The sequence below is a fragment of the Candidatus Marivariicella framensis genome (assembly GCF_982709265.1).
The window spans coordinates 1-47,710 of record NZ_CEXPNT010000014.1 but is presented as its reverse complement, the minus strand read 5'-3'; the positions used below and the strand labels follow the sequence as shown (position 1 = coordinate 47,710).

Sequence of the window (47,710 nt, the reverse complement as noted above, 5' to 3'; positions counted from 1 at the left end):
GTGGGGAGAGCAGGATTCGAACCTGCGAAGTTAAAAACAGCAGATTTACAGTCTGCCCTCGTTGGCCGCTTGAGTATCTCCCCAAAAAAAGTGTGAGCCGATGGAGGGACTCGAACCCACGACCTGCTGATTACAAATCAGCTGCTCTAGCCAGCTGAGCTACATCGGCATTTACTTTATTGATGGTACTTACGAAAGGTTTTAAAGAATTGAAAAAGTCAAAATAACTATCTATTTACGTATTTATTTACGTATTTCTTAAAAGCACCTTCCTTCTATAATTTTCAATGAACAGGCGCAAATATAAAATACTTTATTAGAAAAAAGAAGAAACATACTGTAGAATTTCCTTAATAAATAGTTCTTGTCTACTGCCTGTCTGTCTAAGGCAGACAAGATTGCTTACATTAATTTTTCTGCTAAAGAGAATAAATCTTCTTTTTGTTTCACTAATTCGTCAAAGGTTTCTTGTTAGATTAAGTGTATATTTAAATAACACAAAATAAAAATAATATTTATCATCTAAAAATCATTGATTTTGTGAAATATAAAAATTTTCATAACTTACTTAAAATTAAACAAATATGAATACTGATTTTTTAGTTACCATTATTTTTATAACAATTCTTGTTATTTTTATTTATTGGTATGCAGGATACTCAACAAGAACTGGAAAACTTGAAGATGCTAATAAAAATTTAATTCCTGATTCATGGGAAGAAAACTTTATGTGGTTTTTCTCACTAAAAGGATTAATAATGTTTGTTCTTGGAGTTGCTTTAGGATACACAATTCATGCAGTAATATAGAATCCATCTCTACAGGGGTTTTTCTAATCTGTCAGGTGCTTTTTGATTTTTTTTTGTGCTTTTTAAGCAATCTTTCTATGGCTGATGAAACTAAATTAAGAGAAGTTTCAAAAGAATAAGAGGTTTTTTTTACAATTAATTGTTCTCCAGGAAGACTAATTATAAGTTCTACTTGTTTATTTAAGGGTGTAGTATTATTTTTCAACTTGGCATATACCTGAATTGAAAGAATTTTATTGAAAAACAAGCCCAACTTACTTGTCCTCTTCTTTGCTAAATCAATCAGTTTATATTCTGAATTAAAATTAATAGATTGAAAGTTATATTTCATATTTAAAAATTTAATTATTTATTGTTTTCTCCTCTTGGATGAGCTTTTGAATAAATAGCTTTTATTTTCTGCATACTAGTATGAGTGTAGTTTTGAGTTGCAGCGACACTAGAATGGCCTAAAAGGCCTTTAACAGCGTTTAAATCCGCGCCTTGATCTAGCATATGAGTTGCAAAACTGTGTCGAAGCATATGAGGGCTTTTTTTGGATTTAGATGATACCATATTAAAGTACGTATTTACGGTTTTATAAACAAATCCTGGACTGATTTTTTTTCTATTTTCTAAACAGAAAAATGTTTTTATTTTAGAGGATTCTTTAAGTTTTATCCTGTAGGTTAAATAAAGTTCAAGCTGTTCGTTTAATAAATTATGAATGGGTATTAATCGTTCTTTATTTCTTTTACCAAGAACTTTTAGAACACCTTGTTTTAAATCTACTGAGTTATAATTCATTTCAATAATTTCACTTCTTCTAGCTCCTGTAAAATATAGAATATAGATTAATGATTTTTCAAGAACACCTTTAAAATCAGATGAGAAAAAATCACTTTTTAAAACAGAAAAAATCTCATCTTCAGAAAATGGTACATGAATTTTTTTTTGAATTTTTAAAGGCTTATGCTCTCCCATTGGAGAAACCTTAATACTAGATGTTTTTACTAAAAATTTATAGAAGGATCTTAAGGTGGAAAGTTTTCTGTTAATACTTCTATTTGATATCCCTTCTTCGATTAAAGCAACAATCCATGACCTAATTATGAAATATTCTATCTTATCTAAAGATGAAACACTATGCTCGTTAAGAGAAAAAATTGAAAAATTTTTTAAATCATTCTTATAGGCTAAAACTGTATGTGAAGAATAATTCTTTTCTAACGAAACATAATCTAAAAATTTTTCTAAATACATAAAAAAAAAGGTTGAAACTTGAAGCGTTTAGTTCAAAGTTACAACCTTTATTTAATTTTTTTATTCAGCTTTACTGGTTCTCTTGATCCCTTAAATTTTGAATATATTGAGCTTTTTGAATTTTAGCACGATTTTTTACAGAAGGCTTTAAAAACTGCTTACGACTTCTTAATTGACGCATTCCCCCCGTTTTATCAAATTTTCTTTTAAAACGCTTTAACGCTCTATCAATATTCTCTCCCTCTTTAATTGGTATAATTAACATATTTACGACCTCCTTTCAATTATAATTTGTGCAAATATAACAAAACAAACCTTATAGAAAAAAAAAGATTATTTCTATTTTTTTACTAATCCAGCTATTGCATTGGTGTACTTAACAAGCTCTTCCTTAACTTTTGGGAAGAGAAAGAAGAGTCCAATCATATTAGGAAAGACAAGACCTAAAATCATTGCATCTGAAAAGCCCCATACCGAAGACATATCTCCAGCAGCTCCAATAACTATAAATAATAGAAATATTATTTTGTATGTTAAATCAGCAGCTTTACTTTTTCCAAAAACATAAATCCATGATTGAAGACCATAATATGACCAAGATATCATTGTTGATACTGCAAAAAGAACAACAGCAATTGTCAGAAATGGGCCTGAAAAAGAAATATATTTTGAAAAAGCTGCAGCTGTAATACTTGCTCCCTCTGCAGGAACTCCATCAATAATAACCACCCCTCCTTGTCCACCATAATCAAAAACAGTGCTATCACCGTTAAAAATTATAATTACTAAAGCAGTTAGAGTACAAATAACAACCGTATCAATAAAAGGTTCTAAAAGTGCAACTAAACCTTCAGATGCTGGATATCTAGTTTTTACTGCTGAGTGGGCGATTGATGCTGAACCTGCACCAGCTTCATTAGAAAATGCAGCTCTCCTGAATCCAGTTACTAAAACTCCTAAAAAGCCACCTAAGCCTGCATTTGGATTAAATGCTTGAGAAATTATCATTCCAAAGGCATCATCAACAAAAGTAATATTAGTTAATATTATATATAAACATGCTGCTATATACATGAGAGCCATAAAAGGAACTATTTTTTCTGTAACAGATGCAATTCTCTTAATTCCACCTATTATAATTATACCTACAAAAACCATCATTATTAAACCAATAATTGTTCTAGCACTTCCACCAGTCATACCAAAAGAGTTAGCAAGCTGAACTGCAGCCTGATTTGACTGAGCCGCATTACCCCCTCCAAATGAAGCTCCAATACATAAAAATGCAAAAACAATTGCAAGAAATTTACCCAACTTTTCAAAACCTATTTCTTTTAAACCTTTTGTCATATAATACATCGGGCCTCCATAAACAGTACCATCTTCACCAACATCTCTATACTTAACACCAAGAGTACATTCAACAAATTTTGTTGACATACCTAGTAGTCCACATAAAATCATCCAAAAAGTAGCTCCAGGACCACCAATAGCAATAGCCATTGCGACTCCTGCAATATTTCCATTACCAACAGTTCCTGAAACTGCAGTTGCTAATGCTTGAAAATGAGTAACCTCTCCATCAGTGTCATTGTCATTGTCATCCTTTTTATCAAGGGAATCGAACTTACCACGAACTGTGTTTATCGCTGTAGGAAAATGTCTGATATTAACAAAGCCAAAATAAATAGTAAAAAATAACGCACCCCCTACCAATAAAATTATAATAGTTGGTATTCCCGTTCCAAACAAAGAGGCCGTAAAAGGAAAATCATGAAGGATTACTGCTTCAAACCAATTGGCAATTGGCTTGAATGCTTCGTTAATTTTATCATCAAGTCCCTTTTTATTCGATTCTTGAGCTATAGAAACAAAAGGAGTAAATAAAAACAGAAGTAGAGCACTAAGTTTTTTGTGTTTTAAATTCATGATTTAGTTTTGGTAAATATTCCAGCAATATCCAAAAAAACAAAACAAAATTCAAATTAAATTAAGTCTAACTTTTATTGGCGGTATTACAAATCAAAAACAGAACTTCGCTTAGTGTAAATCATATCTTTCAGTTTTATCCAGAACCCAAGAATTAAATAAATTAAAAAACCTCCAATGATTGTTGTGAACGATGCATAAATAAAAAATAGTCTGACATTTTTTGTTCTAATACCAAGAATATCAGCAAGTTTAGAGCAAACCTCAAATCCGTTTTGCTCAAAAAACATTCGTAAAATATTAATTTTATTCATTAAAAATTAAATTACTCCGTTTCCCCTTCCCATTCAATAATACCTCCAGCTAAGTTGTATGTTTTATCAAAACCCACACTCGCCATAACACTACAAGCCTGCGAGCTTCTATTTCCAGATCTACAATAAATGAAATATGATTTTTTTTTATCCATTGAATCGAGGCCTTCCATGAAATCACTTGGTGAAGCTATATCGAGAAGTTTAGAATTAGGAATTCGCTTTAAATTAGACTCTTCAGTAGTTCTAACATCGAGAATTATACTGTCTTTAATTTCATTTTGTTTTAAGGTCCATTCCTCTTGTGATAAATCCATTTTTTTTTATAAAGTTAGTCTCTCTTACCAATCTTACAAAATTAAATTATAATTGAAAAGAATTTTTGATTTATGACAACATAAAACTATATTTGAGCATGATTTTAAAAAATACAATGATTTGGTGGACAATTCAAATAACTTGAAGTAGTGAAGACCACCTATATAAAAAACAAAAAAGGCTTGTCAACACGACAAGCCTTTTTTTGTATAACTAATTTAAAGTATGAAAAAGTATAATTTAAAAACATTTGAAAAAAAAATACTAGCAGACACCTTAACTCCTGTTAGTGTTTATTTAAAGCTTAGAGATCATTTTCCAAACACTCTACTTCTTGAAAGTAGTGATTATCATGCCAATGATAACAGTTTCTCATACATATGTTTTAATCCTATTTCCTATATTAAAATACAAGGAAATGTTCTAAAGGAAACCTTTCCAGACGGAACTGAACAATTAACTCCAATTGATAAATCAGTTTCTATTCCAGCTAGAATAGAAAAATATATTAAAAGTTTTAAAACAACTAAAAACAGCCACAAGTTTATAAATAATGGGCTTTTTGGTTATTTATCTTATGATTCAGTAAAGTTTTTTGAATCTATTAATTTAGAAAAAAAATCAAATAGTTTAGAAATACCAGAACTTTACTATGCAGTATACCAAAATATAGTTGCTATTAATCATTTTAATAATGAGGCGTTTCTATTTTGTCATTGTTTCAATAATAAATCTAATCTTGAAGAAATTGAACAATTATTGACTGTCAAAAATTTTACAAACTATCCCTTTACAAAAATGGGGAATAGTAAATCCGCAATTTCAGATAAAGAATATAAAGATTTAGTATCCAAAGCAAAAAAACACTGTCAAAGAGGCGATGTCTTTCAATTGGTTCTGTCTAGAAGGTTTTCTCAAGAATTTAAAGGTGATGATTTTAATTTGTATCGAGCTTTAAGAACAGTGAATCCATCTCCATATTTATTTTATTTTGACTATGGTGATTTTAAAATCTTTGGCAGTTCCCCTGAAGCTCAATTAATAGTCAAAGATAATCAAGCTGAAATTCATCCAATAGCAGGAACTTTTAAAAGAACAGGAAATGATGAAAAAGATGCAAAATTAGCAATAGAACTAAGTCAAGATCCTAAAGAAAATGCTGAACATGTAATGCTTGTTGATTTAGCAAGAAATGATTTAAGCAGAAATGGATCTTTAGTCAAAGTAAAAACAAACCGAGAGGTACAGTTTTTTTCTCATGTAATTCATTTAGTCTCTAAAGTTACAGGAATAAAAAAAGCTGAGACACCTACTTTTCAATTAGTTGCTGATACTTTTCCCGCAGGAACCTTGAGTGGTGCTCCCAAGTATAAAGCTTTAGAATTAATTGAAAAATATGAAAAATTAAATAGAGGTTTTTATGGAGGAGCAATAGGTTTTATGGATTTCGAGGGAAACTTTAATCATGCAATAATAATTAGATCCTTTTTAAGTAAAAATCATACTTTGTTTTATCAAGCAGGAGCTGGAATAGTTGCTGCATCAGACGAAGAAAATGAACTGCAAGAGGTATACAATAAATTAGGAGCCTTAATTAGAGCCCTAGAAATAGCTGAAAATATTTAACTAATGAACAAAGTGTTTGTAATAGATAATTATGATTCATTTACTTATAATCTGGTTCATTACTTAAAAGAATTTAAGGTTGATGTAAAAATTTGTAGAAATGATGAATTTGAAATGAGTGATCTGTTAAACTATAAGAAGATTTTATTATCACCTGGTCCTGGAATTCCGGATGAAGCTGGCAAACTAAAAGAGGTAATAAAAAAATATGCAAATTCAAAATCAATATTAGGAGTTTGTTTGGGACATCAAGCCATAGGTCAAGTTTTTGGAGGGAATCTAAAAAATCTTACAGATGTTTATCATGGAATATCATCCAAAATAAAAATAGTTGAAAATGATTCTCTTTTTAATGGTCTTCCAAGTGAGATTGAAGTAGGTAGATATCATTCATGGGTCATCGACAAACCCTTACCTGAGGACCTTATAGCTACGGCATTTGATTCTAACAAACAAATAATGGCAATTAAACATAAAATATTTGATGTTAAAGGAGTTCAATTTCACCCTGAATCTATTTTAACACCTTATGGAAAACAAATTATAAATAATTGGTTAAAATCTTAATTAATAAAAATGAAGACTATACTAAATCGCTTAATTCAACATGAGGTTTTGGATAAAAAAGAATCTAAAGAGATTTTATATAAAATAGCTGATGGTCAATATAATACGAGTCAAATTTCAGCATTTTTAACTGTATATATGATGAGAAGTATTTCTGTTAAGGAATTAGAAGGATTTCGTGATGCTTTATTAGAGCTCTGTATTCATATTAATCTTGATGAATTTGATCCTATTGATTTGTGTGGAACCGGAGGAGATAATAAAGACACGTTTAATATCTCCACATTAGCTTCTTTTGTAACAGCTGGAGCAGGCATAAAAGTTGCAAAGCATGGAAATTATGGGGTTTCTTCTAAATGTGGATCAAGTAATGTTATGGAATATTTAGGAATTAAATTTTCAAATGATGAAGGTTTCTTAAAAAAATGTATTGAAAAAGCAGGAATATGTATACTGCATGCCCCACTATTTCATCCTGCAATGAAAAATGTAGCACCAATTAGAAAAGAATTAGCGGTAAAAACATTTTTTAATATGCTAGGACCAATGGTAAATCCGTCGTTTCCAAAAAATCAAATTGTAGGAGTTTTTAGTCTAGAACTAGCTAGGGTATATGGTTATATATATCAAAACTCAAATAAAAATTTTAATATAATTCATTCATTGGATGGTTATGATGAAGTATCGTTAACTGGATCTACTAAACTAATTTCAAACAGTAAAGAAGAATTAATTGAACCAAAAGATTTTGGATTAACTGTTTTAAATAAAGAAGAAATAAAAGGTGGAAATTCAATAGAATCATCTGCTAAAATATTCTTTAATGTTCTTTCAGGTAAAGGTACAAACGCTCAGAATCAAGTTGTTTGTGCAAATTCAGCATTAGCAATAGCTACGAAAATGAATATAACCCCAAAAGAAGGTTATAAAAAAGCAGAAGAATCTCTTGTTTCTGGAAATGCAATACGATCTCTAATTTCTTTACAAAAATTAAGCTCATAATGACTATTTTAGATAAAATTATAGTAGATAAAAAAATTGAAGTTTCAATACGAAAAAAATTATTTCCTGTTTTTTATTTAGAGAAATCTCCACTATTTGAAAAATCAATAATCTCCTTATCTAAATGTCTTTTAAAAAGTAAGTCTGGGATTATTTCCGAACACAAGCGACGCTCCCCTTCAAAACAAAATATTAATAATTCTTTGTCTGTTATTGATGTAGTAAAAGGGTATGATTCTTCAGGAGTTTGCGGAATATCAATTCTTACTGATGGAAAATATTTTGGGGGATCACTCGAAGATCTCAACATTGCAAGAGCGTCCACAAAACTACCTTTGTTAAGAAAAGATTTTGTAATTGATGAATTTCAAATTATTGAGGCAAAAGCTCACGGTGCTGATGTAATTCTTTTAATAGCATCAATTTTAAATCAAAAAGAAATTAAACATCTTTCAACTTTTGCTAAAAGTTTAGATTTAGAGGTTTTACTTGAGGTTCATGATCTTGATGAGTTAACCAAATCAATAATGCCATCATTAGATTTAATTGGAGTAAATAATAGAAACCTTAAAAACTTTCAAGTGAATTTAGGAGCTAGCAAAAGGTTAGCTGAAAAAATACCTGATGAATTTATTAAAGTTTCAGAGAGTGGCATCAGTAGTAGTGAAACAATAATAGATCTAAAAACATATGGTTACAAAGGGTTCTTGGTTGGTGAAAATTTTATGAAGACTGATAATCCTGGAAAAAGTGCTTTTGAATTTATAAAAAAAATTGAAAATGAAATTTAAAATATGTGGAATGTCCGATTTTGATAACACTAAAGCTGTTTCTATTTTAAATCCTGATTATATGGGTTTTGTTTTCTGGAAAAAATCTTCTAGGTATGTTAATACCCAAAATTTTAAATTACCCAAAAGGATAAAAAAAACAGGAGTTTTTGTTGATGCATCTTTAGATTATATTAAGAAGAATATTAAAAAACATGAACTTCAAGCAGTTCAGCTTCATGGAAAAGAAACTCCAGAGTATTGCAACTTAATTAACCAACTAGGGGTTGAAACAATAAAGGCTTTTAGTATTCAGTACAGTTTTGATTTTAAAAAATTAAAACCTTACGAAGAACATTGTGACTTTTACCTTTTTGACACCAAAGGCAATCTTCCTGGAGGTAATGGATTTAGTTTTGATTGGAAAATCTTAAAAAATTATCCATATAAAAAATCTTTTTTTCTAAGTGGTGGAATTGGAATAGAACATATAGAAGAAATTCACAAATTACTAAAGACCAATTTACCAATTTATGCTATTGATGTGAATAGCAAATTTGAAAGCATACCCGGAATAAAAAAAATAGATAAATTAACTCAATTTAAAAAAGAATTGTATGAACTATAATGTTGATAAAAAGGGATATTATGGAGATTTTGGAGGTGCATTCATTCCTGAAATGTTATATTCTAATATAGATAAACTAAAGGAAAGTTATTTAAAAATAACAAATGAATCAGACTTTAAAAAAGAATTTAATGATCTTTTAAAATCATACGTAGGAAGACCGACACCTTTATATTTCGCAAAGCGCTTATCCAAGAAGTACAATGCTAAAATATATCTTAAACGAGAAGATTTGTGTCATACTGGAGCTCACAAGATAAACAACACTATAGGTCAAATTCTTTTAGCAAAACGGTTAGGGAAAAACAGGATAATTGCTGAAACTGGAGCTGGACAGCACGGAGTTGCTACAGCCACTGTATGTGCTTTAATGGATACTGAATGTGTTGTTTACATGGGAGAGTTAGATGTTAAGCGCCAAGCTCCTAATGTAGCTAGAATGAAAATGCTTGGAGCGGAAGTTCGTCCTGTAGTTTCTGGAAGTAAAACTCTAAAGGATGCTACCAATGAAGCTATTAGAGATTGGATTAATAACCCTATAAACACTCATTATATTATTGGCTCAGTTGTTGGCCCACATCCTTATCCAGATATGGTGGCAAGGTTTCAGTCTGTCATTAGTGAAGAGATTAAAATTCAACTACAAGAATTAGAGGGCAGGGATTATCCTGATCATTTAATTGCTTGTGTAGGAGGGGGTAGTAATGCAGCTGGACTTTACTATCATTACCTAGATGATGATAGAGTAAACATTATAGCTGTTGAAGCTGCTGGAAAAGGAATTGATTCTGGGAAAAGTGCTGCCACATCTGCTCTAGGAAAAGAAGGTATTATTCATGGTAGTAAAACTTTATTAATGCAAACAGAAGATGGGCAAATAACAGAACCTTATTCAATATCGGCAGGTCTTGACTATCCTGGTATTGGGCCTATGCATGCTAATCTATTTAGAACTAAACGTGCTGAATTCATTTCTATTCCTGATCAGGAAGCAATGAATTGGGGATTAAACTTGTCTAAAATGGAAGGTATAATCCCTGCAATAGAAACAGCTCATGCATTCGCTGTTCTGGATATAAAAAAGTTTAATCTTAATGATGTTGTTGTTTTTAATTGTTCTGGAAGAGGTGATAAAGATTTAGATACATTTATAAATTATTTTCAATTATGAAAAATAGAATTGATGAGGTCTTTAAAAATAAAAAAAAAATATTGTCAATTTATTTTTCTGCAGGTCATCCAAATCTTGAGGATACTACAAGTATTTTAAAGAAACTCCAAAGCTCTGGAGCTGATATGATAGAGATAGGCTTACCATTCTCAGACCCATTGGCAGACGGACCTGTTATTCAGAAAAGTTCTTCCAAAGCATTAAGAAATGGAATGACTACAGAAAAACTTTTTAATCAATTAGAAGGAGTTAGAAAAGAAATTAATATTCCATTAATTATAATGGGATATTTTAATCCAATAATGCAGTATGGAGTTGAAAAATTTTGTGAAAAATGTAAATTGATTGGAATTGATGGTTTAATTATTCCAGATCTTCCAGTAAGTGTGTATAAAGATGATTACAAAGAATTATTTGATAAACATGGATTATATAATATGTTTTTAATAACTCCTCAGACATCGGTTGAAAGAATAAATTATATAGATAAAGCTTCAAAAGGTTTTATATATATGGTAAGTAGTTCAGGTGTAACAGGGGTAAAAAGTAACTTCAATGAAGTTCAAACAAAGTATTTTAAAAGAATAAAATCTATGAATTTAAATACTCCGACCATCATTGGATTTGGTATAAGTAATCAACAGACTTTTAATTCAGCTTCTGAATACTCAAGTGGGGCAATTATAGGATCTGCTTTTATTAATTTTTTAGAGACAAAAGGTGTTGTGAAAATTAATGAATTTATAAAAAGTATTAGATAATTATTTCATCCAACCTGAAGAATAAAATGACTCTAATCCATCTTCAGTCGATGTAATCCAAAGTGCTTCTAAATCTGAATCATTTTCAATTAATACTTTTCCATCATCTAGAGATAAAACCATTAAACTAGTTGCCCATGCATCTGCTGAAATACAATCTTTTGCAGTTACAGATGTGCTTAATATTTGTGATTGGATGGGATAACCAGTTCTTGGATCTATTGTGTGAACATATTTCTTACCAGTTTTTTTATTAATTCTAAAGTGTCTATAATTCCCTGAAGTAGCAATTGATCTATCCTTAAGATTATAAGTAGTATAAATATTTCGTTTGGACAAGTTAGGTTCTGGAGAATCAATTCCTATCTTCCAAGGACCATTGCTTTTTGGACTATATCCTTTTGCTGATACCTCACCTCCTATTTCAATTAAATAATTTTTAGCTCCAATAGATTCTAAATATTTAGAAATCACATCTACAGTGTACCCTTTTGCTATGGCATTAAAATCAAGAGTTATATTTTTATTAGACTTAGATAAAAATCCATCTTTATTAAGATTTATTTTATTCCATCCAGTAATGTTCAATAAACTATCTAATTGAATATCTGATAATTCATTAATGAACTTTTTATCTGGTCCAAAACCGTATGCATTAACCAATGCTCCAACTGTCGGATCAAAAGCACCATTTGTTAGCTTCCATATTTTGGAAGATTCGATAAACACATCCCTGAAAAAAGAGTCTACTTGAATTTCGAGTCCAGCATTTATTTTAGAAATATCTGAATCTAATTGGTATGTAGACATTGATTTATTGATTTTCATTAATAAACCATCAATATTAAATGTTAAATCATCATCATCTATTTCAGCGTCATGTTTTATATTCAATGAGGTTCCAAGAGCAAACCCACTCAAAGAATAGGATTTTGAACTAGATTCACATGAATAAATTAGAAATGAAAAAGTTATAAATAAAATAAATCTCATTTTTTTAATTCTAGTAACACAATAAAGTTAATCTAATTGAATCCATCCATCAAAGTTAACAACATATGGTTTGTCTTGTTGAATAGGATCTTCATAATTAATTGAATTGGCAAACCCTACTCCAGAAAAATAAGTTTTAGCATCAAATTTTTTTGCATGCTTTTTTAATTTATCAACTAAAACATTATTATATAATTTTGGATTATCAGGATATATTGAAGCTCTTACGAGAAAAAAATGAAGTTTTTTTTCTTTTAAACAAATAAATTGAGGATCTTTTTTTAGTTTAGAATTTACTGTCAAAAATTCAAAACCATTCTCTTTTAATGAATCTCCAACCGTTTTCATAGCCAAATTATGTAGATCTTGCTTCGATAACATTTAAAAATTAATTTAATAGTAATTATCCACCAAAGTCGTCAAAGCGAACATTCTCTGGGGGAACTCCAAAATCATCAGCCATTCGCTCAATAGCCTGATTCATTAATGGTGGGCCACAAAAGTAAACCTCAATATCTTCAGGAGATTCATGTTTTGATAAATAATTATCTATCACAACTTGATGAACAAAACCAGTAAATCCATCTCCTCCCCCTTCTAAACTCAGCTTTTCTTTCCAATTGTCTTCGGGCAATGGTTCAGATAAAGCTATGTAGAAATTAAAATTAGAAAAATCTTTTTCCAACGCTCTAAAGTGATCCATGTAAAACAGCTCTCTCTTGGAGCGCCCACCATACCAGAAAGTAACAGTTCTTCCTGTTTTAAGTGTTCTAAAAAGCTCATATAAATGAGATCTCATTGGCGCCATTCCAGCCCCCCCCCCTACATATAACATTTCTGCTTCTGACTCGTTTATAAAAAACTCTCCATATGGTCCTGAAATAGTTACTTTATCACCTGCTTTTTTTGAAAAAATATATGAAGACGCAACTCCTGGATTCAAATCTGCCCATCCATTCTTAGCACGATCCCAAGGCGGGGTCGCTATTCGAACATTAAGCATAACTTCTTTACCTTCAGCTGGATATGAAGCCATAGAATAAGCTCTTTCAACTGTCTCTGGGTTTTTCATAACTAATGGCCATAGGTTAAATTTATCCCATTCCATTTTGAATTTCTCAACTTCATCTGGGTGCTCCTCTGGATGAGCAGAAATATCAATTTCATCATACTTAACCTCACATTTTGGAATTTCAATTTGTATGTAGCCCCCAGCTTTATAATCCATCTCCTTTGGTAATTTCACAACAAACTCTTTAATAAACGAAGCAACATTCCAATTACGAACAACAGTAGCTTCCCATTTTTTTATACCAAAGACTTCCTCTGGCACCTCTATGACCATATTTTGCTTAACCTTGACTTGACATCCTAAACGCCATCCTTCAGCAATTTCTTTTCTAGTAAAATGAGGTTTTTCAGTTGGAAGAATATCTCCTCCTCCATCTAAAATCTGACATTTACACTGAACGCATGTTCCACCTCCACCGCAAGCAGAAGGTAAAAATATTTTATTGTTTCCTAGGGTTGACAACAAAGTTCCTCCAGAAGAAACTTCTAGATCATTTTCTCCATTAATTTGAATATTAACTGGTCCGGAAGGCAATAGTTTTGCTTTGACACCTAATAAAACTCCTACTAACAAAAAAGTAAGAATCAAAAAAACAACTATGCTTAATATAATTACTCTATAATCCATCAACTATAATTTAATTCCCATAAAACTCATAAAACCTAAAGCCATTAATCCTGTAATGATAAATGTTATACCTAGTCCCCGTAAAGGTTCAGGTACATTTGAATATGCTATTTTTTCTCTTATTGCTGCAATGGCTACAATAGCTAACAACCAACCAATTCCAGATCCTAAACCATAAACAGCTGATTCTGCAATTCCAGAAAAGTCTTTTTGTTGCATGAATAAAGACCCTCCTAAAATAGCGCAGTTAACAGCTATTAAAGGCAAGAAAATACCCAAAGCACCATAAAGTTCAGGAGAAAACCTTTCTACTATCATTTCAACTAACTGAACCATAGAAGCAATCACAGCTATAAACATTATAAAGCTGAGAAAACTTAAATTGACTGTTTCATATTCAGGTCCTATCCACTTTAAAGCACCTGGCTTAAGAATATATGTGTCAATTAAAAAATTAATTGGAACCGTTATTGCCAAAACAAAAATCACTGCAAATCCAAGTCCAACTGCAGTTTTAACAGTTTTTGAGACAGCTAAATAAGAACACATACCTAGAAAATAAGCAAAAATCATATTTTCAATGAAAATGCTTTTTACAAATAAATTTAAATAAGCTTCCATAAATTATTAATTTTTTTCAATTAAAGTTCTGTTTTTGGATCTTTGAAACCATATATATAAACCTACCGTTATTAAAGCCATTGGAGATAAAAGCATTAAACCATTATTAACATATCCCATTTCATAGATCATATCTGGAATAACCTGATAACCTAAAAGGTTTCCTGAACCTAATAATTCTCTAAAAAAAGCAACTATAATAAGAATAAAGCCATATCCTGCGGCATTTCCAATACCATCTAGGAATGATCTCCATACACCATTACCAAGAGCAAATGCTTCTAATCTACCCATAACAATACAATTTGTGATAATTAAACCTATGAAAATGGATAGTTCTTTGCTTACATCGTAAGCATAAGCTCTTAAAATTTGATCAACTAAAATAACCATTGATGCTACAACAACTAATTGAACTATAATTCTAATTCTATTTGGGATTAAATCTCTCAATAATGAAATTATAACATTGCTAGCTGCCATAACTACCATTACTGAAAGGCTCATTACTATAGCTGGTTTTAATTGAACTGTAATAGCTAGAGCTGAACAGACTCCTAGCACCTGAACTGTAATTGGATTATTGTCATCCATCGGATCAGTTAATAATGCTCTATTTTTTTTTGAAAACAATGGCTCTTTCTCTTCATTTAAGAAAAAAATCATTGGTTTAGTTTCAGAGTTATTTTTCTTGGACATTTTATTAATTTATATAAGCTATTTTTTCATTTTTAATATTGAAGTATGATAAATAATTTTGCAAACGTTCTTTGATCATATCTGTTACCCCATCTCCTGTAATTGTTGCTCCTGAAATTGCATCAACTTCATTATCATCTTTGTCATTTCCATCAGGATCATTATTTGTTTTAGAAACATTTATTCCTACTAATTTCCCGTTATTATTAAAAATTTTTTCTCCTGTAAATCTGTCTTGAAACCATTTTTGGGTTATCTCTGCTCCCAAACCAGCGGTTTCTCCTTTGTGATCAAAAACAGCTCCTTTTATTGTGTTTTTATCTGCTTCAAGAGCAACATAACCCCATATTGCATCCCATAAACCAGAACCTCTTAAGGGAACAATATAGTATTGTAAAGAATCAACTTTTGCTAAATAAAGTGGAAATCTCTGTTGTTCAATTGGTTTTTTAATTTCAAGGTTTAGTTTTAATTTAAATGCATCAATTTCTTTATCGATTGAACCGTCTGAAGCTAAAGCTAATTCTTCAATGATATACTTTGTATAAATTTCAGGAGCTTTCTCTCTTTCAACTAAAACACCAATAGTTTCCAAAATGTTTTGCATTTTTTCTTTACGAACATTTTCAGCTTGAATATCTTGAAGAGAAGTGGCAGTTGCAGCAAGAGTTGCGGCTACTATTAAAACCATTATTGCAGAAAATAAAAATGTATAAATATTACTATCTCTATCCATATTGTTTAAGCTGTTTTAATTTGAGCTGATTCCCAGCGTTTTTTTCGTTTAATCACGTTTGAATTGTATACATAATGGTCAATAGTTGGCGCAAAAACATTCATCAATAGAATAGCCAACATAACACCTTCTGGATATGCAGGATTGAAGACTCTTATCATAATACAAAATACTCCTACTAAAATACCATATATCCATTTGCCTTTTTGAGTCTGAGCAGCTGAAACAGGATCAGTTGCCATAAAAACAATACCAAAAGCAAAACCACCAACTATTAAATGGTTCATCCAGCTAAAAGTCATAAGTGGATTTGCACCCCACAAATTAAATAAAAGTCCCATTATTGATGCCCCTAAAACACCTCCAGTCATTATTCTCCAGCTACCGACTCCAGTAGCTATTAAAATAAATGCTCCGACTAAAATCCATAAGGTTGATGTTTCAGCAATAGAACCTGGTATAGACCCAGAAAACATTTCTAACATTGAATAGCTTACTTGTTCGCCTGAAGCCAAACTACCTAAAATAGTTTCTCCAGAAACTCCATCAACCATACTAGCTTCAGATACCCATACTTTATTTCCAGACATATATGTAGGATAAGCAAAAAAGGCAAAAGCTCGAGCAGTTAACGCGGGATTTAAAATATTCATACCGGTTCCCCCAAATGCTTCTTTAGCAATAATAACTGCAAAAGCTACTGAAACTGCAACCATCCATAATGGAATATCAACAGGCATTATCATTGGAACAAGCATTCCTGTTACTAAATAGCCTTCATTTACCTCATGACCACGATAAATAGCAAATGCAAATTCAATTGTCAATCCCACAACATATGAAACAATAATCATTGGAATAATTTTAAAAGATCCGTGAATAAATGCATCCATAAAAGTGAAATCAGTCCCTACCTGGCTTAAATATTGAAAACCAGTATTATATATTCCATAAAATAGAGCCGGTAATAAAGCAATAATTACAGTAACCATTGTTCTTTTTAAATCAACCCCATCTCGAATATGCGATCCCTTTTGAGTAGTATGATTGGGTACAAATAAAAAAGTGTCAAAAGCATTTATAGCAGGAGCAAATTTTGCCCATTTTTCTCCCTTAATGAATGGTCTCTTTATTTCGTCAAGTTTTTTTCTTAGAAAATTCATTTTATTAATTTTAACCTGCTTCTTTGATCATTAATTCAATTGCATCAGAAATTATTTCTTGAGCTTCAATTTTTGAGGTATTTGCATAGTCAATTAATCCAAAATCCTCTGGAACAACCTCATAAATTCCAAAAGCTTCCATTTTTTCAATATCTCCAGTCATACATACCTTTAGGAGCTGCATTGGATAAATATCCATTGGAAATACTTTTTCCATTTCTCCTGTAACAACTATAGCTCTCTCTTCACCATTAAGATTTGTGTCAATCTCAAATCCTTTCTTCGAAAACAGCCAAGATAAACTTGTCCTTGAAAGACTGAGGATTGAATTATCTACAAAAGGTAACCATCCAAACATCCTATATTTATTTCCCTCAGGTATGATAGATAATAAATTATTATAAAATCCTATAAATCCATCATTTGTTGTTATCGATCCTGACAAAACATCTCCATTAATACATCTTATCTGAGATTTAGACTTAAGTCCAGCTATTTTAATTAATGGTTTAATTTGTGCACCAATTTTAGTTTTAAAATACTGTGGTTTTTTTAGTGAGCTACCTGCTAGAGCAATAGTCCTTTGAGCTTGATAAACTCCTGTTTTAAAAAACAAACCTATGTTAACTACATCTTCAGGTCTGATCACCCAAACTTTTTCTCCCATATTTATTGGAGATATTTTTTGAATTTGAACGCTAGGGTTAGCAGAAGGGTGAGGTCCACTTACCTGAATGATTTCTACATTTTTAATATTTTTAAAAAAACTATCAGAGTTGTTTGCAACTGTTAGTATAACTTTACTGTCAGTTAGTTTCTCGATGATATTTATTCCTGACTGAAAATCATTTTTATTATTTTTCAAAATAAAATCAAAATCCACGTCTAAGGGTGCTGATGTAAAGCAAGAAATTAAAATAGACTTTGGAACATCTTTCGGATCAGCAATTATATTATAAGGTCTTTGTCTGATAAAAGGCCAACATCCACTATTAGTTAATAATTCAACTACATTTTCTCTATTTAAATCTTTGGATAAATCATGAACAATCTCCCTTTCGCCATGATCTTCAATTATAATTGATTCAATTTTTCTTTTAGCACCTCTATTGACCGAGCGTATAATTCCTGAAACAGGAGAAACAAAATTAATTGAAGGGTTTTTTTTATCATAAAAGATTGGAGAACCTTTGGAAATTTCTTCTCCTTCTTTAACTATCAACTTTGGAGTTAATGCAAAAAAGTCATCAGGTTGTATCGCAAACAAATCCGATTTTGACTTTTCGTTAATTTTTTTCTCAGCTCTTCCAACAAGATTGAGATCTGCTCCTTTTCTTAAGCGTATGTCTTTGGACATATTTATAAATATTTGCAATAAAATCATGCAAATTTAATCTTTAAACATAGATTGAAAAAGCGTTTGAAAGAGGAAGTTTTTTATTTATAAAGATTCTAAATAATTAAAAAGTTTTTCTACCTCTAAAATAATTATTTGTAGTTTTGAAATAATGAAAATTATTACTCTAAAATTAATATTTACAGCTATTATAATTAATCTTTTCAATTCTATATTTGAATCTGTTCAAGTTGCTAAACCCCCAAATATTAAAACTATAATTTTTAAAATCAATAATAATTCTAGTCAATTTCCAATTTTAAAAAAAGATAGTTTTATTGAATTATCCTTTGATGACCTTAATGCTAGTGAGGATGATTATTACTATAAAATATCTTATTATAATTATGACTGGTCAGATTCTATTTTATTCAAAAATGAATTTATCGAAGGATTAGATAATATTAGAGTTTCAAATTATGAAAACTCATTCAACACCCTTCAAAGGTATACTCATTACAAATTAACACTACCAAACTCCTCTACTGATTTTAAGTTATCAGGGAATTATAAAATTCATATTTATAATAGTAATGATGAATTACAGTTTTCAAGAAGATTTGTTTATTTAAATCCTATAATCTCTGTTTCAGCCAACGTGTTCAGAACAAGGAATTTAAATTATTTTCAAACTCATCAAAACATTAAGTTTAATTTAACACAGAATGATCTAGGTTTAATTCAAGGCTTGGAAGACAATTTAAATATTATAATAATTCAAAATAATCAGTGGTCTAATAGTATCTCTGGAATTCAACCTCAATTTAAGAATAATAAAGTGTTGAAATATAGATATGATATAAAGACAAGTTTTGAAGGAGGAAATGAATATCTTTTTTTTGACACAAAGGACTTGAGAATCACTGGTCCAAATGTTAGCTTTATAAATTTAGGGGTTCTATATGAGTCTTACTTATATACAGATATACCAAGAAAAAAATTTCCATATTCGTTTAATCAGGACATAAATGGAGGTTTTCAAATAAGGACAGTTATAGGGAGTCAAAATGCTGAAATTGAAGCAGATTATAGCTGGGTCTACTTTACTCTAGCTGCAAGTATTGAGCTTCCTGAAACAGATCTTTTTATACTAAGTGACTTTAATAATTACGAACCCAATAGAGATAATTTGATGTCATATAATAAAACTCTAGATGTTTATGAAGCTAAAATACTTATCAAACAGGGGTTTTATAATTATAAATATTTTGCGAATACGGTCTCAGGGTGGAAGCCTAATCTTGTTTCGGGAAATTTTTTTCAAACGGAGAATAGTTATAAAATTTTAGTTTACTACAAAGCACCTGGTGAAATATTTGACGAACTTATAGGGATAGGGGAAACGAATTCAAAACAAATTTTGAATTAATGCTTTAAATAAAGTTTAAAGTAAATAATAAAGTTCTAAAAGATTTTTTTTAAAAAAATCAATCACTATTATTACATTTGAAAAAACAATTTGTCATGAATAATAGTAACATATCCATTCCTTACCCTGTTAATGAAACAATTTTAGATTATGCCCCCGGAAGTAATGAAAGAAAATCTGTTCTTAAAACTTATGATGATTTATATAAAAAGAAATCAACCGTTTATTTAAAAATTAATGGTAAAGAAGTTAAAGGAGATATTATAAAAACTATGAGTCCTCCTCACGATCATAAACATATATTAGGAGAATATCATACTGCTAATAAAGATCAAGTTAATCAAGCTATAAAAAGCGCTTTAAATGCAAGAGAAAAGTGGAGTCACATGCATTGGACAAGGAGAGCTTCTATTTTTCTTAAGGCTGCAGACTTAATAGCTGGTCCTTATAGGAGCAAGATAAATGCTGCTACAATGATAGCTCAATCAAAAACAGTTCATCAAGCAGAAATTGACGCTGCATGTGAATACATTGATTTTTTAAGATTTAACGCTTCATATATGCAAGACATATATCAAAATCAACCTGAGAGTAGTCCTGGAATGTGGAATCAATTACATTACCGTCCCTTAGAAGGTTTTGTTTATTCAGTTTCTCCTTTTAATTTTACAGCAATTTCCGGAAACTTATCTGCTAGCGCAGCATTAATGGGTAATGTAGTAGTTTGGAAACCAAGTGATCATCAAATTTTTTCAGCACAAGTCGTAATGGAAGTTTTTGAAGAAGCTGGATTGCCAAATGGGGTTATTAACATGGTAATGGGAGATCCAGAAATGATAACTAATACTGTTTTAGCTTCAAAAGATTTTGCAGGAATTCATTATACAGGCTCAACCTTTGTTTTTCAAAATATTTGGAAGAAAATAGGTGAAAATATATCAAATTATAAAACATATCCAAAAATTGTTGGAGAAACTGGAGGTAAAGATTTCATAATTGCACATCCAAGTGCAAAAGTAAATGAAGTGGCTACAGCGATTGTTAGAGGTGCTTTTGAATATCAAGGACAAAAATGCTCAGCTGCCTCCAGAGTATATTTGCCTAAATCAATAAGTGAAGATGTGCTTTCTGAAGTTAAAAAACAATTAAACACAATTAAGATGGGGCCTCCAAGTGACTTGAAAAATTATATAAATGCAGTTATTCACGAAGAAGCTTTTGATAGAATAGTTAAGTCTATTGAAAAAGTGAAATCTGATAGTGATGCTGAAATTTTTCATGGGGGAACTTATGATAAATCAGTGGGGTATTTTATATCTCCCACTGTAGTAACTACACTGAATCCAAATTACTTTTCAATGGAACAAGAGCTATTCGGCCCCTTAGTTACAGTGTACACATATTCTGATGATAAATGGGAGGAAACCCTCAAGTTAGTAGATTCTACATCAATTTATGCGCTTACAGGGGCGATTTTCTCAGAGGATCGTTATGCAATTGATGAAGCTATTATAGCATTAGAAAATTGTGCTGGAAATTTTTATTTAAATGACAAACCAACTGGAGCTGTTGTTGGGCAACAACCTTTTGGAGGAGCAAGAGCATCAGGGACAAATGATAAAGCAGGATCAATGTTTAATCTTTTAAGATGGATATCTCCTAGAATGATTAAAGAAAATTTTGTGCCAGTAACAGATTATCACTATCCTTTTTTAGGGTAAACTTAATCTATAGGCAAGTATACTATTTTTTTTGTTTGAAAAAAATCAGAATCAAAATAAGTTGATAATAATATTTGTTTGGCTCTAGGAAATGATAATAACTCTTCCTCTAAATCACCTCCTTTAAGATAAATAACTCCGTTTTTTATCTTATCACAACTTTTAGATTTAATATTTTTGTAAATAAGTGGAACAAAATCATTCATTTTTGCAACAGCTCTACTAACAACAAAATCAACTTTATTTTCAAACTCTTCTGCCCTTGTGTGAAAGGTTAATATGTTTTTTAAGCCCAAAGTTTCACTTATTTCTTTCACTACTTTTATTTTTTTTCCAATACTATCAATTAAATAGAATTTAACGTCTGGAAATAATATAGCTAGGGGAATTCCAGGAAAACCTCCACCAGTTCCAACATCTAAAACTTCTATTCCAGCTTTGAAATTATGAAATTTTGCAATTCCTAATGAATGAAGAATATGTTTTTCATTCAAAAACTCAATATCTTTCCTTGAAACAACATTGATTTTAGAGTTCCATTTCTTACACAAAAGATTAAGTTGAGAGTATTGATGAATTTGTTCATAAGATAGACTCGGAAAGTATCGTTCAAAAAGATTCAAAAGATTATTTTTGGCTAAATTATGACTTGTATTTTATATTTCTTTAACCAAAGCTAATTTTATATGAAAAAACAAACAATACGTTTCTCAAAAAAAGACTCCAAAAGGTTTTTCATAACACTAAATAAACGTGTGAATGATCATTTTAAAAAATTAAATACATCTAAAACTGGGAACTGGGAACTTTACTTAAAAACATTAATTATGTTTTTACTTTTTGTAACACCTTATTTCTTGATTTTGTTTACTGACTTTGGATCATGGATTAAAATAGGTTTATGTTTTATTATGGGAGTAGGAATGGCCGGGGTAGGAATGAATGTAATGCATGATGGAAACCACGGCTCCTTTTCTAAGAAAAAATGGATTAATAAGTTAATGGGGTCAAGCATATATATCTTAGCAGGAAATGTTCATAATTGGAAGGTGCAGCATAACATGCTACACCACACTTATACAAATATTCATGGGCATGATGAAGATCTGGAAGCTGGTAGAATAATACGTTTTTCTAAACACAGTAAGTGGTCGGCTTATCATCGTTTTCAACATATTTACTCAGTATTTCTTTATGGACTATTAACTATTAATTGGTCGATAACTACTGATATTAAGCAAACTAGAAAATATTTAAAGAAAAAATTAACATACCGAAAAAAACTTCAACCCATAAGGCAATGGTTAATTCTTATACTCACTAAATTAATATATTTTGTAATCTGGATAGTTTTTCCAATTGTTTTTCTAGAATTAGAATGGTGGAAAATTCTATTAGGTTTTTTCGTCATGCATTATACAGCAGGACTAATACTCAGTCTTGTTTTTCAACTTGCTCATATAATTGAAGATGCTCAAATGCCGCTTCCAGATAAAGATACTGGAACAATGAAAAACACATGGGCAATTCACCAACTTTTTACAACTGTAAATTTTGCAACAAGTAATAATTTTATTAATTGGTTTACTGGAGGTTTAAACCATCAGATTGAACATCATATTTTTCCACATATTAGCCACATTCATTATACAGATATTGCAAAAATTGTTAAAAACACTACGAAAGAATTTAATTTACCCTACACAGAATATAAAAATATTCAAAGCGCATTATTTTCGCATTTTAAATATTTAAAAGAAATGGGGCTTCAGCCAATAGGTTTAAAAGTTTAATTAATCATGAAACAATTATCAAATAGAATTAATAGTTTACCGATCTCTGCAACACTTGCTATGGCTTCAAAAGCAAGGGAGTTAAAAGAAAATGGAGTCGATATAATTGGTTTAAGCCTTGGAGAACCAGACTTCAATACTCCCGATTTTATTAAAAATGCAGCCATTCAAGCAGTCCAGGATAATTATAATTCTTATACACCTGTCGATGGCTACCCCGCTCTCAAGAGATCTATTAGTAAGAAATTTAAACGTGATAATAATTTAAATTATGAATTAAATCAAATTGTAGTTTCTACGGGAGCTAAACAATCCATAGCTAATACCTGTATGGTCTTACTTAATCCAGGAGATGAAGTTCTTTTACCTGCTCCTTATTGGGTAAGTTATTCTGCTGTAGTAACATTATCAGAAGCAAAATTTGTTGTAATTCCATCAAGCATAGAAACTGATTTTAAAATAACACCTGATCAACTTGATAAAGCAATTACTGCAAAAACTAAAATGGTAATATTTAATTCCCCTAATAATCCAAGTGGCACAGTATATACTGAAAACGAGTATAGAGAACTAGCAAAAGTATTAGAAAAATATCCTGAAATATATATTATTTCAGATGAGATATATGAGCACATAAATTATGGAGAGCCTATATTCAGCTTTGCTTCAATCACTGAGATGTACAATCGAACAATTACCATAAATGGAGTTGCTAAAGCTTTTGCAATGACTGGATGGAGAATCGGTTACATAGGAGCGCCTAGTTGGATCGCTAAGGCCTGTAATAAAATGCAGGGGCAAATAACGAGTGGAGCAAACTGTATAGCTCAAAGGGCAGCTATAGCTGCTTTAGATGCTTCTGTAAGCGAAATTAAATACATGGTAGATGAGTTTAAAAACAGAAGAGAATTGATCATAGGTTTATTAAAAGATATTAATGGTTTTAAACTAAATAAGCCAAAGGGAGCTTTTTATGTTTTTCCTGATATTTCATCTTATTTTGGAAAAAATATTAATGGTGTAGAGATAAAAAACTCTTCAGATTTTTCATTATTCCTATTAGAAATAGCTCACGTGGCAACTGTTAGTGGAGATGCCTTTGGCAATCCAAACTGCATAAGAATTTCATATGCAGCATCAACGGAACAAATTAAAAAGGCCTGTTCTCAAATAAAAGAATCATTAATGAATTGATTGTTAATTTTAACTTTTGAAAATAGCTTGCTGATGATTTATCGATTCTTGATGAATTGCTTTAAATATTCTTAAAATAAACTCCTCACTTAGATTTCTTTCCTCACCTTCAAGAATCATTTTACCTAAAATCTCGTTCCATCTTTTATTTTGAAGAACAGCAACGTTTTTTGTTTTTTTCAATTCACCTATTCCCTCAGCAACTCTCATTCTATCTCCAAGTAAATCTAATAAAGATTGATCAATTACATCGATTTTAGCTCTTAAGTTTTTCAAACCACTTTGATAACTTTCCTCAGTGGTTGTTAACTTTCGAATTCTCCAATCTTTCATATACTGAATTAAAGTTTCAGGAGTAATTTGTTGTTTTGCATCACTCCAAGCGTTATCAGGATCACAGTGAGATTCAACCATTAATCCGTCAAAATTTAAATCCAGTGCTCTTTGACTTATATCGAAAATAAGATCTCTTCTTCCTGAAATATGTGAGGGGTCACATATAATCGGTAAATCCGGAAACTTATTTTGTAATTCAATTGCTATTTGCCATTCTGGTTGATTCCTATACTTTGACTTACCAGAAGTTGAAAAACCACGATGAATAACACCAAGCTTTTTAATATCGGACTTATACAATCTTTCAATCCCTCCAAGCCATAAGTCAAGATCAGGATTTACAGGATTTTTAACTAAAACAATTTTATCTGTCCCTTTCAATGCGTCTGCAATTTCTTGAACTATAAATGGGCTTACTGTTGATCTTGCACCTATCCATAAAACATCAACGTCTGCTTCTAACGCTAACTTACAATGATTTGCATTGGCAACTTCAGTAGCTATTAAAAGACCTGTTTGTTCTTTGACTTTCTTTAACCATCCTAAACCTATAGCTCCAACGCCTTCAAAATTTCCAGGACGAGTTCTAGGTTTCCAAATACCTGCCCTATATACTGTAACATCTGAATCTTTTAGTTCATGAGCTATTTTCAAAACTTGCTCTTCAGTTTCTGCACTACATGGTCCTCCAATAACCAAGGGGTGATCAAGTTCAAAATCTTTAAGCCATTTGTTTAAATTAGTTTGATTTTTCATTTTAATACTTTTTTATTTTACTTAGTTTTTAATTCCTTTAAAACACTTTTAATAGAATTAGTTTTCTCAATTAAATTGTATATTTTTTTATAATTTTCTTTTTCTAAAAGGGTCTTAAACTCCTCTAAATTTGAAAGATAATGCTTTAGTGTCTCAAGAATATTATCTTTATTTTCTTCAAAAATAGAACTCCATGTTTCCGGAGAACTTTTTGCTAGTCTAACCGTTGAAGCAAATCCACTTCCTGCCATAGCAAAGATAGCAGATTCATCTTTTTCTTTTTCTAAGACTGTTTGCCCTAGAATAAAAGAAGAAATATGTGAAAGGTGAGATACATATGCAATATGTTTATCATGCTCTTCAGGGTTCATTTCCTTCAAAATCATACCAATAGATTTGAACCAATCTAAAGCCCATTTCAATAGATTACTTTCAGTTTTACCTGACTCACATATTATTTGAACTTTACCTTTAAACAAACTTTCACTTGCAGCCGTGGGACCTGAAAATTCAGTTCCAGCTATTGGGTGTGTGGCCAAAAATTGAGATCTTTTAGGATGAGAAGAAACAGTTCTACAAATCCTAGATTTAGTGGATCCAAAGTCAATCACAAGTGTTTTATCACAAATCAAGTCTAAAACAGAAGTTAGTTGATCTGTAATTTGTTTAACAGGATAAGCAAGTAACAGAACGTCTAGATTAGTGAAATCTTTTTTTGAAATTACTTCATCAATCAACCCTGAATCAAAAGCTTGTTTTAAATGTAACTCTGATGAATCATATCCTAAAATAATTACATTTTTAATCGTTTTTCTTAACTGTATAGCTAAAGATCCACCAATTAAACCAATACCTGCAACTCCTATTCTCATATTTATAAACGGTTAAGCGCTTCTTTTAATTTTGATTTCTCTAAACACAATGAAATTCTAATATATCTATCTCCTTGTGATCCGAATATTTTACCTGGAGTAATAAAAATATTTTTTTTGTAAAGTAATTCATCTATCAAAATATCTGAACTTTCAAGGCTATCTGGAATCTTTGCCCAAACAAAAAGACCAACTGCATTCTTATCATATACAGTATTTAGTTTTCCTGCTATTTTCCATGCAATCTCTCTTCTTTCTCTATAAACTTTATTTAAATCATTAAACCATTTTCTATTGAGACCCAGTGCCCTTACAGCCCCTTTTTGAATTCCATAAAACATTCCCGAATCCATATTAGACTTAACCTTCAATACCGATTTAATATTTATAGAGTTTCCAATTAACATTCCAACCCTCCAACCAGACATATTAAACGATTTACTCAATGAATTAAGTTCCATTCCAACTTCTAAAGCACCTTTATGTGATAAGAAACTTTTAGGAGATTTTGTTAAAATAAAACTATACGGATTATCATTAACTATTAAAATTTTATTTTTTTTAGCAAATGAAATTAGTTCATCAAAAAAGATGTCGCTTGCCTCTGTGCCTGTAGGCATATGAGGGTAGTTTACCCACATTATTTTAACTTTAGATAAATCTAACCTCTCTAGCAGCTTAAGGTTAGGTAACCAGCCATTAATCTCATCTAATTCGTATAGTATTGACTTTGCTTCTAATAAATTTGTAACTGCAGAGTAAGTAGGATATCCCGGATTAGGAATTAAAACTTGATCTCCTGGATTTAAAAAAGCCATACTAATATGCATTATTCCTTCTTTAGAACCGATTAATGGCAGAACTTCATTTTCAGAATTTAGAGTTACACGGTAATGAGATTTGTAAAAATTAGAAATTTCTTGTCTTAATTCAGGAATACCTTGATAGCTTTGATATTGGTGAGCCTTAGAATCATTAACACTTTCTAATAAGGAAGAAATAACAGCTTTAGGAGGAAATAAATCTGGACTTCCAATACCCATATTAATAATTGGCTTTCCTATTTTAATTAAAGAAGCTACCTCTCTTAATTTTGAAGAAAAATAATATTCTTTAACATTATTTAGTCTATTAGCAGTCATATTATTTATTTCCATTATTATACTTTCCAAAGACCTTAAGCTCTAATGTCATTATTTCTAAAATTGATTGTGCTTTTTCAAAAAAAGATGAGGAATCAAAAGTCACATCTACAAAAAAAGAATATTTACCTGGAGTTTCTATAATTGGAAGAGACTGGATTTTTGTTAGGTTAAGTTTGCAATCACTCATAACATTCAAAACAGTTGCCAAACTTCCTCTTTTGTGATCTAAAATGAATTTTAGTGTAGCCTTATTATAATTAACTTTTATTGAAGATGATTTTTTTTGGATAATGACAAAACGAGTCACATTGTTACTTATGGTTTGTATCGAATCTTCAAGTATATTCAAATCATATAGATCAGCTGCTGTTTTACTTGCAATAGCTGCTCTTTTATATATATTATTTGTAATAATTTCTTTTGCTGCATTAGCAGTGTCGTCTGACTCAACAAGTTTTATATTTGGATGATTTGAAAAAAATTCTTTGCACTGTAAAAGAGCCATAGGGTGTGAATGAACCTCAAGAAGATCATCAATTTTTTGGTTAGGTAACGCTAAGAGTGAGTGCTGAATTTGATAATAATACTCACCAACAATATTAAGGTTGTTTTTGTCAATTAATGCATAATTAGGAATTATAGATCCTGCTATAGAGTTTTCTATAGCCATTACTCCATGACTTGAATCATTTTTTAAAATTGAAATGACTAAGTCATCAAAAGAACTACAGCACTCAATATAAATACTTTTATTAAAATATGATTGAGCAACTGCATGATGAAATGAGCCTTCTATACCTTGTATCGCTATTTTATTTTTTTTTACCATAAAACAAAAAAAAGTCCTGATTTATTCAGGACTGTATGTATATATTTTTTTTATTACAAAGTCCTTCAAGCTTCTGAATAGAAGTAGAAAAAATTGTTGCAGTAAAAAAAGGTAATCTTCATCAATCAGTTTATAAGTGCAAATTTATAATCACTTTTGAAATAAACAAAATTTTTATAGATATTTCGTAATATATTCATTGATAACGAAACAATTAAGTAACCTTTTAGTTTAAATCATATATTTTTACAACACCTAATGGGACTTTTAATTAAAAATATAGGAAAAAGATACGGTGATAAAAAAGTTTTATCAAATCTTTCATTAAAGTGTGAAAAGGGAGAAATAATAGGACTTCTTGGCCTAAATGGTGCTGGTAAAACAACACTAATGAAGATTTTGACTGGAATTAACTCAAAGTGGGATGGAGATATTTTTTTTAATGGAATAGATTTAAGAAAAAAACTTAAGGATATTCAACAGATAACAGGATATCTTCCAGAAAACAATCCCCTTTATAATGAATTATTTGTGTCAGAATATTTATTATTTATTTCTAAATTATATAAAGTAAAAAATCCAAAATTTGAAAAGATAATTTCAATCACTGGCTTAAATGAATATAAAAATCATAAAATTGAAAAGCTGTCAAAAGGATGTAAACAAAGAGTTGGTATTGCTGCAGCAATAATTCACGATCCTGAATTTCTTATTCTAGATGAGCCAACAACTGGACTTGATCCAATTCAAATAATTGAAATTCATAAATTAATTAAAAAACTAGGAGAAGAAAAAATAGTAATTTTCTCTTCTCACATTTTACAAGAGATTGAAGCACTATGCAACAGGGTAATTCTACTTCATAAAGGTGAAATTATTCTAGATTCATCTTTAGAAAAACTCAGAAACCCTGATGAACAAATTATTAATGTCACCTTTGATTATAGAATTGAAACTGAAGCTATATCAAGACTTCAATTTGTAGAAACTGTTAAAAATACTTTTGAGTTTGAATATGAAATTTTATTTAAAACAAATAAAGATCAAAGAAGTAAAATTTTTGATTTTGCACATGATAATGATTTAAAAATCATTAATCTTCAGCACAAAAACAAAACGCTTGAAGAAGTATTTAAAAGTCTAACAAATGATTAATTACTATATTTTAATTCCATTTAAAAATACAGTATAAATGATTTTTGCAGTATGTTCCAAAGTTTTAGAAACTGAACAATATTTTTCAAATGATAAATCTACAGCTCTTTGAGCTTTTTCAGGAGCAAAATCTCCTTCCAAAACAACATCAACATTAATTGTATGAAATAAAGCTGGAACAGCCCCTGGGATTCTTTCTCCATTCACTTCCATCTTTATAGAAGTTGGATTGATTTTTTGTTTACTCAAAATCGCAACAATATCTATACTACTGCATCCTGCTAAACCCATAAGTAATAATTCCATTGGGCTAATTCCCTTGACACTTCCTTCAGTTTTAGAATTGTTATCCAGTAACACTCTGTGTCCATTTGAATTGGCAACTTCAAACAAATAATCATTATTTATTCTTTCTAATAAAACTTTCATTTTCAATAAATTTAATTTTTAAAAATAGTGTTTAAAATAGTTTTAACCTGATTATTTTCGATTAAAAAAGCATCATGACCATGAACTGAATTTATTTCATAAAAAAAACATTTTTTTTGTAATTTCTTTAGCCTATTATATGTACTCTTATCTTCATCAGGAATAAACAACAAGTCAGAATCAACAGAAATGAGATGAATTTCTGCTGATATCGGCTCAATTAGTGTATCAAAATTTTGATTATTTCTTAAAATATTAATACTACCAAGCAAATGGTTAACCAATAGGTATCCGTCTAAAGTAAATCTATTTTTTAGTGCTTGACCGTGATGTAATAACCAACTTTCAACATTAAATATTTTTTTGTATTCATTTTCACTCCTAGCAAATCGACTACTAAATGATTCTGGTGTTCTATACAATAACATTGCATGCATCCTCGCATCTACAATAGGATCTTTTGAGTTTTTTAATATTTGTTTTTGAATAAAGGTGTTTGCTATTACCCAGTCGGTTGATTTCCAGTCCGAAGCAATTGGTATTAAATGTTTACATAGTTTTGGAGATAACACAGCCATTTCCCATGAAATCCCACCTCCTATTGAGCCACCTATTATAGCATATAAATCAGTAATTCCTAATTTTTTTAATCCATTTATAAATAGTTTTGCAATGAGTCCAGTATGAATTTTCTCAATAGACTTCCATTTATAAGAATCAATTCCATTTCCAGGGATATTAAACGAAATTACAGTATATATATTTGTATCAATCACTTTACTTGGACCTACTATTTTATTCCACCAACCGTCAACCCCAGAAAAGATTGCATTTGCTGTTAAAGGATGATTAATTAAAACAACAGGAGCTGTTCCAATATTTGGGCCAGACATGTAATAAGTTAGAGGGACTTTAATTTGTCCCTCTAAAATTTCAACAGCTAAAAAGTTTAGTGGTTTTTTATCCAATTTGAATATTAAATTAGCCTATTGATTGTTTTAAATCATCAATCAAATCATCGATATTCTCAAGCCCCACAGATAATCTGATTAGATCTTCAGTTACCCCCGTGTTTCTCTGCTCTTCAGAAGAAAGTTGTGAATGAGTTGTACTTGCTGGATGAATAATTAAAGATTTTGAATCACCTATATTGGCTAGTAATGAAAATAGTTTTGTATTATCTGCGACTTTTTTTCCCGCATTAAAACCTCCTATAAGACCAAAAGTGACAATTCCACTTTGACCTTTTGGTAAATATTTTTTTGCTAATTCATTATATTTACTTGATGATAATCCTGGGTAATTTACCCAAGAAACCTTTTCTTGACTCTGAAGCCATTTAGCTAAAGCAAGTGCGTTTTTTGAATGTTGCTCCATTCTAACTGCTAAAGTTTCTATACCCTGTATAGTCTGAAAGCTATTAAATGGACTTGCTGCAGCCCCTAAATCTCTTAACCCTTCTACTCTTATTCTTGCAATAAAAGCAGCTGGCCCAAGTGCTTCGTGATAATTTAGTCCATGATAGCTAGGGGAAGGCTCATTAAGCTCTGGAAATAATCCATTTCCATAATCAAAAGTACCCGCATCTATTATAATACCTCCTAATGCCGTTCCATTTCCATTAATATATTTAGTTGTAGAATGTATAACAATATTTGCTCCATATTTAATGGGGTTTAATAAATAAGGGGTAGCTACAGTATTATCAACAATAAAAGGAACCTTAGCCTGTTTTGCAAGCTCAGCTATTGCATGTAAATCAATTACATCAAGCTTTGGATTACCAAGTGACTCAGAATAAAATACTCTAGTATTTTCCTTAACTGCAGATTTAAAATTTATTGGATCATCTGGATCTACAAAAGTAGTAGTTATTCCAAATCTAGGGAGCGTATTACTTAACATGTTATATGTTCCACCATACAAACTATTAGAAGCTACAATATGATCCCCTGCTTTAAGAAGCATAAGTAATGCTGTGGAAATAGCAGAAGTGCCCGAAGCAGTTGACACTGCAGCAATCCCTCCTTCTAGAGTAGCTAATCTTTGTTCGAGCACGTCGTTTGTTGGATTATTTAACCTTGTATAAATATATCCTGGCTCAGCTAACGAAAACAATTTAGCGGCATGATCCGAACTATTGAATTCATATGATGTTGATTGATATATAGGAACAGCTCTTGTTCCTTGTGTTTGACTTGTATCATGCCCCGAATGAAGAGCATTAGTTTCTGTTTTATAACTCATAATTGAAATATTTTTTTTAATTTATCTATGTAATCTAATTTTTCCCAAGTGAATAATTCCACTTCTTTTGAAACCTTACCACTGTAAGGAGAATCAAAAGTTTTAATCAAAGTTTGAGGCGAACGCCCCATATGACCATATGCAGCTGTTTCAGAATAAATTGGATTCCTTAACTTTAATCTATTCTCAATACCATATGGAGTTAAATCAAAGATCTTTGAAAGCTTTTCTGAAATTTGAGAATCAGAAAAATTTACTTTTGATTTACCAAAAGTATCAACTAAAATTGACGTTGGAGATGAAACTCCAATAGCATAACTCAATTGAATCATGACCTCATCAGCTACTCCTGCAGCTACAATATTTTTAGCAATATGTCTTGCTGCATATGCTGCTGATCTATCTACCTTACTAGGGTCTTTACCACTAAAAGCTCCTCCTCCATGACCACCTTTACCTCCATATGTGTCAACTATGATTTTTCGACCCGTCAAACCTGTGTCTCCGTGGGGACCTCCAATAACAAACTTTCCAGTAGGGTTAACGTAATATTTTATAGAATCGTTTAAGAGTGACTTTATATGACTAGATTGACTTTCAAAAACTTTAGGTATAACAATTTTAATGATGTCAGATTTTATTTTTGACAGCATTGCATCGTCATCAGAATCAAAAGGATCATGTTGTGTAGAGACTACTATTGTATCAATTCTGACAGGCTTGTCATTGTCATTATATTCAATTGTAACTTGAGATTTAGCATCTGGCCTTAAGTAATTAATACGGGTATTACTTCTACGAAAATCTGCAAGAACCTTTAAAATTTGGTGAGACAAATCTAATGCAAGAGGTATATAATTATCAGTTTCATTACAAGCATACCCAAACATAATTCCTTGATCACCTGCTCCCTGTTCTTGTTTGATGTTTTTTTCGACTCCTTGACTTATATCCTGAGACTGCTCATGAATTAGGGAAATTACACCACATGAATCTCCACTAAATTGATATTCTCCTTTTGTGTATCCAATTTTATTTATAGTTTTTCTTGCTATATCTTGGACATCAATATATGTATTGCTTTTAACTTCGCCTGCCAATACAACTTGACCAGTTGTTACGAGTGTTTCACAAGCTACTTTGCTTTCTTCATCAAAGGCAAGAAAATTATCTAAAAGTGCATCAGAAATTTGATCCGCTACTTTATCGGGATGTCCTTCACTAACAGATTCAGATGTAAAAAAATATGACATTATTATTTGCTTTTCGGAAGGATTTAATCACAAATTATGTGAAAAGCAACACTGCTTTAGCATTTTTTTATAGAGGGTGCAATCAGTCAAATCCTTCCTCGTTAGTTGTCAAAATTACAATTTAATTCTTAATTAACAAAATTCATTTTTAAACGTGATTTAGTAATTATTATATAAAAATATCTTTATTTTGCATTGTAGATAATTAATAAATAATTCATGCAAGTATCTGTAGCTGGAAATATTGGTGCTGGTAAAACAAGTCTTACCGAACTTCTTGCCAAACATTATAAATGGGAAGCAAATTTTGAAGATGTGATTGACAATCCATATTTAGATGATTTTTATAATCATATGGAAAGGTGGTCGTTTAATCTTCAAATCTATTTTTTAAAAAGCAGGTTTAGTCAAATCTTACAAAATCAAAAATCAAATAAAACTGTTATTCAGGACAGAACTATATATGAAGACGCTTTTATTTTCGCTCCCAATCTTAATTCCATGGGGTTAATGAACCAAAGAGATTTTCAAAATTATAGATCGCTTTTTGAACTCATGGAAAGCACTGTTAGTCCTCCCGATCTAATAATCTATGTAAGAAGCTCAATTCCAAACCTAGTAAGTAAAATTCACAAAAGAGGACGTGAATATGAAAATTCAATAAGCATAGATTATTTAAGTAGATTAAATGAAAGATATGAGGCTTGGGTCTCAACTTATGATAAAGGAGAGTTATTAATAATAGACGTAGATAATATTGATTTTGTTAATAATAAAGAAGATTTGAAGAATATAATTAAGGAAGTTGATAATAAATTATCTTCAATCGTTTAGCTAAAAAGTCACTTATTAAGTGACTTTTTTTATTAGATAAATATAAACTAACTATTCTAATTCTATTATTTCCCCTATTTTAGGTGTAATACTTTCAACAATCTCCCACACTTCCTTTTCTGTACCTGAAAGTGTAACTTTTATAGTTTTATTAACTTTTGATTGTTCATCATTAGTAGCAGAAATTTTTACTGAAAATGTTTCTTTAGTGTCATTATCGGTAATAGTGTTAGTAAATTCAGCAGTAGTTTTATGCTTAATGTTTTCAATCGAAGCTATTCCATTAGAATCATCATGCCCACCTAAAAGAGGCGCAATTACTAATCCAACCAAGCAGGTAAGTTTAATTAAAATGTTCATTGAAGGACCAGAAGTGTCTTTAAATGGGTCACCAACTGTGTCGCCTGTAACAGCTGCTTTATGAGCATCAGATCCTTTAAAGGTCATTTCTCCATTTATCTCAACACCAGCTTCAAATGATTTTTTTGCATTATCCCAAGCTCCACCTGCATTGTTTTGAAAAATAGCCCACATCACACCACTTACACAAACACCAGCCATATATCCACCCAATGGTTCAGCTCCAAAAACTAATCCAACAAATATTGGAGTAAGTATCGTAATTAAACCGGGAAGTATCATTTCTTTTAAAGCTGCTTTTGTTGAAATATCAACACACTTTGCATATTCAGGAGTTCCTGTTCCTTCCATAATACCAGGAATCTCTCTAAACTGTCTTCTAACTTCCTCTACCATTTCCATGGCTGCTTTTCCAACAGACTCCATTGCCAAAGCAGAGAAAACGACAGGAATCATTGCCCCTACAAACAACATAGATAAAACATCAGCTTTAAAAATATTAATACCATCAATTCCTGTAAAAGTTACATATGCAGCAAACAAGGCTAAAGCTGTTAGAGCTGCAGATGCTATTGCAAAACCTTTACCAACAGCAGCGGTTGTGTTACCAACAGAATCTAGGATATCTGTTCTTTCTCTAACTTCTTTTGGAAGATTACTCATTTCGGCAACTCCTCCAGCATTATCAGCTATTGGTCCAAAAGCATCTATTGCCAATTGCATAGCTGTAGTTGCCATCATTGCAGAAGCGGCTAATGCTACTCCATAAAAACCTGCAAGAGTGTATGATCCATATATTGCTGATGCAAAAAGAATAACAGACAAAAAGGTTGATTTCATACCAACTGCTAGACCTGCAATTATATTAGTAGCAGCTCCTGTTGAACTATTTTTAACAATATCAAGAACTGGTTTTTTTCCAAGACTTGTATAATATGCTGTAACAATTGATATTAGCGCTCCAACTGCTAGTCCTATGCATGCAGCTCCAAAAACATTCATTGAAGAAATTTCTTTATAACCTTCACCAAAAAACATCATATTCATAGTCTCAGGAAGCATCCAATCAATCAAAAAATAACTTATAACAAGTGTTATTGCTATTGAAGCCCAATTCCCAAGATCCAAAGCTGCCTGAACTTTAGATTCTTTTGCATCATTATTAGATATTTTAACAAAAAAAGTTCCAATAATTGAAGCTAATATTCCTATACCGGCAATAACAATTGGAAGTAAAATCGGTCCCATATTATTAAAGTCATCTGTAAATTGTGTGTCAACTGACATGTCCCGTATTAAATAATTACCTAATACCATAGCAGCTAAAACTGTCGCAACATAAGATCCAAATAAATCAGCACCCATACCTGCTACATCTCCAACATTGTCTCCAACATTATCAGCAATTGTTGCTGGATTACGTGGGTCATCCTCGGGAATTCCAGCCTCTACTTTACCAACAAGATCTGCTCCTACATCCGCAGCTTTAGTATATATCCCTCCACCTACACGAGCAAATAAAGCAATCGATTCAGCGCCAAGAGAGAAGCCAGCTAAAGTTTCTAAAACTACAGTCATTTCATCATAAAAAGAACCAGTGCCTTTCATAAACTGAGTCATAAAAAATAAAAATAAAATGGTTAAGCCAAACACAGCTAATCCAGCTACTCCAAGACCCATAACCGTTCCTCCTCCGAAAGAAACTTGAAGTGCTTTTGGCAAACTTGTTTTGGCTGCTTCTGCAGTTCTAGCATTCGCTTCAGTAGCAATTCGCATACCAATATTTCCTGCAAGTGCTGAAAAAACTGCCCCTATAACAAATGCAGGAACAATCATCCAACTTGTTGAACTAACTAAAAGAGAAATACTATATAAAGCTATTGAGGCTATGATTACAAAAATTAAAAGCAATCGATATTCGGCATGTAAAAAAGCTAAAGCACCGTCTTTAATGGATTTGGAAATTTCTTGCATTCTTTCACTTCCTGGGTCTTGTTTTCTAACCCAAGTTGCTCGAATAAACATATAGATTAGACCTAAAAGAGAAAAAAATAATGGTATGTAGATTATATTAGCTTCCATAAAATAAAATTAAGTTTTTTGTTTTCGCGCGTAAAAATACTAATTACCTCTGAATTAGATACAAGGAAACTAAGTATTATGATAAATTACTTTTTTTACTGCTTTTATTACATCTTTAAAATTTGGTAACCACTCCTCAAGCAGGACTGGCGAAAATGGAGCTGGAGTATCAGCAGTATTTATTTTTTCAATTGGAGCGTCTAAATAATCAAAAATTTGATTTTGAACTTGATAGGTGATTTCAGTTGAAATATTTCCAAAAGGCCATGATTCTTCTAAGATAACTAACCTATTTGTTTTTTTTACAGATTCAAAAATCAACTTGTGATCCATGGGTCTTATAGTTCTAAGATCAATTATTTCACAATCAATGCCATCTTTAGCTAGAACTTCAGCGGCTTTATAAGCTTCTTTAATTATTTTACCATAAGAAACAATTGTTACATCATTTCCTGGACGTTTTATATCAGCAATACCAATAGGCAATATATATTCACCATCAGGAACTTCTCCTTTATCTCCATACATTTGCTCAGATTCCATGAAAATTACAGGATCATTATCTCTTATTGCTGCCTTAAGTAATCCTTTAGCATCATACGGATTGGATGGAACAATAACTTTCAAACCTGGAGTGTTAGCGTACCAATTGTCAAAAGCCTGAGAATGTGTAGCTCCAAGTTGACCTGCGGAACCAGTTGGTCCTCTAAAAACTATCGGACAAGGAAATTGGCCACCTGACATTTGTCTTATTTTTGCAGCATTATTTATAATTTGATCAATTCCAACTAATGCAAAATTAAATGTCATATATTCAATTATGGGTCTAGCGCCAGTCATCGTTGAACCAACTCCAATACCAGAAAATCCTGCTTCAGAAATTGGAGTATCTATAACTCTCTTTTCACCAAACTCTTCCAACATACCCTTTGAAGCTTTATATGCGCCATTATATTCTGCTACTTCTTCACCCATTAAATAAATAGTTTCATCTCGACGCATTTCCTCGGTCATTGCTTCAGCTATTGCTTGTCTAAATTGTATGGTTTTCATTTAAACTTATTGATTAAGATTTCAAATTTAAACATTTCATTCTTATTAAAACTCTATGTTCATTATAGATTTCAATAAACAAAAACTAAATTTATATGATATATATACTATATTAAATATAGCTTCGTATTAAATGTTCTGAAACTCTTAAAATGAAATTAATAGAACTTAACGTAAAGGGAATTTCTTATAGCGAGACACAATCTGGCGCATACGCACTAATACTTAGTGAAACCAACGGTAATAGAAAGCTTCCAGTAATAATTGGAGGGTTTGAAGCCCAGGCTATTGCAATCGCATTAGAGGGAGAAATCAAACTAGCAAGACCATTAACTCATGATTTATTCAAAGACTTTGGAACTTGTTTTGAAGTTAATATTAAAAAGGTGATTATTCACAAATTGGTTGACGGAGTTTTTTTTTCCAACCTAATATGTGAAAGAGATAAAATTGAAAAAATTATAGACGCTAGAACATCAGATGCAATTGCAATGGCATTAAGATTTAAAGCTCCAATTTTTATTTATGATTCTATTATGAAATCTGCAGGATTTACTAGCTCTATTAAGACAAAAACAAATGTTTCAGAAGATAATTGGAGTAAAAAAACAGTTAAAGATTCTAAAGAAAATAAACTCCCAGAAAACATAGAAAATTTTTCAATATCAAAACTTAAAAATATATTAAAAAAACTTGTTGCTGATGAAGAATATGAAAAAGCAGTAAGAGTTCGTGACCTTATCACTAAAAAAAATATTTAAGTAAATATGTTAATTTTATCTTGATAACTGTTTGTTTATTTATTTAAAACAGCTACTCATTCAGTGTATATTTGAGCAATTTATATTTAAATATTAATGCAGCAATATCTTGATCTTATAAGTTACATTCAAAAAAACGGTGTCGAAAAAACTGACAGAACTGGAACTGGTACTAAAAGTGTTTTTGGTTATCAAATGCGATTTGACCTCAACAAAGGATTTCCTTTGCTGACCACAAAAAAAATTCATATAAAATCAGTAGTACATGAATTATTATGGTTTTTAAAAGGTGATACTAATATAGATTATCTTAAGAGAAATGGTGTTAGAATATGGAATGAGTGGGCTGATGAAAATGGAGATTTAGGTCCTGTATACGGACATCAGTGGAGAAACTGGAATAGTGAAGGTATTGATCAGATAAAAGAAATGATTGAAACAATAAAAGTAAATCCAGATAGTCGTAGAATTATAGTAAGCGCATGGAATCCAAGTGTTATGCCAAATAATTCTAAATCATTCTCAGAAAACGTAGCCAATAATAAAGCAGCTCTTCCACCATGTCATGCTTTTTTTCAATGCTATATAGCGAATGGAAAACTTTCAATTCAACTTTATCAGCGAAGTGCTGATGTTTTTTTAGGAGTTCCTTTCAATATAGCTTCATATGCTTTACTGGCAATAATGCTGGCCCAAGTTACAGGATATAAACCTGGAGAATTTATACATGCTTTTGGTGATGCACACATATATTCCAATCACAAAAAACAAATTGAGGAACAATTATCTAGAAAACCAAAAAAACTTCCTAAAGTTAAATTAAATTCAAAAATTAAAAATCTTTTTGACTTTACTTATGATGATATTGAAATAACTGACTATGATCCATATCCTCTAATAAAAGGAGCTGTTTCAATTTAATTTTTTTAAAATTTTAATTAGTTTATTAATTTCAAACTCTTCATTATAAAAATGAACAGCAACCCTTATTCCTCCTCCTCTTAATGCACATCTGACACCTTTATTTTGGAGTGTTTCATATAGAATTTGATCACCAGGAATAGTATAGATACTTGAATGATCTTCTCTTTTTTTGACTACTGGATCTAAAAGATTCAATACTTTTAATTCCTCCCTAAGGAAACATCCTAAGTCTTTTTTTATTTTAATTAGATTATTGAAATCATTATTTTGTAAAAATTTAATTGCAAAATCAAGAGAGGCTGATCCCAAAAAATTAATATGTCCAGTATAAACCTTTTTATATATATCTTTTGAAGAAGATTTGGTTTGTTTAAAAAAATTATGAGAAACGGCCATATATGCATTTCCAAAACCTGCCAACATCCATTTATACCCGCTTCCAATTACAACATCAAAAGGAGAGTTGTTAAAGTCGAAAAAATCTGAGCCTATAAATTGGGTTGAATCTCCTATTATAATAAGTTTAGGGTATTTTTCTTTGATTTTCCTTAAAGCACTAAAATCAACTTTAATTCCAGACAAAAATTGGACAAGTGAAATAGCTAACACTCCATATTCATTTTTATATAATTTTTTTTCAATTTGAACCTCAAAGTCTGATGTTATGGGGATGTAATCAACTAAAAAATCTCTTTCGTTTAGTCCTTCTATTAGAGAGTTGTAATCATTTTCTAAAGCCAAAACTTTTGATTCTTTTGGCAAAAGATCTAAAACATACCTATAGCCAGTAGAAAAGTTAGAAGTGAAAAAGGTGTTTTCTTTTGAGGAATTAATGAATTTTGAAATTGTTTCTCTAAAATCATTAATCCTTTCATGATTGTCAATTTTAAACTTATCGCCTTCTGTTAAATATTCCTTTTCTAATTTATTGCGAAATTCAAATAGTTGAGTTGACAATAGACCTACATAAGCTGTGTTTAAATATGTACAAGAATTTAAAACTGGAAATAGTGAACGTATGTTATTATTCATCAATTAATCTTAGTTTTGCACTGTAAAAATAGATATTTTAATAACTCTTTTATTGTTTAACATAAAAAAATAAATACTATTGGATAATAAAACTCTTAACCAAAAATTATTAATGGAAATTGATGATAAAATAGATCCTATAAGCTTACCAAAAACAAATAAAGGTGTTACAATAATAGCAGCCGCAGGTGAAAATGATGCTTTAGGAAAAAATAATAAGTTAATATGGTATCTTCCAGAAGATCTACAAAGGTTTAAAAAATTGACGTCAGGTCATTCTGTAATTATGGGTCGAAAAACGTTTGAATCCATGCCTAAAGCTCTCCTCAATAGAAGGAATATTATTATTACGCGAAATAAAAATTATTCCGCAGAAGGAGCTGAAGTTTGTTCTAGTATAGAAAATGCATTATCTCTTGTTAAAGAAGACTTACAACCTTTCATAATAGGCGGAGGAGAAATTTACAGACAAAGTATGGCTCTAGCGGAACAAATAGAACTAACTAGAATTCATAAAGAATTTGATGCTGATACTTTTTTTCCAAATATTCCAGAAACCAAATGGAAACTGACTAGTGAAGTACAACATCCAAAATCTACAACTGATGGTTTAAGTTTTTCATATTTAACATACATAAAAAAATAAATGAAAGCATATTTATTTCCAGGCCAGGGTTCACAGTTTTCAGGAATGGGTGAAGAATTACATAAAATAAATGAAGGGAGTAAGCTATTTGAAATAGCAAATAAAATTTTAGGTTTTGACATTTCTAAAATTATGTTTAATGGGTCTAAGGAGGATTTAAAACAAACAAATGTTACCCAACCAGCAATATTTATTCATTCCGTAATTTTAAGCAAACTCCTTGGTGATTCATTTAATCCTGAGATGGTTGCTGGCCATTCTTTAGGAGAGTTTTCTGCATTAGCAGCAACAGGGTCTATTTCTTTTGAAGATGGATTAAGTCTAGTGCGTATCAGAGCTGAAGCTATGCGAAATGCATGCGACTTAGAATCTGGAACTATGGCTGCTGTATTAGGAATGGATGATAAATTAGTTGAAGAAATATGTTTTAATACAGCTGGAATTGTTGTTGCGGCTAATTATAATTGTCCAGGACAACTTGTTATTTCAGGAGAAATAAAAGCTATAGAAAAAGCGTGTGAGTCACTTAAAACCCAAGGAGCCAAAAGAGCTATCATACTTCCTGTTGGTGGAGCATTTCATTCTCCATTAATGGAGCCAGCAAGAGATCAGCTAGCTCAAGCTATTGATAGCATATCATTAAACGCCCCCTCGTGTCCCATTTATCAGAATGTTTCTTCAACTCCCACAAAGGATCCTCAAATTATTAAGACTAATCTTATTTCTCAACTAACTGCTCCAGTAAAATGGACCTCAATCATTAAAAAAATGAATATTGATGGAGCAAAAATATTTACTGAGGTTGGCCCGGGAAGTGTACTTCAAGGGTTATGTAAAAAAATTGAATCAAATTGCGAAACACAATCTGCATCAATTATTTGATTTATTTTAAAAATTTTATAATTTTTTCACAAATAAACTCAACCTGTTCATCATCAAGCTCTGTATGCATTGGAAGAGATATTACTGATTTTGATAAACTATTAGTTACCTCAAAATCTTTTTCTTCATATTTATCATTTTGATATGCTTTTTGTTGATGAAGTGGTATCGGGTAATAAACTCCACACGGAATTTGATTTTGATTTAGGTATTTGACTAGTTCATCCCTATCGGCATCCTTAATAATTAGAGTATACTGATGAAAAACATGCGAATCTTCATCTCCCAAAACCATAGGTGTTATAATGTTTTTGTGGTTTTTTAATAACTCGGTATATTTTAATGCTGATTTTTTACGAGAATTATTATAATAGTCTAAGTGCTTCAACTTTATATCTAAAATAGCAGCTTGTATAGAATCTAAACGAGAATTCACTCCAACTACATCATGGTGGTACCTCTCGTACATTCCATGATTTACAATGCCACGAATTTTATGAGCTAAAGAGTCTTTATTAGTAAAGATTGCTCCTCCATCTCCATATGCGCCTAAATTTTTAGATGGGAAAAAAGAAGTTGTCCCAATAAGTCCGATAGTTCCAGCTTTTTGCTTACTTCCATTAGAGAATTTATAATTAGCCCCAATAGCTTGAGCAGTATCTTCAATTATTTCCAGGTTATGTTTTTTTGCTACTCGAATTACTTCATCCATATTAGCTACTTGTCCAAACAAGTGAACTGGAATAATCACTTTAGATTTCTCAGTAATTGCTGAATCTAATGAATCTATATTAATATTAAAAGTTTCAGAGTCAACATCAACTAAAACTGGTGTCAATTTTAAAAGAGCTATTACCTCAACAGTGGAAGCAAATGTAAAATCAACAGTAATCACTTCATCACCTGGATTAAGATCTAAAGACATTAAAGCAATTTGAAGAGCATCTGTTCCATTTGCACATGGAATTACATGCTTTACATTAAGATAATTCTCAAGGTTTTTTTGAAAATTAGCAACAGCAGGACCATTTATAAATGATGTGTTTTCTATTACATTGTTAATTACAAGATTAACCTCCTCGGCTATTGGTTTTAACTGTCCAGCCAAATCAACCATGCTAATTTTTTTCATTTCAAAAAATTTGATTCAAAAATAAGAAAAACAAAGTTCTAAAAAATAAATATCCCCGCATAATCAATCTTACAAACCATATATTTAAGTTAATTTTATAAAAAATATTTATTTTGAAATTTTTATATTCAAAAATAACTTCTTTTATATATTCATCAACAATCAGTTTTCTGAATATTTGTCTCCCATTTTTTTCATGTAAAATATTTAAAAATCAATTATTTAGCGACAAAATAAGAGCTTTTTATTTTGGTAGAAAAAAAAACATAGACTTAATTAAAAACAATCAATTCCATGTTTTTCGTACTTTAAAATCTTCTGTTATTTGGTTTCATTGTTCTTCATTAGGTGAATTCGAACAATGTAGACCTGTAATAGAAAAAATTAAAGTACTTCTTCCTGAATATAAAATTGCTCTTACATTTTTTTCTCCATCTGGATATAATGTAGTGAAAAATTCTTCATTGGCAGATTGGGTCGGATATCTTCCATTAGACATATCAAAACAAATGAACTTAATTGTCAAATTTATAAATCCTAAAATTCTAATCTTATCAAAAAATGAATTTTGGCCTAACCTGCTTTACTCCTTAAAAAAACATAAAGTCCCTGTTATATCAGTATCCAGTTATTTTAAACCTTATAATATTTTTTGGATTTCATGGGCAGTATGGTTTAAAGATGCTCTCAAAACTATTGATCATTTCTATTTAGCTAATAGTGATTCTGAAAAAATATTAAATCAAAACGGGATATCCAACACAACCTTAGTTGGTGACATGAGAATGGACAGAGTTTTAAATATTTTAAATGAAAAAAGAGATTTAAAAATACTTGATGATTTTTTAAAAAATGATGAATGTTGGATTGCTGGAAGCACATGGGATCTAGATTATTCTTTATTTATAGATTACATACATAAAAAAGAAAGTTCAAAAGTAATACTTGCGCCTCACGAGTGTAATGAAAAATCTATTTCATTATTAATTCAAAAACTAAAAATTCCATATGTTCTTTGGAGTAATTATTCTTATGAAAATGATAAATTAAAAAAAATACTTATTCTTGATAAAGTTGGGGTTTTAAAACATGCCTACAGGTACGCTAAGTGGGTTTATATAGGTGGTGGAATGGGTCGGTCAGGATTACATAACATTCTTGAGGCTGCAGTTTATGATATGCCTGTTATAATTGGGAAAAATTATAAAAAATTTCCTGAGGCAATAGATTTAATTAAAAAAGGAGGCTGTTTTTCAGTTTCTTCGAAAACTGAATTTGAAAAAATTGTCTTAAAAATAGATGAAGAATCAAGCTTTGGAAGAATGATTAACTTTAAATACATAAAAGACCAACAAGGTGCGGCTGAAAAGATTTTCATCGAATTAAAAAAATATTTGTAAGAGAATAACATTGTGTTAACTTTGAACGCTACGATGAAAAAAAGCATATGATTAAACACAATAAAAAATATATAATATTTATTTTATTAGCAATAGCTGCAACATCTAATATTTATTCTCAGGAGCAAGAATACCCTAAATCATTTACTTTAGAAAGTTCAAATAAAAACCCTAATATAATTCTTATGATAGGAGATGGAATGGGTTTATCTCAAATTTCAGCAGGAATGTACTCTAATAAAAACTCAACTGCATTAGAAGATATGCAATATATAGGTCTGTCAAAAACACACTCATACAACCAACTAGTGACAGATTCGGCTGCAAGTGGAACAGCAATGGCATGTGGGGAGAAAACATATAACGGGGTTGTTGGTATTGACCCTAAAAATAAACAGCTTGAATCTATTCTTGAGTACTGTAATTCCAAAAACTTTTCTACTGCTTTAATTGCAACGTCTAGTATTGTTCACGCAACACCTGCTTCATTTTATGCTAATGTAAATTCAAGAAGACAGTATGAAGATATTGCTCTACAATTAAGATATAATAGTGTTGATTATTTCATTGGTGGAGGTAGAAAACACTTTAATCGTAGGTCGGATAAAAGAAATTTAATCGAAGAAATGGAAGAAGAAGGTTATGATATTGTAAATAACCTAGATAATTATAATAAATCAAGTAGTCAAAAATTAGGGTTCTTTACATATGCTGATGAGCCACCACCAATAAATTCAGGTAGAAAACCTGGACTAAAAGCCCTTGTTGAATCAACACTAGATAAATTAAAGGATGATAAAAAACCATTTTTTTTAATGGTTGAAGGATCTCAAATAGATTGGGGTGGGCATGCAAATGAGTTAGCTTATGTTATATCTGAGTTTAAAGATTTTAATAATGCCATATCAAGCGCTCTAAAATTTGCAAAAAATGATGGAAATACACTCATAGTGGTTACAGCAGATCATGAAACAGGTGGGCTTGCGCTAAAAAAAGGTAATTTAAAAAAAAGTACGGTTGTTGGCGACTTTACTACTATAGGTCATAGCGGAAGTATGGTTCCCGTGTTCAGCTTTGGTCCAAATGCTGAATTATTCAGTGGTATATATGAAAATACCGCGATATTTAGCAAGCTAAAAACCACGGTAAATTAATTTAAAATTTGAATCTTAATTATTTTGTTCTAGCGGCATCAAGAATTTCAGACTTGAATTTTTTATCATTCTCTAAAACTTCATAAAAGCTATTTAGAAACTCATAAGTCTCCTTATACTCTCTTTCATTATCAAATTGGGAAGCATGGGCTTCTAATATTGAAGTTAATTCTGCTTTTTTACTTATGTAATGCTGTCTAACTGATTCAAGAATAGAACCATCTCTTTTAAATCCTCTATATACTCTATCCTTAACAGTTTTTATACCTAATGTTTCATTAACTGTAGCATAGCTTGGATTAACAAAGCCAGTCATGTCGAAATCATATGACAAAGGGATAAGTCTTTTTCCAATATAAAGTAATTTTGCATTGTGCTGATATGCTACTGAAATATCAGTATTTCCAATTAAAAAATTAAAAAATGCATTTTGAACAGATGTTTCAGCATCCATAGCTAAAGGATGAATAAATCTGTCTACAACTTTACCATCGAATCGCTTTGCGACTATATCGTCATCCTCTATTAAAAAGCCCTTTAATTGAACCATTTTTCTTTCCTTACCCTTTCTTCCATAGATTTCAGTAAAATCAACATCTACTCTTCTTGCATTGAAATGATATGGAGAAATTTGCTCATAAAGTTTATAAGCAATGTACTCTTTCATAATATTATCATTATTGTCTGGCTCTTTCATACATGGCAAAACAAGTTTTAAACTCTTGTTGCCCTCAAAAATAGTCCCTTTAGCTGCTGATTTTTTAACTTTAACTTTAACTGGAACCCAATAACATGTATTTCGTCTAAAATTCCCCCTGGATCTGAGTTTCACGTCTAAATCCTTCCAAACTCCATCTTGTTCATAAGAAATTTGTGAATCAAAAAGAATAGTATCAATAATTTCTTTTTTTAAATTTTTATTATGGTATTTTAATTTAATTTTTAATGGCTCTTCATTTTGAAAAAGAAGAGTGTATCCGTCAGAATTTTGTCCAAAGGAAAAAAGACCAATAAATAATAACAATAATAAGTTTACTTGTTTATTCATGATATAGTGTTTATTTTTAGGGAATATAAAAAAATTTATTCAGATGCTAAACCGATATCTTGTAATTATCAATTATAAAACATTAATAGCTGTTTTAATTTCTATTGGAGTTCTCTATTTTGCCGAAAAAAACAAAATAGATTATGAAATAGATCTGACGCTAATAAGTATTGCTATTATTTTTCCATTAGTATTTTGTATTCGATCTGCTTTTCGAAGACGAGAAAAAGCATTAGAACATTTAAGTCAATTCAGAAGTAACCTAAGAACAATCGAACATTATCTTAAGATGAGTAAACTTGGTGATGTTAAATCTAAAGAACTTTCTTTACTGATTTCGGGAGTTGAAAATGATTTCTTAAAAGAACTATCAAAGCCAGATATTAACTTAAAAAAAATAGATAATAATACTGAAGAGGTATTTAACTTTTTAAAAAACAACGAAGAAGATATTTCAGGAGGAATACGTCAAAAGGTGGTTCGTTTTTTAAGAGATGTTAGCGACAGTCAAGACAATTTGATCGCAATACACCTTCACAGAACTCCAATCAGTCTGAAGGCTTATTGTTTAATCTTTATTTATCTTTTTCCTCTAGTTTATACTCCTACTATAATTCATAAAATGGGAAACGAAGCAGGTGCGATGATTTTAACTTATTTTGTTGTTATTTTAAGCGAATTCATACTTATATCTCTTTATAACATTCAAGATCAAATGGAATACCCTTTTGATGATAACGGTTTGGATGATATCCAATTACAGAAATTTAAATTTAAAAGATAATTTAGAATAATAAAACCTCACTTATAAGTGAGGTTTTTTTTTGTGCGGGTGAAGGGACTCGAACCCCCAAGCCGT

General features: G+C 30.7%; 49 protein-coding genes and 2 tRNA genes. 21 read left to right on the top strand and 30 right to left on the bottom strand.

The window, feature by feature from the left end; translation table 11 throughout:
* Position 1: 1 nt before the first annotated feature.
* Positions 2–83 (bottom strand) — tRNA-Tyr (locus AC34EU_RS06280).
* Between the two features lie 12 nt (positions 84–95).
* Positions 96–169 (bottom strand) — tRNA-Thr (locus AC34EU_RS06275).
* Between the two features lie 415 nt (positions 170–584).
* On the opposite strand from AC34EU_RS06275, the gene AC34EU_RS06270 reads away from it, so the two are divergent.
* Positions 585–809 carry a hypothetical protein gene (locus AC34EU_RS06270; protein WP_487534130.1) on the top strand — a complete coding sequence of 75 codons (225 nt, stop codon included), beginning with the start codon at positions 585–587 and terminating at the stop codon, positions 807–809.
* Positions 810–840: 31 nt separating this feature from the next.
* Here AC34EU_RS06270 and AC34EU_RS06265 read toward each other — a convergent pair whose 3' ends face one another.
* The 6 genes from AC34EU_RS06265 to AC34EU_RS06240 form a co-directional block, all read right to left on the bottom strand.
* Positions 841–1,140 (bottom strand): HPF/RaiA family ribosome-associated protein, encoded by a 300-nt coding sequence (locus AC34EU_RS06265; protein WP_487534129.1) that lies wholly within the window; start codon positions 1,138–1,140, stop codon positions 841–843.
* 14 nt (positions 1,141–1,154) lie between these two features.
* Positions 1,155–2,051 carry a tyrosine-type recombinase/integrase gene (locus AC34EU_RS06260; RefSeq protein WP_487534128.1) on the bottom strand — a complete coding sequence of 299 codons (897 nt, stop codon included), beginning with the start codon at positions 2,049–2,051 and terminating at the stop codon, positions 1,155–1,157.
* 70 nt (positions 2,052–2,121) lie between these two features.
* Positions 2,122–2,316 carry a 30S ribosomal protein S21 gene (rpsU, locus tag AC34EU_RS06255; protein WP_487532108.1) on the bottom strand — a complete coding sequence of 65 codons (195 nt, stop codon included), beginning with the start codon at positions 2,314–2,316 and terminating at the stop codon, positions 2,122–2,124.
* A 74-nt stretch (positions 2,317–2,390) separates the two neighbouring features.
* Positions 2,391–3,980: an alanine/glycine:cation symporter family protein gene (locus AC34EU_RS06250; protein ID WP_487534127.1), complete on the bottom strand. Its 1,590-nt coding sequence runs from the start codon at positions 3,978–3,980 to the stop codon at positions 2,391–2,393.
* Positions 3,981–4,066: 86 nt separating this feature from the next.
* Complete coding sequence (locus AC34EU_RS06245; RefSeq protein WP_487534126.1) at positions 4,067–4,294, bottom strand: PspC domain-containing protein; 228 nt, start codon at positions 4,292–4,294, stop codon at positions 4,067–4,069.
* A gap of 11 nt (positions 4,295–4,305) precedes the next feature.
* Complete coding sequence (locus tag AC34EU_RS06240; protein WP_487534125.1) at positions 4,306–4,611, bottom strand: rhodanese-like domain-containing protein; 306 nt, start codon at positions 4,609–4,611, stop codon at positions 4,306–4,308.
* A gap of 226 nt (positions 4,612–4,837) precedes the next feature.
* Between AC34EU_RS06240 and AC34EU_RS06235 the strand changes: the two genes are divergently transcribed.
* Genes AC34EU_RS06235 through trpA form a run of 7 tightly spaced genes read left to right on the top strand, consistent with a single transcriptional unit; the run spans position 4,838 to position 11,137 of the window.
* The gene (locus AC34EU_RS06235; protein WP_489666866.1) at positions 4,838–6,238 is read left to right on the top strand and encodes an anthranilate synthase component I family protein; all 1,401 of its coding nucleotides are present in this window, start codon (positions 4,838–4,840) and stop codon (positions 6,236–6,238) included.
* Between the two features lie 3 nt (positions 6,239–6,241).
* On the top strand, positions 6,242–6,805 hold the full coding sequence (locus AC34EU_RS06230) for an anthranilate synthase component II (RefSeq protein WP_487534123.1): 564 nt from the start codon (positions 6,242–6,244) through the stop codon (positions 6,803–6,805).
* A gap of 9 nt (positions 6,806–6,814) precedes the next feature.
* On the top strand, positions 6,815–7,807 hold the full coding sequence (gene trpD / locus AC34EU_RS06225) for an anthranilate phosphoribosyltransferase (RefSeq protein WP_487534122.1): 993 nt from the start codon (positions 6,815–6,817) through the stop codon (positions 7,805–7,807).
* Positions 7,807–8,598, top strand: a complete 792-nt coding sequence (gene trpC, locus AC34EU_RS06220) for an indole-3-glycerol phosphate synthase TrpC (RefSeq protein WP_487534121.1) — start codon at positions 7,807–7,809, stop codon at positions 8,596–8,598. Before trpD ends, trpC begins: the two co-directional genes overlap by 1 nt.
* The gene (locus AC34EU_RS06215) at positions 8,588–9,205 is read left to right on the top strand and encodes a phosphoribosylanthranilate isomerase (RefSeq protein WP_487534120.1); all 618 of its coding nucleotides are present in this window, start codon (positions 8,588–8,590) and stop codon (positions 9,203–9,205) included. The genes trpC and AC34EU_RS06215 overlap by 11 nt, the downstream gene beginning before the upstream one ends.
* Entirely contained in the window at positions 9,195–10,376 is a 1,182-nt protein-coding gene (gene trpB / locus AC34EU_RS06210) for a tryptophan synthase subunit beta (protein WP_487534119.1), read from the top strand. The genes AC34EU_RS06215 and trpB overlap by 11 nt, the downstream gene beginning before the upstream one ends.
* Entirely contained in the window at positions 10,373–11,137 is a 765-nt protein-coding gene (gene trpA / locus AC34EU_RS06205; protein WP_487534118.1) for a tryptophan synthase subunit alpha, read from the top strand. The genes trpB and trpA overlap by 4 nt, the downstream gene beginning before the upstream one ends.
* On the opposite strand, the gene AC34EU_RS06200 is transcribed toward trpA, so the two are convergent.
* The 8 genes from AC34EU_RS06200 to AC34EU_RS06165 are packed head-to-tail and all read right to left on the bottom strand — an operon-like array spanning position 11,138 to position 18,405.
* On the bottom strand, positions 11,138–12,130 hold the full coding sequence (locus AC34EU_RS06200; RefSeq protein WP_487534117.1) for an FAD:protein FMN transferase: 993 nt from the start codon (positions 12,128–12,130) through the stop codon (positions 11,138–11,140).
* Between the two features lie 27 nt (positions 12,131–12,157).
* Positions 12,158–12,511, bottom strand: a complete 354-nt coding sequence (locus tag AC34EU_RS06195; protein ID WP_487534116.1) for a DUF8840 domain-containing protein — start codon at positions 12,509–12,511, stop codon at positions 12,158–12,160.
* 22 nt (positions 12,512–12,533) lie between these two features.
* Positions 12,534–13,829 carry an NADH:ubiquinone reductase (Na(+)-transporting) subunit F gene (nqrF, locus tag AC34EU_RS06190; RefSeq protein ID WP_487534115.1) on the bottom strand — a complete coding sequence of 432 codons (1,296 nt, stop codon included), beginning with the start codon at positions 13,827–13,829 and terminating at the stop codon, positions 12,534–12,536.
* Positions 13,830–13,832: 3 nt separating this feature from the next.
* Positions 13,833–14,450, bottom strand: a complete 618-nt coding sequence (gene nqrE / locus AC34EU_RS06185; RefSeq protein WP_487534114.1) for an NADH:ubiquinone reductase (Na(+)-transporting) subunit E — start codon at positions 14,448–14,450, stop codon at positions 13,833–13,835.
* A 6-nt stretch (positions 14,451–14,456) separates the two neighbouring features.
* A complete protein-coding gene (locus AC34EU_RS06180) occupies positions 14,457–15,149 on the bottom strand; it encodes an NADH:ubiquinone reductase (Na(+)-transporting) subunit D (protein ID WP_487534113.1) in 693 nt (230 codons plus the stop codon).
* 4 nt (positions 15,150–15,153) lie between these two features.
* A complete protein-coding gene (gene nqrC, locus AC34EU_RS06175; protein ID WP_487534112.1) occupies positions 15,154–15,885 on the bottom strand; it encodes an NADH:ubiquinone reductase (Na(+)-transporting) subunit C in 732 nt (243 codons plus the stop codon).
* Positions 15,886–15,890: 5 nt separating this feature from the next.
* Positions 15,891–17,048: an NADH:ubiquinone reductase (Na(+)-transporting) subunit B gene (locus AC34EU_RS06170; protein ID WP_487534111.1), complete on the bottom strand. Its 1,158-nt coding sequence runs from the start codon at positions 17,046–17,048 to the stop codon at positions 15,891–15,893.
* A 10-nt stretch (positions 17,049–17,058) separates the two neighbouring features.
* On the bottom strand, positions 17,059–18,405 hold the full coding sequence (locus AC34EU_RS06165; protein ID WP_487534110.1) for a Na(+)-translocating NADH-quinone reductase subunit A: 1,347 nt from the start codon (positions 18,403–18,405) through the stop codon (positions 17,059–17,061).
* Between the two features lie 151 nt (positions 18,406–18,556).
* Between AC34EU_RS06165 and AC34EU_RS06160 the strand changes: the two genes are divergently transcribed.
* Together AC34EU_RS06160 and pruA are read left to right on the top strand one after the other, a co-directional pair.
* The gene (locus AC34EU_RS06160; protein WP_487534109.1) at positions 18,557–19,813 is read left to right on the top strand and encodes a type IX secretion system plug protein; all 1,257 of its coding nucleotides are present in this window, start codon (positions 18,557–18,559) and stop codon (positions 19,811–19,813) included.
* A 95-nt stretch (positions 19,814–19,908) separates the two neighbouring features.
* The gene (gene pruA, locus AC34EU_RS06155; protein ID WP_487534108.1) at positions 19,909–21,534 is read left to right on the top strand and encodes an L-glutamate gamma-semialdehyde dehydrogenase; all 1,626 of its coding nucleotides are present in this window, start codon (positions 19,909–19,911) and stop codon (positions 21,532–21,534) included.
* A 2-nt stretch (positions 21,535–21,536) separates the two neighbouring features.
* Here pruA and rsmG read toward each other — a convergent pair whose 3' ends face one another.
* On the bottom strand, positions 21,537–22,157 hold the full coding sequence (rsmG, locus tag AC34EU_RS06150; RefSeq protein WP_487534107.1) for a 16S rRNA (guanine(527)-N(7))-methyltransferase RsmG: 621 nt from the start codon (positions 22,155–22,157) through the stop codon (positions 21,537–21,539).
* Between the two features lie 63 nt (positions 22,158–22,220).
* Here rsmG and AC34EU_RS06145 point away from each other — a divergent pair, with 63 nt between their 5' ends.
* Entirely contained in the window at positions 22,221–23,327 is a 1,107-nt protein-coding gene (locus tag AC34EU_RS06145; RefSeq protein WP_487534106.1) for a fatty acid desaturase family protein, read from the top strand.
* A 6-nt stretch (positions 23,328–23,333) separates the two neighbouring features.
* Positions 23,334–24,521: a pyridoxal phosphate-dependent aminotransferase gene (locus AC34EU_RS06140; RefSeq protein ID WP_487534105.1), complete on the top strand. Its 1,188-nt coding sequence runs from the start codon at positions 23,334–23,336 to the stop codon at positions 24,519–24,521.
* 9 nt (positions 24,522–24,530) lie between these two features.
* On the opposite strand, the gene AC34EU_RS06135 is transcribed toward AC34EU_RS06140, so the two are convergent.
* From AC34EU_RS06135 to AC34EU_RS06120, 4 genes are read right to left on the bottom strand one after another with little or no spacing between them, the layout of a single operon-like run.
* Entirely contained in the window at positions 24,531–25,613 is a 1,083-nt protein-coding gene (locus AC34EU_RS06135) for a chorismate mutase (protein ID WP_487534104.1), read from the bottom strand.
* A 17-nt stretch (positions 25,614–25,630) separates the two neighbouring features.
* Positions 25,631–26,485, bottom strand: coding sequence for a prephenate dehydrogenase (locus tag AC34EU_RS06130; protein WP_487534103.1), 855 nt, complete (start codon positions 26,483–26,485; stop codon positions 25,631–25,633).
* A 2-nt stretch (positions 26,486–26,487) separates the two neighbouring features.
* A complete protein-coding gene (locus tag AC34EU_RS06125) occupies positions 26,488–27,642 on the bottom strand; it encodes a pyridoxal phosphate-dependent aminotransferase (protein ID WP_487534102.1) in 1,155 nt (384 codons plus the stop codon).
* Positions 27,629–28,459, bottom strand: coding sequence for a prephenate dehydratase (locus AC34EU_RS06120; RefSeq protein WP_487534101.1), 831 nt, complete (start codon positions 28,457–28,459; stop codon positions 27,629–27,631). Before AC34EU_RS06120 ends, AC34EU_RS06125 begins: the two co-directional genes overlap by 14 nt.
* 258 nt (positions 28,460–28,717) lie before the next feature.
* On the opposite strand from AC34EU_RS06120, the gene AC34EU_RS06115 reads away from it, so the two are divergent.
* Positions 28,718–29,614: an ATP-binding cassette domain-containing protein gene (locus AC34EU_RS06115; protein ID WP_487534100.1), complete on the top strand. Its 897-nt coding sequence runs from the start codon at positions 28,718–28,720 to the stop codon at positions 29,612–29,614.
* A gap of 3 nt (positions 29,615–29,617) precedes the next feature.
* On the opposite strand, the gene AC34EU_RS06110 is transcribed toward AC34EU_RS06115, so the two are convergent.
* The 4 genes from AC34EU_RS06110 to metK are packed head-to-tail and all read right to left on the bottom strand — an operon-like array spanning position 29,618 to position 33,543.
* The gene (locus AC34EU_RS06110) at positions 29,618–30,043 is read right to left on the bottom strand and encodes an OsmC family protein (RefSeq protein ID WP_487534099.1); all 426 of its coding nucleotides are present in this window, start codon (positions 30,041–30,043) and stop codon (positions 29,618–29,620) included.
* Positions 30,044–30,054: 11 nt separating this feature from the next.
* On the bottom strand, positions 30,055–31,011 hold the full coding sequence (locus AC34EU_RS06105) for an alpha/beta fold hydrolase (RefSeq protein WP_487534098.1): 957 nt from the start codon (positions 31,009–31,011) through the stop codon (positions 30,055–30,057).
* 13 nt (positions 31,012–31,024) lie between these two features.
* On the bottom strand, positions 31,025–32,290 hold the full coding sequence (locus AC34EU_RS06100) for an O-acetylhomoserine aminocarboxypropyltransferase/cysteine synthase family protein (RefSeq protein ID WP_487534097.1): 1,266 nt from the start codon (positions 32,288–32,290) through the stop codon (positions 31,025–31,027).
* Entirely contained in the window at positions 32,287–33,543 is a 1,257-nt protein-coding gene (metK, locus tag AC34EU_RS06095; protein ID WP_487534096.1) for a methionine adenosyltransferase, read from the bottom strand. Before metK ends, AC34EU_RS06100 begins: the two co-directional genes overlap by 4 nt.
* A gap of 219 nt (positions 33,544–33,762) precedes the next feature.
* Here metK and AC34EU_RS06090 point away from each other — a divergent pair, with 219 nt between their 5' ends.
* Positions 33,763–34,377: a deoxynucleoside kinase gene (locus AC34EU_RS06090; RefSeq protein ID WP_487534095.1), complete on the top strand. Its 615-nt coding sequence runs from the start codon at positions 33,763–33,765 to the stop codon at positions 34,375–34,377.
* Positions 34,378–34,428: 51 nt separating this feature from the next.
* On the opposite strand, the gene AC34EU_RS06085 is transcribed toward AC34EU_RS06090, so the two are convergent.
* A complete protein-coding gene (locus AC34EU_RS06085; RefSeq protein ID WP_487534094.1) occupies positions 34,429–36,819 on the bottom strand; it encodes a sodium-translocating pyrophosphatase in 2,391 nt (796 codons plus the stop codon).
* A 69-nt stretch (positions 36,820–36,888) separates the two neighbouring features.
* A complete protein-coding gene (locus AC34EU_RS06080; protein WP_487534093.1) occupies positions 36,889–37,872 on the bottom strand; it encodes a pyruvate dehydrogenase complex E1 component subunit beta in 984 nt (327 codons plus the stop codon).
* A 152-nt stretch (positions 37,873–38,024) separates the two neighbouring features.
* Between AC34EU_RS06080 and AC34EU_RS06075 the strand changes: the two genes are divergently transcribed.
* Together AC34EU_RS06075 and AC34EU_RS06070 are read left to right on the top strand one after the other, a co-directional pair.
* Entirely contained in the window at positions 38,025–38,633 is a 609-nt protein-coding gene (locus AC34EU_RS06075; protein WP_487534092.1) for a bifunctional nuclease family protein, read from the top strand.
* Positions 38,634–38,729: 96 nt separating this feature from the next.
* Positions 38,730–39,554 (top strand): thymidylate synthase, encoded by an 825-nt coding sequence (locus AC34EU_RS06070; protein ID WP_487534091.1) that lies wholly within the window; start codon positions 38,730–38,732, stop codon positions 39,552–39,554.
* On the opposite strand, the gene AC34EU_RS06065 is transcribed toward AC34EU_RS06070, so the two are convergent.
* Positions 39,546–40,589: an aminotransferase class V-fold PLP-dependent enzyme gene (locus AC34EU_RS06065; protein ID WP_487534090.1), complete on the bottom strand. Its 1,044-nt coding sequence runs from the start codon at positions 40,587–40,589 to the stop codon at positions 39,546–39,548. The genes AC34EU_RS06070 and AC34EU_RS06065 overlap by 9 nt on opposite strands.
* Positions 40,590–40,668: 79 nt before the next feature.
* Here AC34EU_RS06065 and AC34EU_RS06060 point away from each other — a divergent pair, with 79 nt between their 5' ends.
* Together AC34EU_RS06060 and fabD are read left to right on the top strand one after the other, a co-directional pair.
* Positions 40,669–41,235 carry a dihydrofolate reductase gene (locus tag AC34EU_RS06060; RefSeq protein ID WP_487534089.1) on the top strand — a complete coding sequence of 189 codons (567 nt, stop codon included), beginning with the start codon at positions 40,669–40,671 and terminating at the stop codon, positions 41,233–41,235.
* Complete coding sequence (gene fabD, locus AC34EU_RS06055) at positions 41,236–42,117, top strand: ACP S-malonyltransferase (protein ID WP_487534088.1); 882 nt, start codon at positions 41,236–41,238, stop codon at positions 42,115–42,117.
* 1 nt (position 42,118) lies between these two features.
* Here fabD and AC34EU_RS06050 read toward each other — a convergent pair whose 3' ends face one another.
* Positions 42,119–43,249: a DegT/DnrJ/EryC1/StrS family aminotransferase gene (locus AC34EU_RS06050; protein ID WP_487534087.1), complete on the bottom strand. Its 1,131-nt coding sequence runs from the start codon at positions 43,247–43,249 to the stop codon at positions 42,119–42,121.
* 113 nt (positions 43,250–43,362) lie between these two features.
* Between AC34EU_RS06050 and AC34EU_RS06045 the strand changes: the two genes are divergently transcribed.
* Together AC34EU_RS06045 and AC34EU_RS06040 are read left to right on the top strand one after the other, a co-directional pair.
* Positions 43,363–44,649, top strand: coding sequence for a 3-deoxy-D-manno-octulosonic acid transferase (locus tag AC34EU_RS06045; RefSeq protein ID WP_487534086.1), 1,287 nt, complete (start codon positions 43,363–43,365; stop codon positions 44,647–44,649).
* A gap of 47 nt (positions 44,650–44,696) precedes the next feature.
* Positions 44,697–45,803, top strand: a complete 1,107-nt coding sequence (locus tag AC34EU_RS06040; RefSeq protein WP_487534085.1) for an alkaline phosphatase — start codon at positions 44,697–44,699, stop codon at positions 45,801–45,803.
* A 19-nt stretch (positions 45,804–45,822) separates the two neighbouring features.
* Here the strand turns inward: AC34EU_RS06040 and AC34EU_RS06035 are convergent, their stop codons facing one another.
* Positions 45,823–46,851, bottom strand: a complete 1,029-nt coding sequence (locus AC34EU_RS06035) for a hypothetical protein (RefSeq protein ID WP_487534084.1) — start codon at positions 46,849–46,851, stop codon at positions 45,823–45,825.
* Positions 46,852–46,894: 43 nt separating this feature from the next.
* Between AC34EU_RS06035 and AC34EU_RS06030 the strand changes: the two genes are divergently transcribed.
* Positions 46,895–47,635, top strand: coding sequence for a hypothetical protein (locus AC34EU_RS06030; RefSeq protein ID WP_487534083.1), 741 nt, complete (start codon positions 46,895–46,897; stop codon positions 47,633–47,635).
* Positions 47,636–47,710 lie beyond the last annotated feature (75 nt).

Bases quoted from the DNA above. Each gene is read 5' to 3' on its own strand.
- AC34EU_RS06270 (WP_487534130.1), top strand. From the start codon at position 585: ATGAATACTGATTTTTTAGTTACCATTATTTTTATAACAATTCTTGTT.
- AC34EU_RS06235 (WP_489666866.1), top strand. From the start codon at position 4,838: ATGAAAAAGTATAATTTAAAAACATTTGAAAAAAAAATACTAGCAGAC.
- trpA (WP_487534118.1), top strand. From the start codon at position 10,373: ATGAAAAATAGAATTGATGAGGTCTTTAAAAATAAAAAAAAAATATTG.
- AC34EU_RS06050 (WP_487534087.1), bottom strand. From the start codon at position 43,249: ATGAAAAAAATTAGCATGGTTGATTTGGCTGGACAGTTAAAACCAATA.
- AC34EU_RS06265 (WP_487534129.1), bottom strand. From the start codon at position 1,140: ATGAAATATAACTTTCAATCTATTAATTTTAATTCAGAATATAAACTG.
- AC34EU_RS06070 (WP_487534091.1), top strand. From the start codon at position 38,730: ATGCAGCAATATCTTGATCTTATAAGTTACATTCAAAAAAACGGTGTC.
- fabD (WP_487534088.1), top strand. From the start codon at position 41,236: ATGAAAGCATATTTATTTCCAGGCCAGGGTTCACAGTTTTCAGGAATG.
- AC34EU_RS06035 (WP_487534084.1), bottom strand. From the start codon at position 46,851: ATGAATAAACAAGTAAACTTATTATTGTTATTATTTATTGGTCTTTTT.
- AC34EU_RS06090 (WP_487534095.1), top strand. From the start codon at position 33,763: ATGCAAGTATCTGTAGCTGGAAATATTGGTGCTGGTAAAACAAGTCTT.
- rpsU (WP_487532108.1), bottom strand. From the start codon at position 2,316: ATGTTAATTATACCAATTAAAGAGGGAGAGAATATTGATAGAGCGTTA.
- AC34EU_RS06135 (WP_487534104.1), bottom strand. From the start codon at position 25,613: ATGAAAAATCAAACTAATTTAAACAAATGGCTTAAAGATTTTGAACTT.
- AC34EU_RS06230 (WP_487534123.1), top strand. From the start codon at position 6,242: ATGAACAAAGTGTTTGTAATAGATAATTATGATTCATTTACTTATAAT.
- AC34EU_RS06250 (WP_487534127.1), bottom strand. From the start codon at position 3,980: ATGAATTTAAAACACAAAAAACTTAGTGCTCTACTTCTGTTTTTATTT.
- AC34EU_RS06115 (WP_487534100.1), top strand. From the start codon at position 28,718: ATGGGACTTTTAATTAAAAATATAGGAAAAAGATACGGTGATAAAAAA.
- AC34EU_RS06240 (WP_487534125.1), bottom strand. From the start codon at position 4,611: ATGGATTTATCACAAGAGGAATGGACCTTAAAACAAAATGAAATTAAA.
- AC34EU_RS06195 (WP_487534116.1), bottom strand. From the start codon at position 12,511: ATGTTATCGAAGCAAGATCTACATAATTTGGCTATGAAAACGGTTGGA.
- AC34EU_RS06130 (WP_487534103.1), bottom strand. From the start codon at position 26,485: ATGAGAATAGGAGTTGCAGGTATTGGTTTAATTGGTGGATCTTTAGCT.
- AC34EU_RS06160 (WP_487534109.1), top strand. From the start codon at position 18,557: ATGAAAATTATTACTCTAAAATTAATATTTACAGCTATTATAATTAAT.
- AC34EU_RS06110 (WP_487534099.1), bottom strand. From the start codon at position 30,043: ATGAAAGTTTTATTAGAAAGAATAAATAATGATTATTTGTTTGAAGTT.
- AC34EU_RS06030 (WP_487534083.1), top strand. From the start codon at position 46,895: ATGCTAAACCGATATCTTGTAATTATCAATTATAAAACATTAATAGCT.
- AC34EU_RS06165 (WP_487534110.1), bottom strand. From the start codon at position 18,405: ATGTCCAAAGACATACGCTTAAGAAAAGGAGCAGATCTCAATCTTGTT.
- AC34EU_RS06200 (WP_487534117.1), bottom strand. From the start codon at position 12,130: ATGAGATTTATTTTATTTATAACTTTTTCATTTCTAATTTATTCATGT.
- metK (WP_487534096.1), bottom strand. From the start codon at position 33,543: ATGTCATATTTTTTTACATCTGAATCTGTTAGTGAAGGACATCCCGAT.
- AC34EU_RS06100 (WP_487534097.1), bottom strand. From the start codon at position 32,290: ATGAGTTATAAAACAGAAACTAATGCTCTTCATTCGGGGCATGATACA.
- AC34EU_RS06080 (WP_487534093.1), bottom strand. From the start codon at position 37,872: ATGAAAACCATACAATTTAGACAAGCAATAGCTGAAGCAATGACCGAG.
- trpD (WP_487534122.1), top strand. From the start codon at position 6,815: ATGAAGACTATACTAAATCGCTTAATTCAACATGAGGTTTTGGATAAA.
- AC34EU_RS06040 (WP_487534085.1), top strand. From the start codon at position 44,697: ATGATTAAACACAATAAAAAATATATAATATTTATTTTATTAGCAATA.
- AC34EU_RS06180 (WP_487534113.1), bottom strand. From the start codon at position 15,149: ATGTCCAAGAAAAATAACTCTGAAACTAAACCAATGATTTTTTTCTTA.
- AC34EU_RS06140 (WP_487534105.1), top strand. From the start codon at position 23,334: ATGAAACAATTATCAAATAGAATTAATAGTTTACCGATCTCTGCAACA.
- AC34EU_RS06065 (WP_487534090.1), bottom strand. From the start codon at position 40,589: ATGAATAATAACATACGTTCACTATTTCCAGTTTTAAATTCTTGTACA.
- nqrC (WP_487534112.1), bottom strand. From the start codon at position 15,885: ATGGATAGAGATAGTAATATTTATACATTTTTATTTTCTGCAATAATG.
- AC34EU_RS06170 (WP_487534111.1), bottom strand. From the start codon at position 17,048: ATGAATTTTCTAAGAAAAAAACTTGACGAAATAAAGAGACCATTCATT.
- AC34EU_RS06120 (WP_487534101.1), bottom strand. From the start codon at position 28,459: ATGGTAAAAAAAAATAAAATAGCGATACAAGGTATAGAAGGCTCATTT.
- AC34EU_RS06085 (WP_487534094.1), bottom strand. From the start codon at position 36,819: ATGGAAGCTAATATAATCTACATACCATTATTTTTTTCTCTTTTAGGT.
- AC34EU_RS06145 (WP_487534106.1), top strand. From the start codon at position 22,221: ATGAAAAAACAAACAATACGTTTCTCAAAAAAAGACTCCAAAAGGTTT.
- AC34EU_RS06245 (WP_487534126.1), bottom strand. From the start codon at position 4,294: ATGAATAAAATTAATATTTTACGAATGTTTTTTGAGCAAAACGGATTT.
- pruA (WP_487534108.1), top strand. From the start codon at position 19,909: ATGAATAATAGTAACATATCCATTCCTTACCCTGTTAATGAAACAATT.
- AC34EU_RS06125 (WP_487534102.1), bottom strand. From the start codon at position 27,642: ATGGAAATAAATAATATGACTGCTAATAGACTAAATAATGTTAAAGAA.
- nqrF (WP_487534115.1), bottom strand. From the start codon at position 13,829: ATGGATTATAGAGTAATTATATTAAGCATAGTTGTTTTTTTGATTCTT.
- nqrE (WP_487534114.1), bottom strand. From the start codon at position 14,450: ATGGAAGCTTATTTAAATTTATTTGTAAAAAGCATTTTCATTGAAAAT.
- AC34EU_RS06075 (WP_487534092.1), top strand. From the start codon at position 38,025: ATGAAATTAATAGAACTTAACGTAAAGGGAATTTCTTATAGCGAGACA.
- AC34EU_RS06215 (WP_487534120.1), top strand. From the start codon at position 8,588: ATGAAATTTAAAATATGTGGAATGTCCGATTTTGATAACACTAAAGCT.
- trpB (WP_487534119.1), top strand. From the start codon at position 9,195: ATGAACTATAATGTTGATAAAAAGGGATATTATGGAGATTTTGGAGGT.
- trpC (WP_487534121.1), top strand. From the start codon at position 7,807: ATGACTATTTTAGATAAAATTATAGTAGATAAAAAAATTGAAGTTTCA.
- AC34EU_RS06260 (WP_487534128.1), bottom strand. From the start codon at position 2,051: ATGTATTTAGAAAAATTTTTAGATTATGTTTCGTTAGAAAAGAATTAT.